Source organism: Paraburkholderia sp. BCC1886, from assembly GCF_900996245.1.
Lineage (GTDB): Bacteria > Pseudomonadota > Gammaproteobacteria > Burkholderiales > Burkholderiaceae > Paraburkholderia.
Genome location: NZ_CAAJGK010000096.1, coordinates 115,343 through 173,013 on the forward strand (window position 1 = coordinate 115,343; position 57,671 = coordinate 173,013).

The window sequence follows — 57,671 nt, forward strand, 5'->3', positions numbered from 1 at the left end:
GCCGAGGGCGCGAGACTGCTGAAGCAGGCAATCGGTCGCAAAGGCGTCCCGCTTCGCGCGGCCGGATATTCAGAGGCGCTGCCGGTCGACAACAAGTCACGGCTGCCGTTGCTGGAGGCGCACGATACGCCCGACGTGCCGATCTTCCTCGACGAGAGGGGAAAGTCGTCATTCGATGCGTTCCTCGCCGATGCCACGCATTTCGACAAGCTCGTCGCGCGCGGCATCGCCTCACGTCTGGCGCTGATGTTGAGTGGGCCGCCAGGCACCGGCAAAACCCTGCTTGCGGGTCATATCGCGGCGCAACTCGGTCGCAAGCTCTACGTGGTGCGCCTCGATTCCGTCATCTCTTCATTGCTCGGTGACACGGCAAAGAATATTCGGGGCATTTTCGATTTCGTTGCGGGGAAAAATGCGGTTCTGTTTCTCGACGAACTGGACGCGATTGCGAAAATGCGCGACGACCGCAACGAGTTGGGGGAATTGAAGCGCGTCGTCAATACCGTCATTCAGGGAATCGACTCGCTCGAAGCGGGCACCATCGTGATCGCCGCGACCAATCATGCCCAGATGCTCGACACGGCAATCTGGAGACGTTTCCCCTACAAGATCGAGTTCGGTGAGCCGGAGCGGGATCTGCGAGAGGCACTGTGGTTCCACTTTCTCGGCGGCAATCCCGCCGACGAGGTCGCGTCGCGTATGTTGGCCTTGTTATCGGCCGGGCTGAACGGCGCCGACATTCAGGAGCTGGCGCTGGCTGCACGACGCTCGGCGGCGCACCATGACGCGAGCGTCGACATGGGAAGTCTTGCTTGTACCCTGATGCGCCGTTATGAAGGGAAAAATGCCGCCCCGGATGCATACGTCGCCGACAAGCGGCATCTGGTCGAAACACTGGTGCACCGGCATGGCGTCTCCCAAGCCGAGGTAGCAAGGTTTCTGGGCGTGTCCCGGCAAGCCATCTCGCCTTATCTGAAGCACGCAGAAGATGGCCACTGATTCGCGTCCCGTTCTCAACCCCGTTCTCACGTTAAAGGCCGATCCGCGCCCGCGCTCGGTGATAGGTGGCGGCCTGAACGACTCGCATATCCGCCATGAACGCCTCGCGCATCAACGCGAGCGGCTAGCAGGTCAACTGCGCGATATCGCTAACGGCAGCTATACGTTGAATGCCGGATTGCTACTGATCGTCGTCGACATGTTCGAGGACTCTCTGGCAACCACTTATACGCCATCCGTTATTTTCAATGACAGGCATGGTTCGCAGTTGATCGCGCCGGTTCCAAACGGGTATCTCGTGCAAATCCGGCAGGATGCATGTGACGACCTTGCTGCATATATCGAATCGTCGACTCGTGCCGAAGCGCGGGCGATCATTTCGAGAATTGCCGGACTGCAGACGATGTTCACATCGCCTCTTGCAGGAGGGCAGGACTTCGACGCGCTGTGGAACGCCGCCATGGTGCGCGGCAATAATGGACGCGTCTTTACGGCATGGCTGGCTCCGTTCTTCGATGGAGCGGCACGCACCAGCGTGACGGCGGCCGTCAACGCAATGCATGCGGACGGCCGCATCCATTCGCTGCCCAACCTCATCGCGATTACGCGAGAGCCCGGGTCCGATACGGATCAATTACAGGTTCAGCAGGGAGCGACTTCGTCGAGCGTCGCGCGCGGAACGCGTGCTTACCGGCAAGTCCCGTTTACGCAGATCGAATTCGTCGTCGATAACGTCGGGGTTTTGCGCGAACTCGTAGCCGCGGGCGCAGTATTCCGCATCGATCCAGTCCGGCCGGTCAAGGCTGCAGTGGTGCCGCGTGCGCCCGATCCAGATCGGCCCATACCGGACGAGCAATGGCAACCGATCGTCGGAGTCGTCGACGGCGGACTGTTCGCTCAGAGTTACGAAGCTATGGTTGCATGGCGCGCGCCGTCGCTGGTGTCCGACGTCGCCGCCAATCGCAAGCATGGCAATCAGATCACATCGCTCGTCGTGCAGGGAAGCGCCTGGAATCCTCACCTGTCGATCCCGGACCTCGTTTGCCGGGTCGGCGTCGCACAGTCCATCGCCCGCGAAGACAGTGCAGGCGCCACGTCCGTGGAACTGGAGACTTACTTACGCTCGGTCATTGGACGTCACTGCGGCGATACGAAAGTCTGGAACATGTCGTTCAGCGAGCCAGTCGACGGTCATCGCCCTTTGTTCATGAGCCGGCTCGGACATCAACTCAATAAAATTGCCCGTACGTTCGGCGTGTTGCCCGTGATCGCAATTGGCAATTGCTCTGCGGAGAATTCCGCAAGACTTTGTCCGCCGGCTGACTGCGAATCGGCATTGACCGTCGCTGGCCGACAGGCAGATGCGATTGGCGAGCCCGCAAACGCGTGCGAAATCAGCTTGCCCGGTCCGGGACCGGAGGGGCTATTCAAGCCAGAGGTGTCATGGTTCTCGTCGCTGCGAGGACTCGGTGGTGAACTACTCACGGGTTCGAGCTATGCCACGGCCATCACGTCGGCACTCGCGGCTCATACGTTCCACAATCTCAAAGCCCCTACGCCGGATTTGGTGCGCGCGCTGTTGATCAATGCAACCGAGCGCGAGGCCTTCGACAACAAACTCGGCTGGGGTACGCCGCACCAGAACCAGCGGCTTCCCTGGGTCTGCGCCGAGGGGAGCGTGACGTTGGCGTGGACTGCCAGTCTCGCAGCGGGTTTCTGGCACTACTGGGACGATATTCCGATTCCGCCGGAGTTCATTCACGACGGTAAATTGCGAGGCCGTGTCGCGTTGACGTCGATCCTGCACCCTCTGGTGTCGGAACTGGGCATGGCGAACTACTTCGCGACTCGCGTGCAAGTCGCCCTGCAATATTGGAAGCTCAATGGCCGGATAGGTAATCTGGCGGGCAGCATGCGTGAAGACCTGACAGCCGAGACAGAGGCGCGAGCTTCACTGGGAAAGTGGAACCCGGTCCGGCATCACGTGAAGAACATCGTGCGCGGGCGTGCATTCAGCGGAACCAGCTTGCGGGTAGGCGCAAGGATCTTTCCTCGCGATCTCTATCAGTTTGGCTACAAGCGCAACGAAGACGTGCCGCCGAGCGAGGTCGCGTTCGTCCTTAGGCTCGACGCACCGGCGGATTCGCCGCGTGGCGCGTCGATATACAACTCCGTCGTCGCACAGCTAGGTAATTACGTCGAGAGTGCCGTGAACGACGTCGACATTCACGTGGAGCAATAGCGCGTCGCGTACAGCGGGGTCATCGGGCGCCTGCAGACCGAGTCCCTCAATGCCCAACCAACCCCCGCTCCCCCTCGACCGCCTTCACCTCATCTGGCCGTGCCGCCTGCTTGATCAGCAACGCCACGCACGCGAGCACGCCCGCCACCGCCACCATCGCGAAGATGCCGGCGAACGTGAAATGCCGCCGCGTCAATTCCGCGACGAGAAACGACCCGGCGATCCCGCCAAAGCGCCCAATCCCCAGCATCCACGCGACCCCCGTGCCGCGTCCCGCCGTCGGATAGAACGCCGCAGCGAGCGCCGGCATCGACGATTGCGCGGTATTCATCAGCACGCCCGCGACGAACACGATGAACACCAGCGCGCCGACATTGCCCACGGCCTGCCCGATGAAATACACGCTCACGGCGGTCAGCGCATAACACGCGGCGATGATGCGGTTGGCGTTGAAGCGGTCCATCAGCATGCCGCACAGCACCGCGCCCACGCCGCCGAGCGGAAACAGCGCGGAAATGAGCGTGGCGCGCTGCGGCGTGAGGCCGGCGTCTTTCAGCAGGATCGGCATCCAGTTGATCGACGCATAGAAAATCACGAGGCCCATGAAGTAGGCCAGCCACAACATGACCGAGCCGATCACATAAGAGCGCGACAACACGACGCCCAGGCCCTTGCCGCCAGTGGCCGGGGCGCTTTCCGTCATGACGAAAGAACCGGCGGCCGAAGCATCGGCGGAAATGCGCAATAGCGCGCTGCGAATCCGCTCGACCGGCTTGCGCGTGGCCACCATGTAGCGCACCGATTCCGGCATTGTCAGCAGCAACGCGATCAGCAACAGAAGCGGGGCGACGCCGCCGAGCACGAGCACGCTGCGCCAGCCGAAGTGCGGAATCATCCACGCGGCGAGGAAACCGCCGAACGCGGCGCCGAGCGGAAAGCCGCAGAACATCAGGTTGATGACGGTCGCGCGACGGCGGTCCGGACAGTATTCGCCCATCATGGTGACCGCGTTCGGCATCGCCGCGCCGAGACCGACGCCGGTGACGAAGCGCAGCGCGGTGAGTTCTTCGATGCTGCTGGAGAAAGCCGAACCGAGACAGGCCACGCCGAACAGCAGCACGGAGCCGAGCAGCAGCGAACGCCGTCCGAGCCGGTCGGACAGCGGGCCCGACACGAGTGCGCCGAACGCGAGGCCGAACAGCGCGGCGCTCAACACCGGCGCGAGCGCGGGCTTCGCAATGCCCCATTCGTTGATGAGCGACGGCGCAATGAAGCCGATCGCCGCGGTATCGAAACCGTCCAGCAGGACGATGACGAAACACATGAAAAAGATCAGCCATTGAAACGGCGAGAAGGGATGCTCGTTGATGAACGTTTGTACGTTCACCGCAGCGCTGCGGTTCATGGTGTGTCTCCTGACGGCAAGGCTCGTTGTTTTTATCGGACCGGTCTGAAGACCGGTGTGCCACGATTCTATAGTCGAAGCGGGCCGCCGTCAGCCGCTATTGCGCCGCATTCAGCTTGCGCCACAGCGTGGTTTTGCTGATCCCGAGCGCCTCGCAGACCGCGTCGCGGTCGCCGCCATGCGCGGCGAGGGCGGCGCGGATTTCATCCGCCTCGCCGTGGCGGCTCCTCTGACGCAACGTCAACGCGGCTTTGTCTTTCTTCGCGCGTCCGGCATGCTCGACTATTTCCGGCGCGACGATGCGCAACATGTCGCGCGACAACGCGGGCCCGGCTGCGGCGTCGCCCGGCAAACCGATCGCGTCGGGCAGGTCCGCGAGTTCCACCGCGATCCGTTCGATCACGTTCTGCAACTCCCTCACGTTGCCGGGCCACGCGTAACGTTTCAACGGCTCGTCGAGTTCACGCAGAATCCGCCGCGCGGCTTCCGCATCCGGCACCTGCGCGGCCAGGCGCGGTTCGCGTGTGGCCGCCTGCAACAGCAACTCGGCTGCCAGCGGCAGCAGGTCGCTCGAACGCTCGCGCAGCGGCGGCAGCGCGATGCTCAGAATATTCAGCCGATAGTAGAGGTCGGCGCGAAAACGCCCGGCCTCGATGCCCTCGGTCAGCGCGCGATGCGTGGCCGCGACCACGCGAATATCGACCCGCGTCGGCTCCGTCGAGCCGAGCCGGACCACTTCGCGCTCCTGCAGTACGCGCAGCAAACGGCTCTGCAAGGACAAAGGCATTTCGCCTATTTCATCGAGAAACAGCGTGCCGCGATGCGCGACTTCGATCAGTCCCGCCTTGCCGCCTTTGCGCGCGCCGGTGAACGCGCCTTCCTCGTAGCCGAACAGTTCGCTTTCCAGCAACGCTTCTGGAAACGCGCCGCAGTTGATCGCGACGAACGCGAAGTCGCGCCGCGCGCTCAACTGATGCATGCTCTGCGCGACCATTTCCTTGCCGGTGCCGCTTTCGCCGAGCACCAGCACGGTGGCGTCCGAGCGCGCATAACGCTGTACCAGCATGCGCACCCGTTCGATCGCAGCGGACGCGCCGACGATGTCGGCGAGCCGGTAACGCGCGGTGAACTGCTGCACGCGTTGTCGCGAACGCAGCGTGCGGTCGAGCCGTTCGACCGCACGCGACTCCTGGAACGTGAGCACGGTGCCCGCCGCAGCGCCGCCATCGGCGAGCGGCCCGCGATGCACGACGTAGCTCGCGCCGCGTACGGTGCACAGGCTGTCGCCGTCGGAGTCGGGCAGGCTGCCGGCGAGATCGGGCGCGAGCTCGAGCAGCCCGCGTCCTACCGCCTGCGCGGCGTCGATGCCGAGTACGCCGGCAAGGCGCTGATTCATCACTTCGACACGGCCGCGTGCGTCGAGCGCGACCACACCGTCACGCAGATGCTGCAGCAGGTTGTCGAGCCGCTGCCGGCGCAGCGTTTCGCTGCGGGTCGCCTGCGCGACTTCGAGCGCGGTTTCGAAGGCGGCGCGCACGGAGGCGCGCGAGTACAGAAACACCGCGCCCATGCCGGCGTTCGCGGCGAGATCGGTGACGAGGCCGGGGCCGGCGACGACGTCGATGCCGCGATCGCTCAGATCGAGCACCACGCTCTCGGCGTCCTGAGCCGACTGGTACGACGCGAAGGTCACGTCGAGCCCATAAGCGGCGATGAACCGGCGCACTTCGTCGGGCGTGTCGCCATGCGTGACGAGCGCGACGCGCTCGCCGTCCCGGCGCGCACGCGCGAGCGCATGCATGACGTCGTAACCGGTCGGGTTGATCCGTACGACCGGCACGGCGGCGCGGGTCTTCAGATACGCACCGTTCGAGCCGCCGGCGATCACGACGTCCGGACGGCCGGCGCCTGCGACGTCGAGTTCGTGCACGGCGTCTTCGAAACCGTGCGAGACGATGCGCAGGTCCGCACGGTCCACATACTCGCCGGCGATATCGAAAAACAGATCGCGCAAGCGGCTGATACTCAGCGCCCAGATACGCGGGCGATGGCCGGGTTCGATCAGCGGTGGGCTCATGGGCGGCTCGCGGACGCGGAAAAGCCGCTATTATGCGCTGAACCATTTCCTATCTGAAATGAGTCTTTCATTTCTGAAATGAAAGTGCGCTTGCACCTGCAAGCAGTCTTGCGTTAAATCAGGGACTTAGATTTCACTGCCGCGCCTGGCCCAATCTTTGCAAATCAGGGCTCGGTTAAAAAACACCCCCATGCATCTGGAGACGAGTCATGAGCGAAGCCGACAACAGCACGCCGAACGCAGGCGCATTCAAACCGAAAAAATCCGTCGCGCTGTCCGGCGTGACCGCCGGTAACACGGCGCTGTGCACGGTCGGCAAGACCGGCAACGATTTGCACTATCGCGGCTACGACATTCTCGACATTGCCGGCGCGTGCGAATTCGAAGAAATCGCGTATCTGCTGGTTCACGAGAAGCTGCCCACCCAGGCCGAACTCACGGCCTACAAGAAGAAGCTCAAAGGTCTGCGCGGACTGCCCGCCAACGTCAAGGCCGCACTCGAATGGATTCCCGCCGCCGCCCATCCGATGGACGTGATGCGTACCGGCGTGTCCGTGCTCGGCACGGTGCTGCCCGAAAAAGACGATCACAACCTGCCGGGCGCGCGCGAAATCGCCGACAAGCTGATGGCGTCGCTCGGTTCGATGCTGCTGTACTGGTATCACTACTCGCATAACGGCAAGCGCATCGAAGTGGAAACCGACGACGATTCGATTGGCGGCCATTTCCTGCATCTGCTGCACGGCGTGGAGCCGTCGAAGTCGTGGGTCGATGCGATGCACGTGTCGCTGAACCTGTACGCCGAACACGAGTTCAACGCGTCGACCTTTACGGGCCGCGTGATCGCCGGGACGGGATCGGACATCTATTCGGCAATCACCGGAGCGATCGGTGCGCTGCGCGGTCCCAAGCATGGGGGCGCCAACGAAGTCGCGTTCGACATCCAGTCGCGCTATCAGAACGCGGATCAGGCCGAAGCGGACATTCGCCAACGCGTGGAGAACAAGGAAGTGGTGATCGGTTTCGGCCACCCGGTGTACACGATTTCGGACCCGCGCAACAAGGTCATCAAGGACATCGCGAAGAAGCTCTCGAAGGAAGCGGGCGATACGAAGCTGTTCAGCATCGCCGAGCGGCTGGAGTCGGTCATGTGGGAAGCGAAGAAGATGTTCCCGAATCTGGACTGGTTCAGCGCGGTGTCGTATCACATGATGGGCGTGCCGACGGCAATGTTCACGCCGCTCTTCGTGATTGCCCGCACGGCAGGATGGAGCGCGCACATCATCGAGCAGCGCATCGACAACAAGATCATCCGTCCGAGCGCGAACTACACGGGGCCGGACAACCAGAAGTACGTGCCGATCGGCAAGCGCCAGTAAAACGAACCTAAGCGCGACCGCGGCACGCCCGCGGTCGCCGCGCCCAGCCTGTCACGTCCCCCACCTTATCGAAGCCGGTCCCCAAGCCATGAACACTGCATTCCGCAAACGCCTTCCCGGCACCCAGCTGGATTACTTCGACACGCGCGAAGCGGTCGAAGCGATCCAGCCCGGCGCTTACGACAAGCTGCCGTACACCTCGCGCGTGCTCGCCGAAAATCTCGTGCGGCGCTGCGATCCGGCGACGCTCACCGCATCGCTTTCGCAGATCATCGAACGCAAGCGCGAGCTGGACTTCCCGTGGTTTCCGGCGCGCGTGGTGTGTCATGACATTCTTGGTCAAACCGCACTGGTCGATCTCGCGGGTCTGCGCGACGCGATCGCCGCGCAAGGCGGCGACCCGGCCAAGGTGAACCCGGTGGTGCCCACGCAACTGGTGGTGGACCATTCGCTGGCCGTCGAGTGCGGCGGTTTCGACCCGGACGCATTCGACAAGAACCGCGCGATCGAAGATCGTCGCAACGAAGACCGTTTCGACTTCATCAACTGGACCAAGCGCGCATTCAAGAACGTCGACGTGATTCCGCCGGGCAACGGCATCCTGCATCAGATCAATCTCGAACGCATGAGCCCGGTCGTGCAGGTGAAAGACGGCGTGGCGTTTCCCGACACGCTGGTCGGCACCGACTCGCATACGCCGATGGTGGATGCGCTCGGCGTGATTGCGATCGGCGTGGGCGGGCTGGAAGCGGAAAGCGTGATGCTAGGCCGCGCATCGTATATGCGGCTGCCGGATATCGTCGGCGTGGAGCTGACGGGCAAGCCGGGCGAGGGCATTACCGCGACCGACGTCGTGCTGTCGCTGACCGAGTTCCTGCGCAAAGAGAAAGTCGTGGGCGCGTATCTGGAGTTCTACGGTCCGGGCACCTCGCGTCTGACGCTCGGCGACCGCGCAACCATCGCCAACATGGCGCCCGAATTCGGCGCGACCGCCGCGATGTTCTCTATCGACGAGCAGACTATCAAATACCTCAAGCTCACGGGTCGCGACGACGAACTCGTGAAGCTCGTCGAGACGTATGCGAAAGCGACCGGCCTGTGGTCCGCGTCGCTCGAGCACGCCGAGTACGAACGCGTGCTGACGTTCGATCTGTCGAGCGTCGTGCGCACGCTGGCGGGTCCGTCCAATCCGCATCGCCGTTTGCCGGTGTCGGAACTGGCGGCGCGCGGCATCAGCGGCAAGGTGGAGAACGAGCCGGGTTTGATGCCGGACGGCGCGGTCATCATCGCGGCCATTACGAGCTGTACGAACACCAACAATCCGCGCAACATGATTGCCGCCGGCCTGCTGGCGCGTAACGCGAATCGTCGCGGACTCACGCGCAAACCGTGGGCGAAGACTTCGCTCGCGCCAGGCTCGAAGGCGGTCACGCTGTATCTGGAAGAAGCCGGCCTGTTGCCGGAACTGGAGCAACTGGGCTTCGGCGTGGTCGCGTATGCGTGTACGTCGTGCAACGGCATGTCGGGCGCACTGGACCCGGTCATCCAGAAAGAAATCGTCGAGCGCGATCTGTATGCGACGGCCGTGCTGTCCGGCAACCGCAATTTCGACGGGCGCATTCACCCGTACGCGAAGCAGGCGTTTCTGGCGTCGCCGCCGCTGGTGGTGGCGTATGCGATTGCCGGCACGATCCGCTTCGACATCGAGAAGGACGTGCTGGGTATCGACGCCGACGGTCACGCCGTCACGCTGAAAGACATCTGGCCGACCGACGAGGAAATCGACGCGATCGTCGAATCGAGCGTGAAGCCGGAGCAGTTCCGCAAGGTCTACGAGCCGATGTTCGCGGTGTCCGTGGATACCGGCGCACCCGCGAGCCCGCTGTACGACTGGCGGCCGATGAGCACATATATCCGCCGCCCGCCCTATTGGGAAGGCGCGCTCGCCGGTGAACGCACGCTCGCGGGTATGCGTGCGCTGGCCGTGCTCGGCGACAACATCACGACCGACCATCTGTCGCCGTCCAACGCGATTCTGCTGGACAGCGCATCGGGCGAATACCTCGCAAAAATGGGCCTGCCGGAAGAGGATTTCAATTCCTACGCGACCCATCGCGGCGATCACCTCACGGCCCAGCGCGCGACCTTCGCGAACCCGACGCTGAAGAACGAGATGGTGCTCGAAGACGGCAAGGTGAAGGCGGGGTCGCTGGCCCGTATCGAACCCGAGGGCAAGGTCACGCGCATGTGGGAGGCAATCGAAACCTACATGGCGCGCAAGCAGCCGCTGATCGTGATCGCGGGCGCGGATTACGGCCAGGGCTCGTCGCGCGACTGGGCGGCCAAAGGCGTGCGGCTGGCCGGCGCGGAAGCGATCGTCGCCGAAGGTTTCGAGCGGATTCACCGCACGAATCTGGTCGGCATGGGCGTGTTGCCGCTGGAGTTCAAACCGGGCGTGAACCGGCTGACGCTCGGCATCGACGGTAGCGAAACCTTCGACGTGATCGGCGAGCGCAAGCCGCGCACGGACCTCACGCTGGTAATTCATCGCAAGAACGGCGAGCGCGTGGACGTGCCAGTGACCTGCCGTCTCGACACCGCCGAAGAACTGTCGATTTACGAAGCCGGCGGCGTATTGCAGCGCTTCGCGCAGGATTTTCTGGAGTCGACCCAGGCGGCCGCCTGAGTTCCTACGGCAATTCAGGTCTTCACGCTATTTCACCAGGACACGTCATCATGGCTCACCTTCCTCAAATCAAGATCCCGGCCACCTACATGCGCGGCGGCACCAGCAAAGGCGTGTTCTTTCGCCTGCAGGATTTGCCCGAGGCTGCGCAGGTGCCGGGCGCGGCGCGCGATGCCTTGCTGATGCGCGTGATCGGCAGCCCGGACCCGTACGGCAAGCAGATCGACGGCATGGGCGCGGCGACGTCGAGCACCAGCAAGACGGTCATCATTTCGAAGAGCAGCAAGCCGGACCACGACGTCGACTATCTGTTCGGACAGGTCGCCATCGACAAGGCCTTCGTCGACTGGAGCGGCAACTGCGGCAATCTCTCGGCGGCGGTCGGGCCGTTCGCGATCAGCGCGGGTCTGGTCGATCCCAGCCGCGTGCCGCAGAACGGTATCGCGGTGGTGCGCATCTGGCAGGCGAATATCGGCAAGACGATCATCGGCCATGTGCCGATGACCGACGGCGCGGTGCAGGAAACCGGCGACTTCGAACTGGACGGCGTGACCTTCCCCGCCGCCGAAGTGCAACTCGAGTTCATGAACCCCGCCGCCGATGAAGAAGGCGCGGGCGGCGCGATGTTCCCCACCGGCAATCTGGTGGACGACCTGGAAGTGCCGGGCGTGGGCACGCTCAAGGCGACCATGATCAACGCCGGCATTCCGACGATCTTCGTGGATGCGGAAGCGATCGGCTACAAGGGCACCGAGTTGCAGGACGCCATCAATAGCGACGAAAAAGCGCTCGCGAAGTTCGAGACGATTCGCGCTCACGGCGCGTTGCGCATGGGCCTCATCCAGCATCTCGACGAAATCGCCACGCGCCAGCACACGCCGAAGGTGGCGTTCGTCGCGAAGCCGGCCGACTATGTCGCGTCGAGCGGCAAAGAGGTCGGCCAGGGCGACGTCGATCTGCTGGTGCGCGCGATGTCGATGGGCAAGCTGCATCACGCGATGATGGGCACGGCGGCCGTGGCTATCGGCACGGCGGCGGCCATTTCCGGCACGCTGGTGAATCTGGCGGCCGGGGGCGGCGCACGCGAAGCGGTGCGTTTCGGGCATCCGTCCGGCACGTTGCGGGTCGGCGCCGAAGCGCGCGAGGAGGGCAGCGAGTGGGTCGTCACCAAGGCGATCATGAGCCGCAGCGCGCGCGTGTTGATGGAGGGCTGGGTGCGCGTGCCGCAAGCGTGAAGCGCGGTCTCCGCGCAGGCTCACTGCTAGAATGACGGCCCTTTAGTGAAGCTTTACGCGGAGACGCACATGTCCTGGTTCATCTACGAAGTCCCCGAATACAACGAAGACGGGGCACGCATCGAGCCGTTTACCGACCTGCGTAACCGCGTGCTGAAAGTCAGCGGCCAGGCGATGGTCGACGAACTGGACAGCGTGCGCGAGAACGCCACGAAAACCGCCGACGTGCCGGCGCATCCGCTACAAGGCGGCGACAATCCGCACGTCTTTCCGATTCCGTACGCAGACTCGATGATCCTGGTCGGATTCATTTTCGAACTGAAACGCGAGGGACGGCAACTGGTGGTCTCGCCGGTCGAGATGCCCTGGTTGAAAGAGGCTTAACGTTCGCAGGAGGGCACGCTTTGCACTAACCGCGGCCATGCTTCGAGCCAGCCGCGGGCGTGGCCGACACCGGCGATGCTGCGCGCCTGCGCGCAATGCCCGCCTTCGGCCGCGATGAAGCGTTGCGCAACATCCGGCGGCACGACGGTATCGTCGCCGCCGCTAAAATGAATCTGCGGGATGGCCGCGACGCGCGTCGCGACGTCGATAGCGTTATCCGATTCCGGCATCGCCGATACGCCGTGCAGGCGGTTCACGTATTCGTCGTCGAGATTGCCTGCCACCGTGCGCAGCGATGCAATGTCGCTGCGTTGCGCGGCCACCAGTACCGCCAACGCTGCACCTCCGGAATAACCCACCAGATTCATCTGTTGCCCCGGCACGCGCGCGGCGATCGAGTCGAGCGCCTGGTTCAGCGACTGCACCACCTCTGGCGCGAAACGTTTGCCGGTCCAGTAAGGCACGCCGCAGGACGGGTTCGATGCCGTCGCGGTGAACTGACACGGCCGCGCCAGATAGACCACATTCGGCCCGGGATCGAGAGCGGCCAGTTCCAAACCGGTCGCTGTGTGCGGCGTCGGATCGCGCGAAGGCTGGTAGCGCGAAATCCACGCGAGGCCGTCGCCTTCGATATAGACGGTGAGCGGTTGATCTGGTTTCGTGATGCGAGAGAAAGCGGTCAGCTTGAAGCGGTCGGTTGCAATCGCTTCACGCTGCATCGCCGCAGCTTTCGCCACCGCGTCGGCGTGCACGTTGGGATCGAATGCGGCGCAAGCCGTCAGACTTAGCCAGAGCGCACTGCCTAAGACCCATAACTTGCGCACGCTTGCGACCCGAGATCAGAACAACTGACGCAAGCGCACCGAGCCGGTCTGCGAAACGAAGTGCGAACCGGCCTGCACTTCATAGCGTGCGCTGAGGCTGAGATTGTTCGCACGCAGCAGGGTCACGCCGAGTTGCAGGTCCGCGAGATCGGACACCGGCGTCGCCCCCACCGTGGTGAACGCGGACGAGCCGGTCGGATCGGCGGCATAGCTTGCGCCGGTGGTCGCACGCGAGTGATCGTACTCATGCGTCCACTGCACCTGCACGAACGGAATCAGATCGCCGTAACGGCTGGTGAAACCTTTCTCCAGTTTCACGCCTGCGTTGCTGCGCACCGAGGTCGTGTGCGATCCATCCACCGCCAGCGCGGCGCCGTTGCCGCCGTTCTCGGTGTACGAGCCTTGATGCAGATAGCTGTACGCGAGACTCGCGAGCGGCGTGACCGTCAGACCGCCGAGCGCGAGCGGATAACCGAATTCGGCACTCGCCACGTATTGCTGACCGTTGAACTGAGCGTTCGCGTCGCCGGCAAAGCCCGTGAAATTCACCTCACGGGTCGTGTCGTAGCGTTGCAGCACGGCGCCCGCCGCGAGGTTCACGTACCACGGTTGGCCCGTATAGCTCGCGTAGCCGATCAGGCCGTAGCCGTTCACGCGCGTCGTGTCGCCCGCGCTGTTGTCGGTGTTGTTCACCGCCGTATTGGTGTAGCTGAATACGCCGCCCGCGCGCCAGTTGTCGCTCACCGCACGATCCACGCCGACCAGCAGGCCGGCATAGTTCGCGCTGTAACCGTCCACGCCGTCGACGGCGCCCTGACCCGCGTGACCGCCGAATGCCTGGCCCCAGACACCATTGGCCGGCGCCGCTTCGCCGGTGGCGATGCCGCTGCCTGCGTTGTTGCCTACGCCGCTGCCTGCGCCGTTGCCTACGCCGTCGGCTTGCGCGAGTCGCAGGCTGTCGGCGTGCGCGGACACCACACCGATCGTCGCCAGCGTCGACGCACTGGCCGCACGGCTGATCGAAGCCTGATTCGCCGGCCCGAGTTGCGCGCCCGCGCGCGTCGCGGCCGAACTCGAACCGAGGCTGAGCGCCGCCGCCGCATCGTACAGATTCAGCAGCGCCGGGCTGATGCCCGCATATTTCGCGAGACCGGCGAGCGACGCGTTGGCGTTCGGCGTGCTGGCCAGCGAACTGGCCGGCTGCCCGGCGAGACTCACGACCAGATCGCTGCGCCCATCGTTCGTGACACTCGTACCGAACAGCAGGCCGCTGTAGTCCTGCGCGGAATAGTCGAGCGTGCTGGCGTTGTAGTTGGTGCCGCTGGCCGATGCATCGACCACCACAAAGCGCTGGCCCGGCGCGAACGCATAGCTGCCGGTCTTGACCAGCGACACCGAAGAACCCGCTGCCAATGTCGCGCTGCCGCCCACCACGAGACGGCCGTAGCCGCTATCGCTGCTCGTGCTGCCCGTCGCCACCGCGCCGTTGCCGACGCCGATGCTGAGGCTCGCGTCGGCGCTCTGCGTGTAGTTGCCGGTGACGCTCAGCGTGCCGCCGCCGCTGGCGGGTCGCACCACGCCGTTGTTGACCACGCTGCCGTCGACCGTGCCGTAGCCCGCGAGCGTCGCGCCCGCCGCCACCTGCACGTCGCTCGCAAGCGAAGCCGACGAACCGGCGCTGCTGCCCACCTGCAGCGTGCCGGCGCTCACGGTCGTCGCGCCGGTGTAGGTGTTCGCGCCGTTCAGCACGAGCGTGCCGGTGCCGGTCTTGTCGATACCGAAGCTGCCGCCTGTCTCGCCGATCACGCCGCTTTGCGTCGCCGTATTCGCGCCGTCCACATCGAGCGTCGTGTTGCTGCCGAGTTTCACCGCATTGGCAATGTCGATTCCGTCGAGATAGGTGACAGTCGCGTTGGTCGTGTCGAGCGCGCCGGTGCCGATCGCGCTGCTGTTGCCGAGCACGAGATTGCCGTCCGTGAGCGTGGTCACGCCCGTGTACGTGTTCGCGCCATACAGCGTGACCGTCCCCGCGCCGATCGCGACGCTCGCGAAGTTCGAGATGGTGTCGCCATACGTGAAGCTGTTGCCCGCGCCCGGGATGATGGTGAGCGCGCTGGTGCCCGTGCCGCCCGACATGCTGCCGTTGATTCTGGCCGTGCCGCCGAGGATCTGCAGGCTGCTGTTGCCGCTGCCGAGATCGACCGCCTTGCCGCTGCTGTCGGCCGTAATGGTGCCGTAGTCGATCACGGTACTGTTCTGCGCGCCGGTGTTAATCGCCGCGGCCGTCGTGCCGCCGCCTTCTATCACGCCGCCCGCGAGGTTGGTGATGGTCAGCGTATAGGCCGTGGCCGCGCCGGTCACCGCGATGCCGGAGTCGCTATCGCCCTTGATGAGCCCGCTGTTGAATACCGTCGTATTGCCGTAGATGCCCTGCACCGGAATCGCGTCGCCGGTGGTCGGATCCTTGTCGAGACCGGCGAGCGTGATGCCGCGGCCGACGCCGGTATTCACCGTGCCGTCGGCATTGGTCGCGGAATTGATGCCTTCGATGGTGCCCGAGTTGACGATGCTGCCGCCGCCTACCGTCACGCCTTCGCTGGTGTCGTCGTACGCATGCAGCGACTTGATCGTGCCGGTATTGGTGAGATTGACGAGACCGTCCACGTCCACGCCGTCGCCGTCGGCGGTCACGCCGTTGCCGGTGATCGTGCCGTTGTTGACGATGGTCACGACTTCCTTGCCGTTGAAGCCGTCGATATTGATGCCCGAGCCGTTGTCGCCCTGAATCGTGCCGCCCAGATTGTTCGTGACGCTCAGCGTGAAAGCGCCGTCGGTGGTCACGTCGGTGTTGCCGCCCGTGATACCGTGCCGCGCGCCTTCGATCAGACCGGTACCCGCGCTCGTCGCCGTACCGGTCGTCGCGTTGACGATCGTCACGCCGCTGTTGGTCTGCAGGTCGATGCCGTCGCTCGAATCGGTGCTGCCGGGGTTGTTGGTCGAGCGGATCGTGCCGTCGTTATAGACGTAGCCGTTGACGCCCGGCCGCACCGCATCGGCCTCGTTGGCCTGAATCAGGCCGGTCGAAAAGTTGTACAGCACGTTGCTGCCGGTGGTGATCGCGTTGAAGTCGATCGCCTGTGAGCCACCGGCCGATGCGTTGAGCGACGTCAGCGTGCCGTAGTTGTAGAACGTGACGTTGCTATTCGCCTCGTTCATCTGGATCACGTCGGCGTCCGCGGTCTGGATAGTCGCGCCCGCGTTGTTCGTCACCGTGACGGTGAGGCCGCCGGTATTGTCGCGAATTGCGCGGCCGGTGCCGGTCTGCGTGATCGTGCCGCTGTTCGTGATGGTCGAATTGCCCGTCAACGTAATCGCCACCGTGCTGCCCGATACCGCCAGCGTGCCGCCGGCGTCGACCGTGCCCGTCGTGCCGCCCGTGCCCAGCGATTGCGCCGTGGTGCTGGTGCTGCCCGCGGACACCTCGAACGACGCGTTGGTGGGCGTCGACTTCGCCCAGACATGGCCTTGCTCGATGGCGGACAGTGCGCCGAGCACGGCAAGGATGATCTGTTTCTTTTGCATGGATGGTCCGAACGCGTGGTTGAATCTTTTATTTCACGCTTGCAAGCGCGCGACGATGCGGACCAATGACGGGCGCATCAAATGGGCGAGGATTCTGGCGCGTGTCGATGACATGACCGTGACAGCCCCGTGAGGATCGACGCGGGTCGCGGCCTTCCTCTCGCGCGTCGTGCGATTACATTTGTTTGACGTGGCGGCTTGCTTTGAATCAGCCTGTCATCACGCCGACAACTCCCCGTAACTTGTGCGAATCGGCCTCCTGTTACGTTTTAAAATTTCGTAACGATGCGCGATCGAGCGAAAGTTTTCGCGGCCTTTCGCGTAATTCAAAGCGCCAAAGCGTGACCTACACTGCGTGCCTGGTTTCACTCAGGAAGGCTCTATGGCACCGCGACCACCGCTGTCGATCGATTCCATTCGTGGTTTCGAATTAACGGGCGACGGCCAGTACTTGATGCTGAATACCAATCAGCCGTCCAGCATTGCGCTGCACTGCTCCGTCATGCAGGAACTGCTGGCGGCGCTGGCTAATGCGATCGGCGTATCGCAGCGTATTCGCAGCAAGAAGAAGAGCGTGAAGTTCGCGATGCCATGCGAAGCATGGGAAGTGGGCGGCGAGCGCAGCGCGTCGACCCATCTGATCCTCACCTTTCGCGTGCCCGGCGGCGCGGAACTGTCGTTCCGCGTGCCGCGCACCCAGGCGGTCCACCTGACCGAGGTGCTCGCGCTCGCGAGCGGCGCTGCCGTGGTCGGCGATCTTTCCGACGTGACGATGCAATAGCACGATGCGGTAACCACTCACGTCTCACTTATCCGCGCGTCGGGAATCAGGATGACAGGTGCATCCCGATGGCGATCTGCACGTCGTAACTTCATCATTTGGCTTGCCTGCATGACCGTTCAAACAACCTCCGCACGCTGTAGCAGGGTGATGGCCCTCGCCGGCTTTCTGGTGTCCGCCGTGTCCGCTCACGCGAGCGAACCCGTCGTGGTCCGCGATATCAAACTCGAAGGGCTGCAGCGCATCGAACCCGGCACGGTGTTCGCGTATCTGCCCATCAAGGTCGGCGACACGCTGACCGACGACAAGGCCTCCGACGCGATTCGCGCGCTGTACGCCACCGGTTTTTTCAACGACGTGAAGATTGCCGCCGACGGCAACGTGCTGATCGTTCAGTTGCAGGAACGCGCAGCCATCGGCACGATCGATTTCTCCGGCATTCACGAATTCGACAAGGACAACCTGACGAAGGCGCTGAATTCGGTTGGGCTCTCGCAAGGCCACAACTACGACAAGGCGCTGGTCGACAAGGCCGAGCAGGAACTGAAACGCCAGTATCTGACGCGCGGTTATTACGCGGCGGAGGTGACCACTACCATCACGCCGATCGACCGCAACCGGGTCGCCATCCTGTTTGCGGTGGCCGAAGGGCCGAGCGCAAAAATCCGCCAGGTCAATTTCATCGGCAATCATGCAGCGAGCGAAAGCACGCTGCACGACGAGATGGAAATGTCCACGCCGAACTGGTTCTCCTGGTACACGAAGAACGATCTGTATTCGAAGGACAAGCTCACGGGCGATCTCGAACACGTGCGTTCGTATTATCTGAACCGCGGCTATCTCGAGTTCAATATCGAGTCGACCCAGGTGTCGCTGTCGCCGGATCGCAAGGACATGTATCTCACCATCGTGTTGCACGAAGGCGAGCCTTATACGATTTCGGGCATCAAGCTGGCGGGTAATCTGCTCGACCGCCAGGCGGAACTCGAAAAAATCATCCACATCAAGCCGGGCGAACGCTTCTCGGCCGACAAGCTGCAGGCCACCACCAAGGCGCTGGTCGACAAGCTCGGCGAATACGGTTATGCGTTCGCGACCGTCAACGCGCAGCCGCAGATCGACCAGCAACACCATACGGTCGACCTGACCTTGCAGGTCGACCCTAGCCGCCGGGTGTACGTGCGGCGCGTGAATATCGAGGGCAATACGCGCACGCGCGACGAAGTCGTGCGGCGCGAGATGCGCCAGATGGAAAGCTCGTGGTTCGATTCGAACCGGCTCGCGCTGTCGAAGGACCGGGTCAATCGTCTGGGCTATTTCACCGACGTGGACGTCAGCACCGTACCGGTCGAGGGCACGCCCGACCAGGTCGATATCGACGTGAAGGTGACGGAAAAGCCGACCGGCTCGATTTCGCTGGGGCTCGGTTACGGCTCGGGCGAAGGGCCGATTATCTCTGCGGGCGTGTCGCAGGACAACGTGTTCGGCTCCGGCACGAGTCTGTCGGTGAACGTGAACACCGCGACCACGTACCGAACGTTGACGGTCACGCAGGTGGACCCGTACTTCACCGTGGACGGCATCAAGCGGATTACCGACGTGTATTACCGCACGACCGAGCCGCTGTATTACTCGACCGATTCGAGCTTCCGCATTATTACGGCGGGCGCGGACCTGAAATTCGGCGTGCCGTTTTCCGAGTCCGACATGGTGTACTTCGGTCTCGGCTTCGAACAGAACCGGCTCGAAATCGACGCGAACACCCCGCAGTCCTACAAGGACTACGTGACGGATTTCGGGCGCGTGTCGAACAACGTGCCGCTGACCATGGGCTGGTCGCGTGACAATCGCGACAGCGCGCTGGTGCCGAGCCGCGGTTATTACACGCAGGCGAATGCCGAATACGGCTCGCCGCTCGGCGATACGCCGTATTACAAGGCCGATTTACAGGCGCAATACTATTATTCGTTCGCCCGCGGTTTCGTGCTGGGGCTGAACTTCCAGGGCGGTTACGGTAACGGTCTGGACGGCAAGCCTTATCCGATCTTCAAGAACTACTTTGCCGGCGGCATCGGCTCGGTGCGCGGCTATGAACCCAGCTCGCTCGGGCCACGCGACGCCACCACCAACGACCCGGTCGGCGGCTCGCGGATGGTGGTCGGCAATATCGAGTTGACGGTGCCGCTGCCGGGCTCGGGCTACGACCGGACGCTGCGCGTCTTCACGTTCTTCGACGGCGGCAACGTGTGGGGCGCGGAGGGCAACAGCACCGGCGCGAACGGTCTGCGCTACGGTTACGGCGTCGGCCTCGCGTGGATCTCGCCGATCGGGCCGCTCAAGCTGAGCTTCGGTCTGCCGGTCGTCAAACATGCGGGCGATCAGTACCAGAAGTTCCAGTTTCAGATCGGCACGTCGTTCTGATTGCGTTTGCTTCGCGGCGCCTGGCGGCCCCTGTATCATGGCGGCCTGGCGCTCCGGGGCAACGAGCCTGCGCGGGCGCCGCATGCAACCATCGCATGCATCCATTCACGCAGACTCAGAGGAAGCCCGCCATGACGGCCGCCACGCAATTCGATCAGGTATCCATTCTCAAACGCGCCAACGTCTACTTCGACGGCAAGTGTGTGTCGCATACGGTGCTGTTCGCCGACGACACGCGCAAGACGCTCGGCGTGATCCTGCCGGGCGCACTCAACTTCGGCACCGACGCGCCGGAACTGATGGAAGTGCAGGCCGGCCAATGCCGTATCCGTCTGGAAGGCAGCGACGAGTGGAAGACCTACGGCGCGGGCGAATCGTTCTCGGTGCCGGGCAAAAGCCGTTTCGACATCGACGTGGTCGAGACGCTCGATTACATCTGCAGTTATCTGTAATAGCCCGACGGGCGACGCTGGATTTCGCAGTCGTCGCCCCGGGCGCACCCCATGCTGGTCTCCCATTTCTCACTCGACGATGCGATGCGCTCCCGCTCGGTGAGCGAGATCGTGCTGTCGGCCGACCTCGATGTACCGATGCCGCCGCCGCGTTTGCTGGCCGACTGGACGCGCGAGATTGCATCCAATATGAGCCTGGAACCCGGCGACGTCGAAGTGCTGCCGCTGCCGCGCGCGCGGGCTCGCTGGCCGGACTATTCGCGCTGCGTGCAGGCCGTCTCCGACTGGACTGCCGCGCTGGGATTGCCGGGGCTGCTCGCGCAAAGCGACGTCGCGCTGATGGTGTGCCGCGGCGCACGCTATCACCACGACGGCGAGCAATATGGCGGCGCGGCCTTCTGCAATCTGTTCCTGAGCGAGGACAAAGGACTGGACGTGCACTTCGCGTTGGCGAACCGGCGCATGGCATTGAAACGCGGCACGGCGATGATCTTCGATACGTGCCAGCCGCATGCCGTCATTCGCCGCGAGGCCGAGGGTTTCGATGCGGCCGGTTTTCCGCCGGACCACGACCTCGTGCAGATATTCCTGACGTGGGAGTTGTCGCTAGAAGATGCGCGGCTGGTGCGGGCTTTGCAACTGGACTTCGATGTCGCCGATACGCAGACAGTAGAACAGGAGCAGGTCAGATTGAATGGCAGGCCGGTGACCGTGTGCCCAGGCTCTGGCCGCTGGATAGAAGCTACCGCGTAAGCGCTGTCTGCGCGGCGCGCGACGAACTCGAAGCCGCCGGTGAAAACTCCATTCCCCCTTCGGCCTCGCTCCAGCGCACGACCCATTCGGGCAGCGCCGGCGACGCTTCGGTGCTGCCCGACATCTGCATCAATTCCGAGGTGGCCACCAGACCGCCGCTGCGTTTGAGAAAACGCGCCCGCACAACGGCCAGCGCCACCTGCACGCCGGCGCGCACGAAGCCCTGCTCGATGAACACATGCTTTTCGTCCCAACCGATCACGCGCGTATGCACGTCGTAACGGTCGTTGAGTTCGAGCGAGCGATGAAAGCGGATGGTTTCGAGCGTGACGACGGGATACCAGCCGCGCGTTTTCAGTTGTTTCCACAGCCCGCTGCGCATCATCAGATCGATACGCGCGAGATCGAGGATCGTGAAATAGCGGCCGTTATTCATGTGGAACAGCAGGTCGAGGTCGTTGACCCAGACCCGGAACGGCGTGACGCAATTGTCGAGAATCTCCAGCCGGCTACGGCGGCGGCTGGAGACAAGCAGAAGCATTAAACGTAGCAGTAGATTCATGCGAATACCCGTTGATCGCGAATGCGCCGCTCGTGACGGCGCAAACGCGTATGGTAGTCGCACAGATATCGGCCGGGACCGGCCCGCGGCTTAAATCTATAGAGCGTGCCCTCCATGACTTTCCGCGCCCGGTATGTCCCGGCTTTGCGCTAGAACAGTTTGGCCAGCGCCGGCACGCTCAGCACGGCCACGTAATAGCCCATGAACTGCACGCCCGTATTGAACGCAAAGAGCCGCGACAGCAAGCCGCCGAACAGGCCCACGGTGAGAATGACGGCGAGCCCGAGCAACTGTCCCTCCCACACGCTGATCACGACGATAAGCCCCGCGAAGGTCGCGATGATCGCCTCGTGACTCAAACGCCGCGCGACGAACGAAGCCGCCTTGTGCGCGTAGTTCATCGCGAGCGGATAGGCAATCAGCGCAGCGAGCAGCACCGACAGCAGCCCGAAGCCGAGAAACTCCCAGCTCGTCATCAACGTGTGCAGGTTATTGATGTGTCCGGTGGCGGCGTCGACGGAAAAGCGCGGCGGCGCATTGAAGAGCGGCGCGGCCGGGCCGGCGGCCACCGGGCTCAAGGGCAGGCCGAACGCGATCAACGGAATCAGCGCCTCGGCGATATAGGTGGCTTCGGTCACGCCGTTGCGCGCGGCGATGACCGTCGTCAAACGCTGGTACGCGTGCTTCACGCGCGTGCCGACGATCTCGCCCATCACCACGGTCATCGCGACCGGGCTGAACACGAAGGTGGCGCTGGACACGGCGGCGGTGCCGATGGTCCACGCGGCTTGCCGGCGGTCGAGCACACGGAAGGGGTTCGGGAAGTAACCGGTCCAGCCCTTCACGTCGGGCGCGAGAGAAAACGTCGACACGGTGTCCCGGCGCATGCGCCGCCGTTCGACGGGCGACAGGATCGAGAACAGATCGGCGATCAGCGGGCCGATGGCGATGCCCAGAAAATAGCTGACGCTCAGTTTCACACCGTATTTGCCGGTCAATGCCTGCAGGCCGACGATCAACAGCACGAACGGAATCAGCAGCAGCACCGAGGCCCAGCGCCCCGCCGAAAAATACGCAATGCCGATGGCGGCGGCGAGAAACACCCACGGCGCGGCCTTCGAAATCGCCGAACCGAACGGCGCCAGCAGCACGGCGAACAACACCGCCAGCGGCAATGCGACGAAGGCCGCGACGATCGCGCCCGAGGTCATCTTGCGCAGCGCGATATGCGGCACGCCGAGTGCGCGCAGCATCGTGGCCTGCTGGAGCAGCGGCGCAGCCATCGTATCGCCGGGAATGCCGAGTAGCGCGGTCGGAATCGAATGGGTCATGTGCTTGGCGACCGCGCCCGACATGAAGAACGTGAACACGCCGGCGGGCGGCACGCCGAGCAGCGCGACCAGCAGCGTCAGCGGCGCGATGGTGGTGGTCTCGTCGGTGCCGGAGATCAGGCCAATGCCCGCAAAAACGACGGCACCGATCAGCCCCATCGCAAGCGCCACGAGAATCTGGTGAACGAGTGGGCTCATCGGCGTGCTCCGTTCGAAACGGGGTGAACGGTGGCCGCGCTATCGTTCTGCGCATCGGAAGTCAGCGACGCGGCGCGCGTCGCTTCGTAGGAAGCGAACAGGTCGAGCAGACCGAGTTCCTCCATTTCCGCGCGCGCGGCCGGCGACAGATCGTCCGGCGAGCCGAGGCCGCCGGATTCCGTCGCAAGCTGGTCGAGCACGCGCAGGCGCTCGGTTTCGTCGGTGGCGTGTTCGACGACCGTGCGTTTGGGTTTGAACAGGACCGCGCACAGCGCGCCTGCGATCAGACAGCCCGCGAGTCCAACCAGCATCGCGTATGCGCGCGCGATGGCAGGGTCGGCCACCACCGCCGACAACACGCGTTCGCCCGCAAAAAAGGCACCGGTACTGATACCGATGCCGAGTACGACCGACCACGCGAGATGGCCGAGTTCGACCGTGTCGCCCCAGACTTCCGCGTAGCGATGCGACGCGAGTTCGGCGCCGGCCGCGGGTCTCGATCCGCCGATGCCGACGGCTGCGGAATGACCGCGATACTGTTCCATGCTGTCTCCTCCGGATGCCGGAGTTGTTTTAACAGGCGTGCCTCGAAGGCACGGTTTCAGGCCGCGGCCAGGCGCGCAGCACGTGCGATGCGCGCCTGCAACGCGCGCGCCACACGCGAGGACGTGTCCCGTTGCAGAGCCGCCGAGATAAAGCTGCCCGCCTCGGCGAGCGCCGGCAAATCGATACCGGTCTCGATACCGAGTTCGTCGCAGAGATACACGATGTCCTCGGTCGCCACGTTGCCGGTCGCACCGGGCGAGTAAGGACAGCCGCCAATGCCCGAGACCGAACTGTCGAAGATCGCCATACCCGATTGCAAGGCCGCGTAGACGTTTGCCGCTGCCATGCCCCACGTATCGTGGAAATGGCCGGCGAGCGCGGTCAACGGCACCTCGTTTGCACAGGCTTCGATCATCCGGCGAGTTTTCAATGGCGTGCCGGTGCCGATCGTATCGCCGAGGCTGATTTCGTAGCAACCCAGCTGGTGAAGGCGCGCGGTCACGGCCGCGACCTGGGCTGGATCGATCTCGCCTTCGAACGGACAGCCGAGCACGCACGAGACATAACCTCGCACGCGTACGCCGGCCGCGAGCGCTTTCTCGACGACCGGGACGAAGCGCTCGATGCTCTCGGCAATCGAACAGTTGATGTTCTTCTGCGAAAAGCTCTCCGACGCCGCGGCGAACACCGCGACTTCGTCGCAGCGCGCAGCGAGCGCGGCGTCGAGGCCTTTGAGGTTCGGTACCAGCGCGGAGAAAACCACGCCGTCGCGCCGCTCGATACCGGCGAGCACCTGCGCGCCGTCTGCCATCTGCGGGACCCATTTCGGCGAGACGAACGAGGCCGCCTCGATCCACGTGATGCCCGCGTCCATGAGCCGGCGAATCAGCTCGACCTTGATGGCGGTCGGCACGAAGGCGGCTTCGTTCTGCAGGCCGTCGCGCGGGCCGACTTCGACCAGCTTGACCCGCGCGGGAAGCCCCGGACCAGGTTGCGAAAGCATGCCGGTATCAGGCATCGCGCGGACCCGCTAGCAGGGCGATGGCCAGATCGGTCCGCACGTCTTTCGCGGCGACCATCTTCTTCACGACCCAGTCGATGTCGCTGCCCTTCGCGCCCGCCGACATCGCGATGTTGCGGGCATGCAGCGCCATGTGACCGCGCTGGATGCCTTCGGTCGCGAGCGCTCGCAATGCGCCCATGTTCTGCGCGAGACCCACGGCCACTGCGATTTCGCCGAGTTCCTGCGCCGACTTCACGTCCATGATTTTCAGCGCGAGCCGCGCGAGCGGATGGGTTTTGGTGGCGCCGCCGACCAGACCGACCGGCATCGGCATTTCGATCGTGCCGACCAGGTCGCCGTTGGTCGCCTTCTCCCACGTCGTGAGCGACGTGTAGCGGCCGCCGCGGCTCGCATACGCGTGCGCGCCCGCTTCGACGGCGCGCCAGTCGTTGCCCGTCGCGACGATCACCGGGTCGATGCCGTTCATGATCCCTTTGTTATGCGTGGCCGCGCGATACGGATCGACCGCCGCGAACAGATACGCGTCGATCACACCGTCGATCACTTCTTCGCCGGAATACTCCCTGGTCGCGAGCGTCTCGGCCGAATAGCGGACTTGTGCGCGCGCCAGCCGCAGGTCGGCGAGATTCGAAAGAATCCGCAGACGCACCTTGCCGCCCGTGATTTCCTCGATACGCCCGGCAACCGACTCCGCCATCGTATTGACGGTGTTGGCGCCCATCGCGTCGCGCACGTCGACGATCAGGTGAGCGACCACCATCGCGCCGCGCGGCGTATCCGGAAAAACATGCACCTCGACGTCCTGGCAGCCGCCGCCGAGACCGATCAGCACCTTGTCGCGGCTATTCGCGAGTTCGATCAACTCGTCGCGATGTTTGAGAATCGACAGGCGCGCGCCGTACGGATCGGTGACGCCGAGAATCTGCACCTGCGCGCGCATCAGCGGGCCGGTGCTCGAGGTGCGGAAACCGCCGGCGGTGCGCGACAGCTTCGCCATGAACGACGCCGCCGCGACGATCGACGGTTCTTCGACCGCCATCGGCACGATCACGTCCTTCCCGTTGATCTGGAAGTAACCCGCCACCGCCATCGGCAACTCGAACGTGCCGATCACGTTTTCGATCATGCCGTCTGCAATCTCGAGCGGCAGAGCGCCGGGTTTGGCGAGCTGCGCGTGTTCCGCGTCGTCCAGACCGACGGCTTGGCTGAGGAAGTCCAGACGCGCGGCCGGTGACAGTGCGCGGAAATTAGGAAGTGCCGAATCTTTGCTCATTGAAATCGTCCTTGATGTTGCCGGTGTGGCGAACGCTCCATGCCGTAACGGTGGCGTGCGGCGCTCTGTGAATGGACGAATGATAGGGATGGTGTACCCTATTAAAAGGCACAGTTAAGCGCGACAGACAGCTAACTGTACCCATAACAGTGGCGCTATTTTGCGGAGCAACAATCATGAACCGGCGTGGAAAGACTTCCCTGTCTGACTCGATGGCGGACAATCTCGCCAGACAGATCGAAGAAGGCCTGTTACCGGCGGGCAGCAAACTGCCTTCTATTAGGGAATATGCTGAGGCGTCCGGCTGCTCGAAAAACACCGTGATCAGTGCGTTCGACATCCTCACTGCGAATGGATTGATCGAGCCGAGACGCGGCTCGGGGTTTTTCGTGTCGCGTCAGGTGAAGGCGAGCGGTGAAGAAGAAGAGAGCTCGACGCTCAACCGCGCGATGGACATTGTCTGGCTGATGCGCGAACAGCTTCAGGTGAAACCCGACGTGCTGAATCTCGGCGAGGGGTTTCCGCCGGTCGAGTGGCTCGAAGAGACGCGGCTCGATCAGTACCATCAACGGGTGGTGCGCACGGGGGTCGCGTCGCTGTTCCGCTATGGAAGCCGTTATGGCTATCTGCCGTTGCGCCAGTCGTTGCAGCAGAAGCTGGCCGGCTACGAGATCGACGCGAATCCCTCGCAGATCGTGCTGACGCACGGCGCCAACCAGGCGATGGACATCGTGCTGCGGTATTTCGTCAAGCCGGGCGACACCGTGCTGGTCGACGACCCCGGCTACTACCTGCTGTTCGGCAAGCTGAAACTGAGCGGCGCGAATATCGTCGGTGTGCCGCGCGACGTGGACGGACCCAATATCCGCAAACTCGAAGAACTGCTGGGCACGCATCGGCCCAAGCTCTTCTTTACGCAATCGGTCGGACAGAATCCGACCGCGAGCGACACCAGCGCGGCCAAGGCACACCGTATCCTGCAGCTTGCCGAACTGCACGATCTGATCGTCGTCGAAGACGATGCGCTGGCCGATTTGCGGCCACGCTCGTTGACGCGCATTGCGACGCTCGACCAGTTGCGCCGCACGATCTATATCGGCAGCTTCGCGAAGTCGGTGTCGGCGGCGCTGCGGGTCGGTTTTCTGGCCTGCAACGCGGCGCTCGCCAGCGACCTCGCCGACGTGAAGATGCTCACGCACGTGAGCAGTTCCGAGTACTGCGAGCGCACGCTCGATGCCATCGTCAGCGACGGGCATTTTTTGCGGCACACCAATCATCTGCAGGAAAAGCTGCGGCGCGCAACCGATGCCGCCGTCAATGCGCTCACCCGGCTCGGTGCGGATATCTTCAAGGTCAGTGACCAAAGCCTGTATTTGTGGGCGTCCTTGCCCGGTTGGCCCAATTCCATGAAGCTCGCCGAGGCGCTCATCCAGCACGGCGTGATTCTCGCGCCGGGGGCGGTGTTCTCGCCGAAGAGCGATCAGGTTTCGGCTTACTGCCGGTTCAATGTCGCGTATCTGGAAGACAGGCGCTTCGTTAGCGCGTTGAATGCGGTGTCACCGAAATAGTAAGTTAACTTCACAGTTGAACTTCCTACATGCTAGAGTGCGCCCATGAAGAAATCAGCCGTGTCCACCGAACCCGATTTTGCCGACGTGCTGGCGGCCGAGACTCGTTCCGTTATTTCGAAGCTCAAGCGTAATCTGCGGGCGCAGTCGAACGTGGGGGACCTGAGCGCCACGCAAATCGCCGTGATTTTGCGGCTCGAACGCGACGGGCCCGCGACGGCGTCGGACCTCGCGCGGGCCGAGGGCATCCGCGCGCAATCGATGGGCACCGCCATCGCGCCGCTCGAAGCAGCGGGCGCCATTGCCGGCGCGCCCGACCCGCAAGACGGCCGCCGCACCATCCTCTCGCTCACACGAACGGGCCGCGCGCGTCTGAAGCAAGTGCGCGACGCACGTCAGGACTGGATGTCGCGGACCATCCGCGCGCGCCTGTCGGAAGACGAACAACGGCAAGTCGCCGCGGCACTGGCACTGCTCGAACGGCTGGTCGACGATTGACGCTTTTCGCTCGACGAGCGGAAGCGGCCCCGGTTCACACAGGAGGAAACGAGCATGGCAGGGTCTTACGTGGCGTGGTTTTTCGGTGGTGTATTTCTCGCGAACGCAGTGCCGCATTTCGTGAGCGGCGTGCGCGGCGAGCCGTTTCAAAGTCCGTTCGCCAAGCCTCGCGGCGTGGGGCTTTCATCGTCGACCGTGAACGTGGTGTGGGGCTTTTTCAACCTCGTCGTCGGTTATGCGCTGCTGTGCCATGTCGGCGACTTCGATCTGCGCAATACGGTCGATGCAGTCGCACCCGGTCTCGGCATTCTGGCGATCGGGTTGTTCGGTGCGAGGCACTTCGGCCGCTTTCACGGTGGCCGGCTCACGGACTAAGCGAGCAGGAGTGCTCGCGCATTAAGCGCTTTTAGTTCGCCGCGCATTTTCAGGTACCGGCTGTGGGCCGCCGGGGCGCTGGTGTCGATCTAATCGGCGAAACGCGCCTGGTCGAGGTCGGAAATCAACCCCGGTCCCACCGGATGCCAGTTCAGACGCGCCTGGGTCAGTGCGCTGGAGGCGGGCATATCCATCCCGACGAACATTGCCATCCAGCCGAAATGCGCGGGCGCTTCGTCCGGTGCGATCGACACGACCGGAAGTCCGAGCGCCCGACCGAGCGCCTCGGCAATGTCCCGGCTGGCGACGCCTTCTTCGCCCACTGCGTGATAACGGGCGCCGGCTTTGCCGGCTTCTACCGCGAGCCGGTAGAGGCGCGCGACGTCGGACACGTGTCCGGCAGGCCAGCGATTACGGCCTTCGCCGACATAACCGACAACACCCTTTTCGCGCGCGATACCGACGAGCGGCGAAATGAGGCCTTGTTTATAGGGGTTGTGAACCTGCGGCAGCCGCAACACGGACAGATTGATGCCCGATTCGAGCAGGGCATTCCCCGTGATTTCCGACACGATGCGCGGATTGCCGTGACTGGCGTCGAAGTTGTCTTCGCTGGCCGGCTCGCCGGGTTTGCCGCCACCCATGCCCGTGCCCGATGTGATGACGAGCGGCCGGTCCGATCCGGCTAGCGCGGCGCCGAGTGCATTGATCGCGCGCTTGTCTTTTTCGCAGTTCTCGACGAAGCGGGTGAAGTCGTGATCGAACGCGGTGTGAATGACGGCATCGGCCTGCTCCGCGCCACGCTGCAGACTGGCGGGATCTTCGAGCGTGCCGCGATGAACCTCGGCGCCCGCCTTCTCGAGCGCTTGCGCGCCCGCGTCCGAGCGCGTCATGCCCAACACCTGATGACCCGCGGCGATGAGTTCGGGAACGAGCGTCGAGCCGATAAAGCCCGTGGCGCCAGTCAGAAAGATACGCATGATGAAACCTCCTTGTTCGTCAGGCGTTCACTATCGCGGGAGTGGGCAGGCCGGTAAAGTGGGGACGTCTTCATACGAGGATGACTAACAGGATGAGAGGCGGCGCCCCGGCGATGACATCGCATGTAATTGGCGCGCCGCGGCGGTGGCTCTACTCTGGGGTGGTCGCGCTCACCCGCCCGGTGGCGCTCAACCTCAAGGAGGCAACATGTCCCGCTTTCCTGTTCATACGATCGACTCGGCGCCCGCGGCTTCGAAGCCCGCGCTCGAACAACTGCAAAAGACATTCGGCATGATTCCGAACATCGCCGGCACAATGGCAAACTCGCCCGTGCTGCTCAACGGCTTCATCGGCCTGTTCGAACGCGTGCATGCGAGCAGTCTCACCGAACCGCAGATTCAGACCTTACTGTTGACCAATGCCGTGACCAATGCCAGCGAATGGGCAGTCGCGTTTCACAGCGGGCTCGCATTGCAACTGGGCGTGCGTCGTGCCGATGTCGATGCCATTCGCGATCGACGTCTGCCGGAAGACGGCGGGCTCGCCGCGCTGTCGCAACTCGCACGTACGCTGATCGAGCAGCGCGGCAGGCTCGCGCAAGCAGATCAGACGCGTTTCCTCGACGCGGGATTCGAAGCGGCGCAGATACTCGAAGTGATTGCGGTGGTGGCCGCTTCGACGATCACCAACTACACCGGCAGCACGACGCAACCGGAACTCGAAGTTCCGTTCGCGGAGTTTGCGTGGCACGCGCCGGCACGGTGAGCCTTTTTTATTCACACGCTTCGAAGGGGGTAATCCGATGAGTTTCAACCGTGCCGATCCTCTCGTCTCCGCGAGCGTGCCGCCGACCGGTCCCGGCGATCTGCTGCGTTACTGGCGCGACGTGCGAGGCGTGAGTCAGCTCGACCTGTCGCTGGAAGCCGGTGTGTCGCAACGGCAGATCAGCTTTATCGAAAGCGGGCGCAGCGTTCCGGGCCGCCAGACGCTGCTGATACTCGCGCAAACGCTCGACGTGCCGCTGCGCGAGCGCAATGCGCTGCTGCTCGCGGCGGGTTACGCGCCCGTGTATGCCGACGCGCCGTGGAACGCGCAGGAAATGCACGGCGTCGTGCGCGCCCTGGAGCGGGTGATCCGCCAGCACGAGCCGTTTCCTGCAATCGTCATGGACCGCTACTGGAACGTGTTGATGAGCAACGACGCGGCGCCGCGCTTTTTCAACTGCTTCATGGACATGGCGGCGCGCAAAGGTCCGCGAAACATGCTGCATCTGATCTTCGATCCACAAGGGATGCGGCCGTTCGTCGACGACTGGCCGAACGTGTCGCGCAGTCTGTTGCAGCGGGTCTACCGTGAATCGGTCGGCCGCGTGATCGACGGCGGCACGCGGCATCTGCTGGACGAGTTGCTCGCCTATCCTGACGTGCCCGCCGACTGGAAGGAGCCGGCCGTCCCGGCGGCCACGCCGACGATGCCGGTCATTCCGATCGGCTTCATTCACGAGGGCGTGGTGCTGCGCTACTTTTCGATGGTGACGAGCGTCGGGGCACCGCAAACCGTCGCTGCGCAGGAACTGCGCATGGAGTGCATGTTCCCCGCCGACGAGGCGACCGAGGCACATCATCTGAATCTGCTTGCCGGTTGAAGCAGGGCGTTTTCGGAAAACCGCGATAACGGGTTATCGCTTCCTGCTCACAACGGGATTTTGGCCCGGCACACGGTCAGCACCTGGTGCCGAAGCCAGCGATGCACCGCGTCGGCTTCCAGACGTGGATGCCACATCTGCGACACCGTGATCTTGCCGGTTGCCACCGGTAGTTCGAATGCAAACGTGGAGCGCGGGGTCGCCGTTTCGCGGTACTCCGGCTGGTTGTGCAGGAACGAGGCGGGCACCAGCGCGATCAGGTCCGACGCGCGCGCCACGGTCAGCGCGGCCGGGAAACTCGGTACCATCGCGACGATCGTTCTCTCCAGGCCTAGCGCGGCCAATGCTTCGTCGACGGGTCCCGTCGCGCGCTCGTGACGCGACGCCACCACGTGACCGAAGGACACATAACGTTTCGCCGTGACCTTGCGCACCGATTCGAGCGGATGTCCCTTTCGGACCACACCCAGAAAACGATCGCGGAATAGCGCCTGAATCCGCACTTCCGGTCCCATTTCACCGAGCACGCCGATCTCCAGATCGGCCGAACCCTTACGCAGGTAAGCGTCAGTCTTTTCGATCTTCGCTGCGAAGCGCAGGCACACGTGCGGCGCGACGGCGGTCACGGCGGCGATGAGCGGTGCGCCGAACGCTTCCACGAAACCGTCGTTGGCGCGGATCGTGAACGTGCGCTGCAGCGTGGGGAAATCCGGCTCGGCGGTCGATGGCGCGAGCAGGTCGCGAGCCTCGTGAACCGCGTGATGAGCGCGCTCGCGCAATGCTTCGGCATGCGGCGTCAATACCATGCCCCGGCCTGCGCGAACCAGCAGAGGGTCGCCCGTGGCATCGCGCAGGCGGGTCAGCGTGCGGCTCATTGCCGACGCACTGAGTCCGAGTCGACGCGCGGCGCCGGCCACGCTGCCGTCGGCGAGCAGAACGTCGAGTGCAATCAGCAGATTGAGGTCGGGAGCGGGCATGCCGGATCGTAGCATGGCCGTTCGTGACATGGCGTCTGGTGCAGGTTATCAGTGCATTCGTTGCGTCTTCCGCCTCATCCCGCACATCGATAAAGTAGTCGGCGTGATTCAATAAACAGGAGTTGGCCATGCAGAAAACAGTGTTGCTGATTGGCGCGAGCCGTGGTCTCGGCTTCGCGATGGTCGAGGAGTATCTCAAACGCGGCTGGCGCGTGATTGCTACGGGACGTAACGGATCGACGGAAAAACTGGACCGGCTCGCCAGCACGTCGAACGGTGCGCTCGAAGTCGAGAACGTCGATATCACGTCGCCGCAGCAAGTGGCCGCATTACACGACCGTCTCGCGGCGCGCTCGCTCGACGTGCTGTTCGTGAATGCCGGTGTCAAGAACGACGACGGCGAAACCATCGCGGATGTCTCGACCGAAGAATTCGTGCGCGTGATGGTGACCAATTCGTTGAGCCCGATGCGCGTCGTCGAAGCGTTTCAGGACCTGGTGCGGACCGCCGGCACGATCGGCGTGATGTCGTCGGGGCAGGGCAGCGTGGCGAACAACGTCAACGGTCACTACGAGGTGTATCGCGGCAGCAAGGCGGCGCTCAACATGTTCATGCGCAGTTTCGCCGCGCGCCATCGCGACGATTCGAGAACCCTGTTGTTGATGGCGCCGGGTTGGGTTCGCACGGACATGGGCGGTCCCGGTGCGCGTCTGAGTATCGAGGAGAGCATTCCGAATCTGCTGAACACGATGGAAGCGCATGCAGGGCAGTCGGGCTTGCACTACCTGGATTATCTCGGACGGGTCGTTCCCTGGTGAAGATGCGGAGAGCTTGAATAACGACAGCGCATTCAAAACTCCCAATAAGGCGGCGTGCCGATTCGCTCGATCAGAAAGTCGGACAACATTTTGACTTTGCGTGAGCGCAGCCGGCTCTCAGGAAATACGAGGTGTATTTCGGAAGGCTCAGGTTCCACCGAGGCCAGCCAGTCGGGCAGCAAACGCACGAGCTTTTTCGTCCTGAAGGCTTGCGCGTCGTACAGCCAACTGGGAAACAGCACGACGCCCTGACCTTCCAGCGCGGCGGCCACCAGTACCTCGGCATTGTTGCTGCGGAGGTCGCCGCTAATTTCGAACGGGCGATAGTGCGGGTCGCCCGGACGGCAGAAATACCAGCGCTGTACGCCGAGATGTCCTTTGTAGATGAGGCAATTGTGCGCGGCCAGATCGTCCGGCCCGGATGGCGTGCCTGCCTGTTTCAGATAGCCCGGACTGGCGCATACCAGATACCGCTGCGGTCCCAGCGTTCGTGCCACGAGGCTCGAATCGGCCAGCTTGCCGATCCGCACGGTGACATCCGCACCTTCCTGGATGGGGTCCACGAAAGCGTCGGTCAACATGAGCTCGATCGAGAGTTCGCGGTGTTCGCGCTGGAACGCTGCGATCAACGGCGCAATGTGCCGCCGTCCGAGCGCGACGGGCGCATTGACGCGCAGTAATCCGCGCGGCGCCGCATCTTTATCCGCGGCCATTTCGGTGGCTGCGTCCAGCAGTTCCAGCGCCTCTCTCACCTGCACGTAATAGCGCTCGCCGGCCTCGGTGAGCCTCACTGCTCGCGTATGCCGGAACAGCAGTCGCTGCCCGATGTCCTCTTCGAGCGACGCGATATATCGCGACACCGACGAGCCCGGCACACCGAAGTGCCGCGCCGTGTCGATGAAGCTTCCTGTTGCCGCGACGTGCACGAACAGCCGCAATGCCTTGATCTGCATGGAGTTGTCGAAAAAGCATTAGTGATTTCGCATTCTGCATGATTGTCCCGATAAATGCATCGACATACTATGCGTGCTTTCTCGGGAGCAGGCAATGAACGTGTTGTTGTTACCGCTGGTCGTTCTGGCCGGCATGGGCTTGTCGGTGGAGGCGGGTCTGCTCGGGCCGCTTGGGCAGGAAGTCGGTCATGGCTGGGCCACGCTCGGCATCTTCGCCATGGGATCGCTGTTGCTGAGCTTCGGGCTCGTGTTCAACCGCGCAAAGCTGGGCGCGCTGTTTTCGCAGCCTCGCTGGATGCTGACCGGCGGCGTGCTGGGACCCGTCTACGTTCTCGCGCTGACGCTGGCCACACCGCACATCGGGGTCGGTATGACGATGGTCGGCATTCTGTTCGGACAGGTGGCGGCGAGTCTCGTCATCGATCATCAGGGTTGGCTCGGCAGTGCCCGCCGGGCAGTCGACCGTTACCGCGTCGGCGCGCTGGCCGCGATTCTCGCCGCGCTCTGGCTGATTCATTGAAGGAGCAGAACCATGTTCATTGCAATGCTGATTCTGGTGGTCGCGAGCGGCGCCGTGCTGTGCGCGCAATCGGCGATCAACGGCCGGCTTGGAAGTACAGTTGGCGTGCTCGAAAGTGCGTGGCTGACGTTCACGCTAGGCGCGCTGATTACCTTCGTGATCGCGTTCTTTACGGAAGGGCCGCACGCGCTGACGGTGTTCAGCGTTCCGCGCTGGCAGATGACGGGCGCGTTCTTCGGCGTGATCTATATGCTGGTGATTGTGTTTGCGATGCCGCGAGTGGGCACGGCGGCGGCGACGGTTGCGGTCATTAGCGGACAGCTATTGATGAGCTTGCTGATTGACAATTTCGGTTGGCTCGGTAATACGGTGATCGAACTCGGCACACGACGTTATGTGGCAATCGCGTTGCTCGGCGTGGCGCTGGCGCTTATCTACCGGAGCAATGTGGCGAGCGAACGGAATGCCGGGCGGAGGCGGAGCGCTGCATCGCGGGAGTTGTCTGCGATCGAGTAGGGATCGGCTAGTAGAGGGGGATTGGTTTATCCACGACTATCCCACCTCGACGCGATTTCTCCCCGACTTCTTCGCCCTATAAAGCGCGCGGTCCGCGCGGGTCATCAGGTCGTCGACGTTCCGCTCGCCGGCCTCGCGCGTCACCACGCCGATGCTCACGGTAAACGGAATGGGTTTGAGCCGCCAGGTATGCTCGAAGTCCTGCTTTTCGATGCGTTCGCGCAGCGCCTGCGAAATCGTGTACGCAAGCGCGGCATCGGCGCCGGGCAACGCCGCGACGAATTCCTCGCCGCCCCAGCGAGCGAACAGATTGGATTCGCTCGTCATCGACAACGCGACTTTTGCGAGTACTCGTAGAACTTCATCGCCAATGTCGTGGCCATAACTGTCGTTGATCTTCTTGAAGAAGTCGATGTCGAGAATGAAGACGGACAGCACCTGCCCGGTGTCGAGTACTCTCTCGACGAAATCCAGAAATTCGCGGCGATTCGGCAAGCCGGTCAATGTATCGGTCACGGCCTGTTTTTTCAGCAGTTCCATGTGCCGGGCACGGTCGGTGATATCGCGCACGACCGCCGTAAATTCAGTCTCGCCCTCGACGTCGATTTTGGAAATGGCGATTTCGACGGGAATGACGGAACCGTCCCGATGCTGCCCGTACACGCTATTGCTTTCGTCCATGCGTGGCGGGGTGGTTTGCCGCAAGGTCGTCAACGACGAGTCCGCAAACTTCTGCACGTTACGCGGATGATTGGCGCGAAACCTTTCCGGTAGCAGCGTGACGATAGGCTGCCCGATTATCTCGGCCGACGTGTAGCCGAACAGGTTCTCTGCCGCACGATTGAACAGCGTGATGTTGTGGTGCTGATCGATAGTGACGATCGCGTCGTAAGCCGAGTTCACCACCGCGCTATAGCGTGAGGCGCTGACTTCACGCTCGCGTGTCGAGGTTAGGGCCTGCGCCATTGGAAGGCCGGTCAGGACAACCTCATACGCGCGCCCGTCGCCATTCTCATGGGGACTCGGTTCGAAGGAAAGCCGCCATCGTTGCATACCTGCATGACTATCGAAAGCCAGTTCGACTCTTTGCGTCACGCCAGACTTCAGGCATGCCGCGAGATTCTCGTGAAGTACAGTGTGTCGGTCGGCCGGAACCAGCGTGTCGAGTGCAATGGGAAAACCCGTGGTGTCCGCGTGCACCGCGCCCGTCATGCGGAAAAAGGACGCATTGCAACTGCGAACGGCAAATTCGCTGCGCTCATCGCGCACGACGACGGCAACACTGATCACTACGTCTTCTGCGAACTCGTGCGGGTTGCTGGGCGAATCTGACATTGTCTTACCTTACGAAATCATTAGCTGGTTCGATCGCATATAACTCTGGGGTAATTGTTGCATAACCGGTCTTTCCGGAACGCTCTAACTCATTGCAATTAGCAATTAGCAATGTTCACGCGGAGCCTTTAGCGGCAAACGCTTCCCGAGCGGACTCCACTTTCTCCCGGTTATCTGCGGCCCATTTGAGAATGGCACGCAAGTGGGGTTCCAGGGAGCGTCCTAGCGGCGAGATTTCGTAGAGCACCGCCAGGGGCGCAGTGCTCACGACCGAACGCGTAATAAAGCCGTTGGCTTCGAGCCGACGCAGGCATTGAGTCAACGCTTTCTGGGTGACACCTTCATTGGCTCGACGCAGTGCATTGAATCGCATCGGCCCATTACACAGGTAACCGAGAACCAGAAGAGACCATTTACTCGTAATCTCTTCCAATACCAGACGATTCAATTCGAGGTCTTCAGGAGAGGGTTCTGACATTGACTGGGATACTCCATGCTACCAGGTAGCATTCAGGTGCGTAATTGTGCTCAGGTATCAAATGTATACCATGGTCGCTCCCAGGAACACGGAGAGCAAAAATGTCGTTGAACAATCAGGAAGCCGGGCAACGCGCAGCGTCCCGCAAAACCGTACTCGTCTTTGGCGCGACGGGTCAGCAGGGCGGTGCAGTCGCTCACTCGCTCCTGGCAAAAGGGTGGGCAGTTCGGGCGCTCGTCCGCGATCCGGCTAGCGGGAAAGCGAAGGCGCTTGCGGCAGAAGGCGTGGCGTTATTGCAAGGCGACTTCTCGGACAGCGCGTCGATCCGCAAGGCCATGACAGGTGCTCACGGTGTATTCAGCGTGCAGCCGAGTTCGGGACAGGGGGCTTTGTACGGCATCTCCGACGAGCAGGAGATTCGTTATGGCAAGACCATTGCGGACCTGGCGGTCGAGACCGGCGTCCAGCATCTCGTCTACTCGTCGGTCAATGCTGCCGGTCCCGAGAAGACGGGCATGGGCCATTTCGACAGCAAGGCGGAAATCGAAGCGTATATCCGCAGTCTCGACATTCCCAGTACGATCATTCGTCCGTCGGGCTTCATGGAGCTTCTGATGCTGCCCGGCATGGGACTCGACAAGAACATTTACACGTCGTTTTTGCGGCCCGAGCAGACGGGGCAAGTCATCGCGGTTCAGGATATTGGAAAGATCGTTGCGACGATCTTGTCCGCGCCTGAGCGTTTCGTCGGCCGGACCATTGAAATTGCGGGCGACGAACTGACGGGCCTGCGCCTGCAGGACAGCCTGAGTCGCGCGGCAGGAAAGCCGATTGCGTATTACCGTTTCCCCGATAGCCTGCTCGAAGAGAACGCGTTTCTCGGCCGCCTTGCGGCTCTATTCGACGACGGTCGGCTCGCGGGGCATGCGGACCTGCCGGCTCTGAGAGCCGAATTCGGTCCGCTGCTGAGCTTCGACGAATGGCTGGCGGGTCCGGGCAAAGCGCTTTTCGAAGCCGCCCTTCGGGCAGACGACGCGCCAATCGCTTTGCGTTGACCGCTTATTGCAACTGCGTGTAGAAACCCGCTTATCGCAGCCCGCGCACCGCCTCGAACACCCGCCCGAAGAACCCGTCCGCATGATCCGGATTGAGCCAACGCACGATAACGGCAAGACGCACCGACGGTTCGATCCACATGAACGAGCTGCCCGCGCCGACGCCGAAATAGCTCGTTGCCGGCACGCTCGGGAACATCTTCTGCGCGGTGTTCAACCACACCAGCAAACCATAGAACGGCGCGATCGCACACGGCGTGCGCATGCGGGCGATCCACGCCTGCGAGAGCACGCGTCGTCCGTTTGCGACGCCGTCGTCGAGCAGCATCTGCGCGATCTTCAACTGATCGTTCGCGCCGATCGACATGCCGCCGCCCCAATGCGTGCCGCCCGGTACCGACTGCACGCGCTGGCCGCCGATTTCGACCCATGCGTTGTCGTAACCGACCCAGCGCCAGTCGTCGCTCGCGCCGCAAGGTCGCGCGATGGTGTCGCGGAACACGTCGGGTAGCGGGCGGCCGAACAGATGCAGCAACGCGAGCGACAACTGGTTGATTCGCACGTCGTTGTATTCCCAGAACGTGCCGGCTTTTTGCAGCGGTCTTAGATCGCCCTTGTTGCCCGCCGGCGGTTCGCCGAACGTGACTGCGCGATAGTGGTCGGCCTGGTCCGAGAGGCCGAAGCAGCTGCCTTGCCATTCGCTCGTCTGTTGCAGCAACTGCGTCCAGGTAATGGCGGCGTTGTGCTCGTCGTCGAAGCCGATGCCGGGCACGCGAACGCGAACCGCTTCGTCGGGATCGGGTAACAGACCCTGATCGTGCGCAACACCCGCGAGCAATGCGAGATAAGTCTTGGCGATGCTGAACGTCAGGTCCGCGCGATCCGGCTCGCCCCACGTGGTCAGCACGCGCCCATCGAGCGCGATCGCACCGGACACCGGACCGCGGTCGTGCACGGGACCGAGCAGTGTGTTCCAGGGCGCGGGGTCTTTGACATGGACGCCCCAGTTGCCGGTGACTTCGCGGTCCCAAGTCGATTCGTGATCGATGGAAAACCGGATTGCCTGCTGCAATGCTTCATTCATGGTCGAACACCTGATTGGTTTTTCAGAACTCGCTGACGTTCAGCGTACGGCAAGGCGACGGCGCGCCCACACCAGCGTGAACAGACTGATGACGGCGGCGAACATGAGATACAGGCCGGGCGCGAGGTTGTTGTGCGTGGCGGCGATCAGCGCGGCCACGGCAACCGGCGTGAAACCGCCGAAAATCGTCGTGCCGATGTTATACGCGAAGGCCATGCCGGTGGTGCGCGTCTCGACCGGGAACAGATCGGCCATCAGCGCAGGAATCGGCGCGAAGTAAGTGGCTTTGAGCAGCGCGACCCAGATCACGACGATCAGCAGCATCGGCAGCGACGGATGCGCGTTCACCAGCATGAAGGCCGGATACACCGTGAGAAGAAACAGCACGCCCACCGGCAACATGATGCGCAACCGCCCGACCTTGTCCGACCAATGGCCCACGAGCGGCACCAGCGCCATCATGATGAACCCGGCCACCAGCGTCGCGATGAAGCCCGACGACGGAGACAGTCCGAGTTGACGCGTCGCATACGTCGGCATGTACAGCAGCATGTAATTGGCGGTCGTGGTCAGCACCAGCGAACCGATCGACACGAGCACGCGTTCCTTCTGCGTGGCGAGCAGCACACGGACCGGCGATTCGAGTTTTTGCGCATGCTCGAATTCAGGCGTCTCGTCCATGCGACGACGAATGTACAGACCGATCGGGCCGATCAGCATGCCGAACAGAAACGGAATACGCCAGCCCCAGCCTTCGAGTTGCGCCGGTGTCAGCATGCCGGTCAGCACCGCGCCGAACAGCGAAGCGAGCAGCGTGCTCGCGCCCTGGCTCGAGAACTGCCAGCTCGACATGAAGCCGCTGCGTTCCGGCGCATGTTCGACGAGGAAAGCCGTCGAACTGCCGAACTCGCCGCCCGCGGAAAATCCCTGCAGAAGCCGCGACAGGAACACCAGAATGGGAGCTGCGAGGCCGATGGTCGCATACGACGGAATCACCGCGACCAGCCCCGTGCCGATGGTCATCATCGTCAGGGACAGCGTGAGGGCCGCCTTGCGTCCGTGGCGGTCGCCATACGAGCCGAGCACGAGCGCGCCGACGGGTCGGGCCAGATACGAGAGCGCGAACGTGCCGAGCGTGAGCAGCAACGAAACGGTGTGGTCCTGCGTCGGAAAGAAGAGCCGTGAGAGCGTCGACGCGAAATAGCCGTAGACCACCAGATCGTAGAACTCCAGCGCATTGCCGATCGACGTCGCCGCGATGAGCCGGCCGATATGGCGCGGCTGTGCCGTGTCGTGCGATGTGTCGATAGCGGAGGTATCAGTGCTCATGACGGCGGGCTCCAGTGAGTTGACGGGGCAGGCTTGCCGCAGGGTTGTGATCCGACGCGTCGCTTTCGCGCGAGCCCAGGTCCCAGTACAGGCCGGCCATGATGCGCAAACCTTCGCGAACCACCGGCGCGAGCAGATGCTCGTTCGGCGCGTGCTGCGAGCAGCCGGGATACGAATGCGGCACCCACAGCGTGGGCATGCCGAGCACATCGGCGAAGACGTCGTTGGGCAGCGTGCCGCCCAGGTTGGGCAGCAGCACCGGCGCCGCCCCGGTGGTCTGCGTGAGCGAGCGCAACGCCCACTGCACCCAGGCGTTCTCCGGATCGACGCGCGTGGCGGGCATGCCGCGCTCCACTTCGACGTCCACCATCGTGAAACCGTGTGCGTCCAGATGACGGCGCACGATACCCGCGAGATCGAGCCAGTCGGTGCCGACCACGAAGCGCAGTTGCATGTGCGCGAAGGCGGCCGGCGGAATCGCGTTGACCGGTTTTTCCGGATTGCCCGTGCTGAACGCGAGCACTTCGAGATTGTTCCAGCCGAACACCCGCTCGGCCGGTGTCAGGCCCGGCTCGCCGTAATCGGCGTCGACGTCCGGTTCGCCCGGATTGCCGCCGACGGTGATGTCGGTCAGCGCGCGCCGCACGGACTCCGGCACGGGCGGCGGACGCAGTCCGTCGATGGTGATCTTGCCGTGTTCGTCGACCATCGACGCAATCGCGTTCGCGAGCACGATGCCCGGATTGCGCAGCAGGCCGCCCCAATTGCCCGAATGATGCGCACCGTCGCGCAGTTTCACATCGAGCCGGAAGTTGATCACGCCGCGCGAACCGAGGAACAGCGTCGGCCGCGATGCGGCGAGTCGCGGGCCGTCGGACGCGATCAGCACGTCGGCGGCAAGCTCGTCGCGCAACTGTTCGCACAGTGTGCGTAGGCCGGGTGAGCCGACTTCCTCGCCGGTCTCGAATAGCAGCTTGAGGTTGAAACCGAAACGCCCGCCGCGTGCTTCGCGTGCGGCAGCGAGTGCCGCGAGATTGATGCTGTGCTGACCTTTGTTGTCGGCGGTGCCGCGGCCGTACCAGCGCTCGCCGTCGACAATGACCTGCCAGGGCGAGCGGCCCTGCGCCCATTGCGCGTCGTAGCCGCGTACCACGTCGCCGTGACCATAGCCGAGCGCGGTCGGCAGATCGTCGCCTTCGTGCAGATGCGCAATCAGGAACGGGCCGGCGCCGGCATGCGGGTTGTCGACGATGCGGCAGGCGAAGCCCCATGCCTCCAGCAGAGGTGCAAGTTCTTCGTCGAGATAGGCGCGCAATTGCGCGTGACTGCCAGGCTCCTGGCTTTCCGTGCGCAACGCGACGCGGCGGCGCAGGTCTTCGAGAAACGCGCCGGAATCGTAATGCTGCTCGGCAAGTTGAATAGCGGTGTCGCGCGTCACTGTGGTCTCCGTCGGAAGCTTGAGGGGCGGTCGACGGGCATCGGGAGCGCGCGTTCGGCCGTCGTGGAAGACCCATGCTGGGGTGGCCGATATTTCTGAACAATTACAATATTTCTCAGTAAGCTTTGCCAAAACGGCAAAGCTCGGCCGTCCTGTTTTTTATCGACGCCAGACGTCTTAGGGTTTTCATGGATCAGACAGCGCTGCGTTATTTTCTCGAAGTCGCTCGCAACGGATCGCTCAGCAAGGCGTCGGAGCGGCTCTTCGTGGCGGTCTCGGCACTCAGCCGGCAGATCGGCAAGCTCGAAGACCAGATGGGCACGCCGCTTTTCGAGCGGCGTCCGCGCGGCATGGTGCTGACCGACGCCGGCCGGCTGCTCGCGAATCACGCGCGGCGCAGCGCGCTCGAAGACGAACGGATTACCGGCGAGATTCGCGGCCTGAGCGCAACCGGTCGCGTGACGCTGCGGATCGCCAGTTCGGAAGGCATCGCACCGGATTTTCTGCCGCAGGTGTTTGCATATTTCCTCAAGTCGTATCCGGGCGCGCATTTTCAGCTCGACGTGTCGGCACCATCCGTGGCGACGCAACGCGTGCGCGAAGGGACTCACGACGTTGCCGCGTGTTTCAGCATGGCGCCGGAAAAGGACGTGCAGGTTCATTACGCGCAGCGCGCGCCGGTGTATGCGTTGATGCGGCAGAGTCATCCGCTGGCCTCGCGCGACAGCGTCTCGCTGGCCGATCTGATGTCCTGGCCGTTGGCGCTGCCTAACCAGGGTGTGACGTTGCGTCAGTTATTCGACATTGCCTGCAGTCTGGAAGAGGTGATCGTCGAGCCGGTTTTCACGAGCAACTATCACGTCGCGTTGCAGAATTTCGTGCGCCATACGAATGCGATTTCGCTGACTGGTTATCTGACGGTGAGGGGACGGCTGGAGTCGGAGGGACTGGCCGTGGTGCCGGTGTCGAATGCCGAGTTGCATCAACGGACGCTGCAGGTGCAGACGATGGCGGGGCGAACGCTGCCGCAGGCGCTTGGCGCGTTTATCGACCTGTTGACGCGGGCGATCGAGAGGCCGGAGTTGCTGGATGGGGTTTGAGTGGAGGCAGGCCAGAATTCGCCATTGATTCGCCATAATTAAAAAAAATCTATAAAATTCAACAAACAACTCGCTTTGATATTCGCCACATGCATGCCAGCAACATGATCGAGCCGGCCTTCCCCAACGACGTGGAACTGATCCCGCTGCTCGAAAAAGTCACGGATCTATCCACGGGGTGCGCCAGGCTCTCCACCAGCATTGGCCAGCCTTCGAGAAATGCGCTCGAGCCACTATTGCGGGCGATGAATTCGTACTACACCAACAAGATCGAAGGGCAGCAGACGTATCCAGCCGATCTGGAGGCGGCGATCCAGAAACGGTTTTCGCCCCAGCACGACATTCATCGACGCCAGCAACTGGCCATCGCACACATGGAACTCGAAACGAAGTTCGAGCCCATCGCAGTGAACTCCCCGTGGGCCGTCCAGTTCGATGAAGCCTGGCTTTGCAGGCTCCATGGGGACCTGTACGAAAGCTTGCCCGAAACATCCCGCGTGATTCTGGATGCCAGCGGCCAAAGTCGAGGCGTGCTTCAGGCGGGGGCGCTTCGAACGATCGATGTGACGGTCGGCACGCATCTCGCCCCGTCGCCCGAAATGCTGTCCGACCTGTTGCGGCATTTTGCATTTCGCTACGGTGTCGAAAACTACTCGATAAGCAGGAAAATCATCGCGGCCGGCGCGGCGTTGCACCGGCTTTCGTGGATCCATCCCTTCCCCGACGGCAATGGCAGAATCAGCCGGCTGCAGAATCATCTGCTTCTCTCGCACCTTCGATTGACGAACGGACTCTGGTCGCCGATGCGAGGCCTCGCACGCCGTCAGGACGACTATTACGCGGCGCTCGCCGCGGCGGACAGTCCGCGCAGAAACGATCTCGATGGACGTGGCAATCTCAGTTCGAGTGGCCTCGCCAGATTTGTCGATTTCTGGCTGGATGTCTGCATCGATCAGGTGTCGTTCATGACGGCGCAACTCGATTTCGGCACGCTGGAACATCGTTACAGCAGCTTTGCGCTGCAGATCGTGCATGACTTCGGACGCGTCATGTCGTCCGCGCGCGGTGCGATTCAGGCGGAACCGCTGGGACGGGCGCTGTATCGCCTGTTTCAACTCGGGCGACTCGAACGCGGTGAGTTTAAAGCGATGCTCGGCGCGTCGGACAGAACGGCATCGCGAATGGTGGCCCAACTCATCGACTGGCAATTGCTGAAGAGTCAAAGTCGAACCGGGGCGCTCGAACCGGGACTGCCGTTTTTCAGTTTGCGCTTCCTGTTTCCTGGCCTGTGGCCCGAGGCCGAGGGCGTGCCGGTCCCGGTACCCGTATCGAGTGGCAAATCGCGCGACTAATCCCCACCCCCATTCAGCACGATCGCAAACCTCGCCTCCTCACCGACCCGTTCCACCTCCAGCGTGCCGCCCAGGCCGCTGGTAATCGCGTTGGCGATATAAAGCCCTAACCCGAGCCCGGCCTTATTACGCAGATTCCTCGCCGACGCGGCGTTCAACGGCAACGTCATCGCCCCCGGTTGAAACATCGAGTCGGGCAGCAGCCGGTTCGTGATTTCGATGCGCCGGCTATTGCCGCTACGCCGCGCGCTCACGTGAATTGGAAAGCGCAGGTCGCCGTGATGCCGCGCGTTGCTCAGCAGATTCGACATGGCCTGCATCAGACGGTCTGCATCGGTGGGCCAGTCGCCGAGGTCGTCGATGGTCACGCTCATCTGCACGCCGGGATACGACTCGCGCTCGTGTTCGAGTGCGGCTTCGAGCAGCGGCGTGAGCGCGTTCTGGCGAATGTCCATGGTCAGGCCGATGCCCGTGCGCAAACGGCTCACATCGAGGATGTACGAGATCAGCGACTGCATGCGCCGCGACGAGTATTCGATCCGCTTCGCGCCGACATCGCTCGAAATGAGACCGCGTCCGAGCAGCGTCACGACCATGTTGATAGCCTGCAGCGGATCGCGCAGGTCGTGTCCCATGATGGCCAGCAGCGTGGCGCGTTCCTGTTCGGCCGCGCGAATGTGGGCGAAGGCGACCGTCTGCAGGATCGCGCGCAATTCGCGCGCGGCAAAGCGGTCGGTCGCGGCCCATGCCCGGCTGCTGCCGCGCACCGTTTCGCGCCATACCTCGAACGATTTGCGCGGCCGCAGATGGCCGCCATTGCCCGCAGCGTCGTCGGGTCGATCCGGTTGTCCGGCCCACTCGACGGTTTCGACCAGTTCCGCGCGCCACCAGACGATGGTGATGGGCAACGTGTTATCCAGTTGCAACGCGAGAATGCCGGGCATGTCGCCGATCCCGGTGCGAAGGCCCGCGAGTTCGGGCGCGTCGCGCGAAACGGAATCCGTTGCAAACACATCGAGTTTGCGGACGGTCAGATAGTCGGCCACCTTCAGCGCGGCCGCCCGGTCGAACTCGGCCGGAAACGAGCCGACGCGCTGGCCTACCAGTACCGACAACGCATCGGCTTCCACCAGTTCGCTGATCTCGCGATGGGCGGCCAGCAGTCCCGCGGTCGGGTCTTGCGCGGATGACAGCGCGCTCGCCACCTGGCCGCGCAGCGTTTCGATACGGCGCTCGGCGTGTGCGCGCTGCGACAGCTCGTTGCGTTCCACGGCGAGCGATAAGACCTGCGCGAGCACGACGCAGGACACGCGCACCGCGTGCGGCACCGACAACACGCGAGTGTGATGACACGCAATGAGTCCCCACAGCTTGCCGTCGACCACGAGCGAGACGCTCATCGACGCCGCCACGCCCATGTTCTGCAGATACTCGATGTGGATTGGCGAGACGCTGCGCAAAATCGAATTGCTCAGGTCCAGCGGCGTGTCCTGCCTCGTTTCGGCCATCTCGATCGCGACGGGCGGCGCCGCGACATCGGCGATATGGCGGATCGGATTGAGCACGTACAGTTGCCGGGCCTGAGCCGGGATATCGCCGGCGGGATAGCGCAGGTTCAGATACGGCGTGAGATGCGCCGAGCGGGTCTCGGCGCTCACCGTGCCGCTGCCGTCGGGCAGAAACCGGTAAGCCATCACGCGGTCGAAGCCGGTGAGGATCTGTATCGCGTCGGTCGCGACGGCCAGCAATTGCTCGAGCGAGGCCGACGCGCCGCGGTGCAACTGCGCGATGCTCCGTTCCACCAGCTTGGCGTAGTGGGTCGTGGACGGCGCATCGGGCGGTTTGGCTTCCCATTCCGCGAGCAGCGTCGCGTTCGACCAGTGCAACGTGAGTTCGAACAGTTGGCCTTTGCCGCCGGTACAGGCCAAGGCATCCAGCTTCAGATCGGAATCGTTCAGTGCCCGGGCGATGGCGTCGCGTGCAACCGGGTCGAAGTGCCTGCCTGTTACCGCCGTGCCCAACGCGGGGACGCGGCCTAACTGTGCGGCGGCGTTGGCCGAACGCGCCACTACGCGGCCGTCGCGATCGAACGCGACCAGCGCGCCATGCTCCTGAATCAGGCCGAGCGCATGGATCGGTTCGCTATCGCAGTTTTCAATGGATGATGCCATGGGCCGGCTGGGTGGCCTCGGGGTTGACTGTCTCAGGTTGGGACCGCGAAGCACACGCCGGGTCGCAGGCAGTGTGAAGGTGGGTTCATGGCCGGGGCAAGGTGGCCGGGTTCGAACCCGGTCGGAACCCGGCGGTGAAGACGCGTCTCGGGATAGGACGGCCTCCTGACTATCTGTGAACGGAAACGCTCACAGAGTCTCCCATCATCGCCACCACATAGCAACCTCTCATATAGCGCGCCGGCCGTGCGGTTTACCGGGCCGGGTGCTTGGCCTGCCAGCCCTTCAGGAACGCGACTTCATCACGCTGCGCCTTGATGATGTTGCGGGCGAGTCGCTTGAGGTCCGGATCCTTGCCGTATTTCAACTCCACTTCCGCCATATCGATCGCGCCCTCGTGATGCGGAATCATATGCGCGACGAAGTCCTGGTCCGCGTTGCCGGTGTAGGCGGGGGCGCTCATGCCGTGCATCATTTTTTCGTCGGCGGTTTTGAATGCGGGAGTGGATTCGCCGCCCGCTGCTGCGGAGTCGGAGCCGGAGTCAGAGTCGGCCGGATGGGACATGTCCATGCCGGGCATCGACGCATGTTGCTGCGCGTAAAGCGGTGCGCACGCCAATGCCAGGGCAGCGACGCTGAAGAGACCGAGAGCGCGAAGGTTTTTCATAGTGAATGTCCATGGTGGGAAACGATCCGGTTGACCGGGGCCGAGCGAGACTATGTCGCGTGAGCCCGCCGGGCGCAACAGGCAGAACGTAAGCTTGAAGCTTCCCACGGCGGGAAGGTCAAGCTTTTCGGCTCGAACTTGGGACAAGTCCTAGAGACGCACGCCTGGCGCGAATCGATAATCGACGCCCGTCACCGGCCGCCCAAAGCGCCGCCTCAATGCCACCTTTCCCCCCGACTATGCCGACCGACCCGACTGCGCTTTCCGATACGCTCGCCCGCTGGTACGACGAGGCCGAACAGGCCCGCCTCGAAGGCCTGGCCGACGCGGCACGCTCGGGACTCGAGCGGATTCTGGCCCACGATCCGCGTCATCCGGGCGCGTTGTTCTCCTGCGGCCTGCTGGCCTTCGACGCGAAGCAGTTCGACGGCGCGTACGAGTGGGTGTCGCGCGCCATCGAGGTCGCGCCACAGGCCGCGTTCTACGACGCGCTGTGTGTCGTCCAGATCAAGCGGCGCGCATTCCCGAGCGCCGTGGAGGCGGCCCGCGAAGGCCTCGCGCTCGATCCCACGTCGCGCAATCTGCACTATTGCCTCGGGGTGGCGTTGCAGGTGTCGGGACACCCCGAAGAAGCCGCGCTCGCCTATCGCCGGCTGCTCGAACTCCAGCCGGACGATGCGCAGACCCGTGCGCAGACCCGTGCGCAGGCGCATGCGAATCTGGCCGTCGTCATCAAAGATCTCGGTTTTCTGGATGACGCCGAGCGGCATCTGAAACAGGCCCTCGCGCTCGCGCCGGCGAATCTCGGCGCGCGCGCGAGCCTCGCTACCGTGCTGCTGGCTGCCGGTCGCTACGAAGAGGCGTGGCCGCTTTTCGAAGACCGCTGGGCGAATTTCGTCGGCGAGGATGGGAGCCCTGTCGATGCGCGCGTGACACTGCCGATGCCGCAATGGCGCGGCGAACCGGTGCAGGCGGCGGGAGCGCGTCTGCTGGTGTTGCCGGAGCAGGGTCACGGCGACAGTCTGCAGTTCGTCCGCTACCTGCCGCTGGCGCTCGAACGGTTCGAGCGCGTCGGGTATATCTGTCCGCCGTCGTTGCGACGTCTCTACGAAGAGTCGTTATGCGCGCGCTGGCCCGGCCTCGTGATGCTCGACGACACGTGGCCCGAGGCCGCCGACTGGGACTGGCATTGCCCGCTGATGTCGCTGCCGCTGGCGTTCGGCACGCGGCTCGACAGCGTTCCCCATGACGTTTATCTGAATGCCGAACCCCATCGCGTGGCCGTTTGGGGCGAGCGGCTGGCATCGGCCTGGAGTCCGCCATTGCCGCGTGTGGGCATAGTCTGGGCCGGCGGCCATTCCGGCCTGACGGAGGACCGCGCGCGTAGCCTGAGCCCACGGCAGCTGGCGCCGTTGCTGGCGCTCCCCTTCGTGAACTGGATCAGCCTGCAGAAAACCGACGATCCCGCCAAGCGCGCCGACCCGTCGGTACAGGCCCGTCTGATCGATTGCATGGACGCCGTAACGGATTTCGCCGACACCGCCGCGCTCATCGCGAACCTGGATCTGGTAATCGCCGTGGATACCTCGGTCGCCCATCTGGCCGCGGCGATGGGCAAGTCGGTGTGGCTGCTCAATCGCTTCGCCGGTTGCTGGCGCTGGTTGCGCGATCGGGACGACAGCCCGTGGTATCCGGGCGTGCGCATCTTTACGCAGACCCGGCGCGGCAACTGGGACGAAGTGCTGGAACGGGTTTCCGAGGCGTTGCTGCAGAGGTTCGGACGAAGCGCCGAACGAATGGAACGTGCACCGGCTTCGCCATCCCCGTGATATCGCCCGCTCAATCCCGCTTGCCGAGATCGGCGAAACGGATGCAGCGAGCCTCGCAGGCCTCGGCGAACGCGGTGTCGTAGGTCGAGAAAAACACGGTGCCGGTTCGGCCCAGCAGCTTGAAAAGATCGACCAGCGCGGTCCGCGCCGGCGCATCTAGCCCTCCAACCGGTTCGTCGGCGATCAGAACCCGGTTAACGCCCACCGACGCGCCTGTCAGAAACACCTTCTTGCGGGTGCCGAACGACATCTGCTCGAAGCGTTTCTCCAGATGCGGCGTCAGGCCGAAGCGCCCGGCGAGCGCCAGCGTCGTGTCGTCGAGCGTGGTTCCCCGCGCCGCCGCGACTTCCTCGAGATAAGCGCGGCCGGTCTGTTCCGGCTGTGTCATGCAATCTTCGGGCACGTAGGTCAGCACCCGGCTCGCGTCGGCCGACGCCGCGGCCAGCGAGTGGCCGCCGATCCATACCTCGCCGGCATCGGGCGCGAGCGTGCCGGCGAGAATGCCGAGCAGGGTCGACTTGCCGCTGCCGGATTCGTCGTCGAGCGCCACGCATCCCGTGGCCTGCTCGTAGTGCAATCCCTGGAAAATAACGCGCTCGTCGTAGCGCTTGCTGAGGTTGTCGAATCGGAGCATGGATCTGGAGCGAAAGTCGTTGAGGGCGTGCGCCCGGAGTGTAGCAGTGCGCTTGCGAAGCGCATCCGCCGGTCGATTCGGCAATTTTTGCTTTTAGATCCCCCGCATGCGGTATTTTTTCGATGCAATCGTCTCAAAATGAGACGGATGGTAAAGCGTAAGCAAAAAGCTGCGCTAATTTAGCGCCTCGGCGATCCGGCATCAGAAGCTGGACGTCGGAACCATGAGCGGGTACGCCACGCGCCGGGGAAGCGCTAGCGGTAGCCCAACGCTCGCTCAGGGTAACGGCCGAGCAATGCGTGAGTTGAAAAACAGAACGTCAGAAGCGAGGTTAGTCGAGAGAGATCAGATCGATGCGGCACAGCATCGACATCAGATGCCGAGGACCTGAGAGAAATAGTGGCGATGATGCGAACGAGCCCGCAGAGGCTCGTCGCACTTCTCCCATCTGCACCACCTTCCCGATGCAACCCCAACTCAAAACGCCATCTGTCCCTTCCGGCAAAGCGTTGTCCGCTGGCCGCGAGCGCGGTTTCAGTCATTTTGACCGGTTTAATTAGGGCGCGGTTAAAAGTAGATGCGCGCCGTACGCGGCATTTTTAACGCTGATAAACTGTGCCGCGGAGTGCCCGTGCGACCGTGTTCACCGGCGCCTGCTCTCCATGATCCGACCTCGTGAAGGGGCGGATAGACGGTAGAAATGGGCTTTGTCCGTGATTTGCAAGGCGCGCCAGCGCTTCATACTGCACGGTAATGCGAGCTGCTCCAGGGACTCATGGTTGGGCGTCCCACTATCTTGATGAGCCCGCACGGCGTCGCTTCGAACGATTCCTCCCGCCAACCTCTGCCAGCTGACTCAAAACGTACCGGGACCGCGCCTGCGGTCCGCTTTTGGAAGTGACTCATGAAGCCGGGAAAGAACTCGCTTAGGAAAAAACGCGTACGCCAGATCGCGTGCGCCATCGGTGCGGTGCTCGTTGCCACCGTACTTGCATTCAACTTGCCCGGCCAGCGCCCGAAGTCGGACGGCGCCGCGCTCACGGGTCTCGCGAGCCAGATGCGGCACGATCCCACCGCCTGGACGCATGACGAAAAAGACGCTTCACAAATGCTGCGCGATATTCGCGACGCCGACGTCGCCGCGATCGGCGTCAGTCCCAGCGCGATTCTGGTGTCGCGCCGCGATGGTTCGAAATACTTCGTCACCGACCACAACGCGACGTTCTCGCATGCGCTGCTGCTCGGCGAACCCAAGGCCGACCAGGCCGCGGCGCCGTATCAACTGGTCTGGCTGCCCGACGCGGACATTCGCAGCGGCGGCGCGCGCTGGATCGAGGTGTTCGATCAGGTGCGCGATGCCATCAGCGTGTTGCTGCCGCTGTTGCTGATCGGCGGAATGGTGTGGTTCATGCGGCGCGAAATGCGCGGCGGCGCGAGTCTCCTGAGCCGTGCGCCCACACTGCGTTTCGACGACGTGATCGGCGCCGGCGAAGCCAAAGCGGCACTCGCCGATATTCGCGGTTATTTGTCCGACCCGAAGCAGTTCACGGCGATGGGCGTGCGCGCACCGTGCGGCATTCTGATGGTAGGCGGCCCGGGCGTCGGCAAGACGCGGCTCGCGCAGGCGCTGGCCGGCGAATGCGGCGCGAGTTTCATTTCGATCACCGGCAGTTATTTCAGCGCGAAGTACTACGGCGTCGGGATCCAGAAGGTCAAGCATCTGTTCGAGCTGGCGCGCAAGAATGCGCCGACGGTGATTTTCATCGACGAAGCCGACGGACTTGCCAAGCGCACCGATACCGGCGGCGGCCCGGTGGAAGCGGAAAGCAACCGCATCATCAACCAGCTGCTCGCCGAGATGGACGGTTTCGCGTCGAACGAAGGCGTGATCATCGTCGCGGCGACCAACCATCCGGACAATCTGGACGAAGCGTTGCGCCGGCCCGGCCGCTTTGATCGCACGGTGCAGGTGCGTCTGCCGGATCGCGAAGACCGCGCGCGCATTTTCCGTTTTTACGCGGAGAAATTGAAATCCAGGGCTGCGGATATCGACTACGATCAGCTGGCGCGTCTGACTACCGGTCTGTCGCCGGCCACGGTCGCGATGGTCGTGAATCAGGCGGGACTCGTCGCGCGCAAGGCCGGCGATACGCAAATCGCCGCGAAGCATTTCATGGAAGCGATCAAGATTGCCCGTATCGGTGACGTGAGCGGCGCCGAGCGCGCGCTGAGCGAAGACGAGCGCAACCGGATCGCGGTGCACGAAGCGGGGCATGGTCTGGTTGCCGCGCTGCTCGGCACCGGCACGCTGGAAGAAGTGACTATCCTGCCGCGTGGCGGCGCTTTGGGTGTCGCGCTCATCACGAAGCAGCAGGACAAGCATCTGTATCGCGAAACCGAAATTCGCAACGAGATTCAGGTGCTGCTCGGCGGGCGCAACGCGGAGATTCTGTCGTTCGCGGAAGCGTCGAGCGGTGCGGCGTCCGATTTGCAGGAAGCGTCGCGTATCAGCCTCGATATGGTGTCGAAGTTCGGTTTCAATAGCGACGGCGATCTGTTCAGCCTCGCGGCTTTGCCGTCGCAGTACGCGGGTTTGCAGATGAAGGGCGCCATCGAGCAGGCCAACGTGCTGCTCAAGGAACTGAACGAGCTGTGCTACGGCTTGCTGCATGCTTACGAGCCTGTGCTGCGCGCCATCGCCGACGAGTTGCTCGAACAGGAAACCGTGCCGGGCGAGACGGTTTACCGACTGATTCGCGAGCACAAAAGCACCCTCAAGATCGTCCACGAGCCCGCTGCGGCTTGATCCGGACCGAGCGGGGCGGCGCACGCCTCGCTCGCTTCTCACGTTTGCACTTCACTAAGGTTTGCTGGGCTCCGCTTCGCCTTTGGGCGGCAAGGGCTGATCCAGGCCTGGCTCGACGGGTGTGGGAATCGCGTCCCCGATCGGCTTGGAAATCTCGGTGGGCGGGCTGCCCGGGTCTTCTTCGGCGCGGCGCTCGGGTTCGTGCGAGGAATTCTGCGGATGAGTCACGAAGCGTCTCCGGTGGGTGAAGGTGACTCACTTCGAAGCAAGCGGTGTTCCTCGAACACACACAGGTTGCCGTCAGGCGCCGTGCCCGCCCGCCAGAACGCCGGATTTCAAGATCATCTGTGCGGCCGCCGCCACCACGAACACCAGCACCACCACGCGGAACGCGGCGGGCGGCAAGCGGTCCCGCAGCGGCCGCACCAGCAGCATGCCGGCAATGACCGGGATGCTCGCGCACGCCGAGATCACGAGGTCGCTCCAGCTGGCATGCGCGCCGCCGCTGAAGGTGGCGACCAGCGTCACGATCGACACCACCAGAATGATCGCGATGCGTTTGGTGAACGCTTTGCCGGTGGCGCCCGTGGCGATCAGGTACATGGCCAGCAACGGTCCCGGCACCGACGCGATACTTTCCATCAAGGCCGCGCCGAACCCCAGCACCAGACCGGCGGGTCCGGCCCAGCGAGGTGTCAGCGTGAGGCGCGGGGCGGCCAGCAGCAGCAAGGCCGCGAGCATCAGAAAAGCACCGGCGGCGGCCTGCGCGCGATGCGGCACAAGGGCGATCAGCACGCTCACGCCGACGATATTGCCCACCACCGTGCCGATCAGCGGCAGGGCGATGCGGCGCACGGTCGGCAGCAACTCGCCACCTTCCAGCGCCTGCGGAATATTGCCGAGAATGATCGGCATCGACAGCAGCAGCACGGCGTCCTTGATCGGCAGGAAGTGACTCAGGATCGGCATTGCGACGAGCGGCACGCCGATGCTGACGACGCCTTTGACCATGCCGCCGACCAGCAGCGCGACGACGATGCCGACGAGCGCCACGGTGTCGAGCGCCTGCAGATCCGCGCCGAGCGCGCCGTTGGCGAAAGTGAAGTGAAGCATGGGCGAAAGTCCGCGCGGCTAGGTTTGTTTTTAGTTGTCTGGCCGACCGGTGGCCGCCTGAGTGAGGCCGAATGATACCGCGCCGGAAAGACACGTCGTGGGCAACGGCCGGGCGGGTTTCCGCGGAATCAGGCGCTGTCCGAAGCGGTGCTTTCGTCGTTGAGACCGCGCGCCTGGCGGGCGGCGAACGTAGCGGGTGCGGTGGGTGCAGCGTGCGAAGACGCGGCAGGGGCTGCTCCAGCAGACTCCCCGCGCGTTTTCAGCCGCAGGATCGGCGCTTCGATCAACCGCCAGGACAGCAGCGCCAGCGCCAGCGAAATCCCGAACGAAGCCACGATACCGACCGCGTGCGCCCAGACTGGAACCGTGCCGCCGAACCAGGCCTGCGCATGCCGGTTGCGCGTCAGATCGGGAATCAGGTTGTGATACAGATAAAACCCGTAGCTGATACGCCCGAGTCCCGCGAGCCAGCGGGTCTCGAGCACGCCAATGACCACGGCATTGCGGCAGCAGGCGATCGACCCCACCAGCGCCGCGATACACGCGCCATACGCGGCGTTCACGACGGTATACGCGAACGGGTTAGCGAGTTCGCTCCAGTCCGGCTCCGTCATGCAGAACGCGACCAGACACACGCACAACGCGAACAACGTCGCGCCGCTGCCGAGCGCGGCGCGTAGACGGCTGGCGGGTTGCGCGATCAGCAATCCGCAGAGACCGCCTGACCCGAGCAGCCAGAAATTGGTCAACGAATGCGTGTAGACGGTGATGTCCTGCCAATGCGCCGCGCGCATCGCCAGCAGCGCAGCGAGCCCGACGGCCACGATCGCCACACACACCGCGCGATGCCGCGTCGTTGCGAGCAGCAGCAGGAGCGGCGCGAACACCAGATAAAACTGCTCTTCGATCGCGAGACTCCACAAATGCGAGTACCGCCCGGGCCAGAAATGGATGACCGAGCCGATCCAGATATTCGACAGATACGCGAAGTGATACGGCATGCCGCCGGCTAGTTCCGGACTGCCGATGCCGAACGCCATCAGTCCCGCCATCACGATCAGCATCAGGTAATAGATCGGGAATATGCGCAGCGTCCGGCGCCACAGGAAGCGCTTCAACCCGGCGCCGAAACGACTCTTGCCGGCCTCGATACGCGCGCGTTGCGCCGACAGAATGCCGATGATCAGAAAGCCGCTCAGCGCGAAAAAAATCCATACGCCCAGATGGCCGATTTCTCCGACGTCGCCGAACAGGCGATGCTGAAGAAACACCATCAGGACCGCAATCGCGCGCAAGCCGTCGAAGCCTGCGATTCGTGGAGAGGCTGCTTGTGAAGCGGCCATCCTTGGGTGGGTCGAGTGCATGCAAATCATCGTACGATGAAAAAAAGCGAAAAAAATCGTCCTGCGCAGGATGTGAATTTTTTCCGTGATCATTACCGATCGGCTCGGACGAAGGAGCGCGCGAAGCTGCAAAACTTGCCGCAGATTTGCGCTGTTCCATCGACTCGACGTGCAAGCCCTCGCCGCTATCCGCCACCCGATTACCACTGGCCGACAGTCTCTTTTCAGATCGCCGCTGCTCTCGATGTAATTAGAGGCGGCCTGTCAGCGCAATCGATGCGCACGCAACGAGAGGGCGGGAACGATTTATTCTCGTGAGGCTCCTACGAGGTTCCTACGATGGCCCGACGATGGCCGGGCCGCCTCTCTTCGTGCGTCGGAAAACGCGCCCTCCCAGCGAGAATCTGAATGGAAACACGCCGCGGACGTTCGATTGAAGTGGATTTTTTTCGCGGTGTCGTGCTGATCGTCATCGTGCTGGATCACATCCCGGGCAGCACGCTGTCCCATCTGATGCTGCATGCTTACGCGATGTGCGACTCGGCGGAAGTGTTCGTGTTTCTCGGCGGCTATGCATCGGCGGCCGCGTACACCGCGGTGCTGGCGGGCCGCGGAGAGAACGCCGCGAAAATGCGTTTTTTCAAACGATGCTGGGAGATTTACCGCGCTTACCTGCTGACCGCCGTGCTGACGCTGGTATCCGGCGCGATCCTCGCGGTCCTGCATCTGAACCGGCCGATGGTCGAGTTGACCGGCTGGACGCCGTTCGCGCTGCAGCCGCTGCGCTCGGCGCTGAATATCGCGGTGCTGCGCCAGCAACCGTATCTGTCGAGCGTGTTGCCCATGTACGTGATCTTCGCGTTGAGCGTTCCGTTCATCGTGCCGCTCGCGCGTCGTTCGTCGCTGCTCGCGCTCGGGTTGAGCGTGCTGATGTGGGCATTGTCCCGCCCGCTCGCCACGCTATTCAGTATTGACGATATGTCCGACTGGGCTTTTAATCCGTTTGCCTGGCAATTAATGTTCGTCTTTGGCATTCTCTGCCGGGTGCAGCCTGTCAGCGAACGCTTTCACACGACCCGCACCGCGCGCTGGCTCACGCGCGTGGCGGTGGTCGCGGTGCTCGCCTTCGCTATCGTTAAACTTTTCGTGCTGACCCAACCGTTGCCTGGCGTCCTCAAACAGAACCTGTCTCTCGACCGCGTGATCAACTTCATCGTCATCGCCTGGGTGGCCGCGCAATTCGTGCGCATGGGCAGTATCGCGTGGCTCGCGCAACGGCTGCCGGCCGTCGTGACCGTGGGCCGCACGGGGCTGGTGTGCTTCGTTGCCGGCACGCTCGTGTCGCTGGTGGTCGATACGGCCACGCCGCATATGTTCAACGGTTTTCGCGGCCTGCTGGTCGGACTGGGTGGCGACCTCGTCGCCATCGGCGCACTGTTGATGATCGCGCGCGGCTGGAACCTGTGGAAAGAGCAGCAGGCGCGTGCCGCCGCGAATAGCGCGGAGTGTGGATGACGGCGCTCAAGCGGTCACATGCGCGGTCACAAGCGCGGTCACAAGCGCGGTCACATCAGCGGGCAGATGAGCGTTCACTACGATCGACGCGTTCGTTTCTCGAAGCGCATGCGGCCCGCTGGCTGATCGCGGCAACGATAGGCGCCGGCGGCGCGCTAGCCGCTCTGTGCGCGCCGCCCGCATTCGCCGCGCACGGCAGCAATGCGAAGCCGGATGCGAGAGCCGACGCGAAACCCGAAGTCAAACCCATGGCCAGACCGGAAGCGCATCTCGCGATGCGCTGCGCCGAATTCGCCGGCGCCGTGTTACCGCCCGAGTTGATCGCGCTACCCACGGCGGGCGTGTTGATCGAAAGCGCGGCGATGATCGGCGCGACCGCGCCCGGTAATCAGCAGGGCGGCGAATATTGCCGCATCACCGGCCGCATCAAGGCGCTCAAGGCGAGCACGCCCGACATCCGCTTCGACCTGAATCTGCCGCGCCGCTGGAACGGCCGCGCGCTGCAGATAGGCGGTGGCGGCTATAACGGGTCGGTCGTGAGCGGCACCGGCGTGATGCCGTTCTCGCCGGACCGCGCGCCGCTCGCGCAAGGCTATGCGACCTTCGGCGACGACTCCGGTCACGTCGGCGATTCGTCGCTCGCGGTGTTCGGTCTGCTCGACGAGGCGGTGACCAACTTCGGCTTCGCCCATCTGAAGAAAACTCACGACACCGCCCTGGCGCTGATTGCCCGCGCGTATGGCCGGCCGCCGCAGCGCATGTATTTCGCCGGCGGCTCGACCGGCGGCCGCGAAGGCTACACGGTCATGCAGCGCTATCCCGACGACTACGACGGCGTGATCGCCAACTCGCCGGCGCTGAATTTTTCCGGCGTGCGTCTGCTCGGCGTCAAGCTCGGCCAGGCCGAGTATGCGACGCCCGGCGGCTATATTCCGCCGTTGCTGCTCGACCACGTGTACCGGCGCACGCTATCCGAATGCGATGGACTCGACGGCGCGGTCGACGGCATTGTCAGCGACGTCGCCGCGTGCCGTACGCATGAAGCGGACATCGTCGAATCGTTGCGTTGCACGGGGCACGAATCGCAGCACGCGGACTGTCTGACCGACACGCAACTCGCGACGCTGATGCTGCTGCGCAACGGCCTGTCCTTGCCGTATCGCCTCGCGTGGGGTGTGAGCGGCTATAGCGGCTACAACATCTTTCAGGGCACGCAGATGACCGGCATGCTCGGGCTCGCGCATCAAGCCGGGCGTTTGCCGGTGCCCACCTTCTTTGCCAACGGTTACCTGTTTGCGCAAGGCGACGGCTACATCCGTTACTTCGTCGAGCGCGACGCCGGCTATGACTCGATGAAGTTCGACGTCGAGCATCCGGGCGCCTATCGCCCGCAACTGGTCGCGCTGTCGCAGACCAT

47 protein-coding genes and 1 pseudogene (2 of these 48 running past the window's edge) are annotated in these 57,671 nt (G+C 63.4%); 25 read left to right on the forward strand and 23 right to left on the reverse strand.

The window, feature by feature from the left end:
• Both FQ746_RS29045 and FQ746_RS29050 read left to right on the forward strand, forming a co-directional pair.
• On the forward strand, positions 1-999 hold the 3' portion of the coding sequence (locus tag FQ746_RS29045; RefSeq protein ID WP_144113237.1) for an AAA family ATPase. Its footprint begins 69 nt before the window's first position; only the last 999 of its 1,068 coding nucleotides appear in the window; its start codon lies off the left edge, out of view; the stop codon is at positions 997-999.
• Entirely contained in the window at positions 989-3,241 is a 2,253-nt protein-coding gene (locus FQ746_RS29050) for a S8 family peptidase (protein ID WP_144113238.1), read from the forward strand. The genes FQ746_RS29045 and FQ746_RS29050 overlap by 11 nt, the downstream gene beginning before the upstream one ends.
• Before the next feature lie 46 nt (positions 3,242-3,287).
• Here FQ746_RS29050 and FQ746_RS29055 read toward each other — a convergent pair whose 3' ends face one another.
• Complete coding sequence (locus FQ746_RS29055; protein WP_144113239.1) at positions 3,288-4,646, reverse strand: MFS transporter; 1,359 nt, start codon at positions 4,644-4,646, stop codon at positions 3,288-3,290.
• Positions 4,647-4,743: 97 nt separating this feature from the next.
• Complete coding sequence (prpR, locus tag FQ746_RS29060) at positions 4,744-6,723, reverse strand: propionate catabolism operon regulatory protein PrpR (protein WP_144113240.1); 1,980 nt, start codon at positions 6,721-6,723, stop codon at positions 4,744-4,746.
• Between the two features lie 209 nt (positions 6,724-6,932).
• Here prpR and prpC point away from each other — a divergent pair, with 209 nt between their 5' ends.
• The 4 genes from prpC (at position 6,933) to FQ746_RS29080 (ending at position 12,407) form a co-directional block, all read left to right on the forward strand.
• Positions 6,933-8,102, forward strand: coding sequence for a 2-methylcitrate synthase (gene prpC / locus FQ746_RS29065; protein ID WP_144113241.1), 1,170 nt, complete (start codon positions 6,933-6,935; stop codon positions 8,100-8,102).
• Between the two features lie 88 nt (positions 8,103-8,190).
• Positions 8,191-10,788, forward strand: a complete 2,598-nt coding sequence (acnD, locus tag FQ746_RS29070; RefSeq protein ID WP_144113242.1) for a Fe/S-dependent 2-methylisocitrate dehydratase AcnD — start codon at positions 8,191-8,193, stop codon at positions 10,786-10,788.
• Positions 10,789-10,838: 50 nt separating this feature from the next.
• A complete protein-coding gene (gene prpF / locus FQ746_RS29075; RefSeq protein WP_144113243.1) occupies positions 10,839-12,023 on the forward strand; it encodes a 2-methylaconitate cis-trans isomerase PrpF in 1,185 nt (394 codons plus the stop codon).
• A gap of 69 nt (positions 12,024-12,092) precedes the next feature.
• Entirely contained in the window at positions 12,093-12,407 is a 315-nt protein-coding gene (locus tag FQ746_RS29080) for a helicase (RefSeq protein WP_144113244.1), read from the forward strand.
• On the opposite strand, the gene FQ746_RS29085 is transcribed toward FQ746_RS29080, so the two are convergent.
• Complete coding sequence (locus FQ746_RS29085; RefSeq protein WP_313955585.1) at positions 12,404-13,159, reverse strand: alpha/beta hydrolase; 756 nt, start codon at positions 13,157-13,159, stop codon at positions 12,404-12,406. The two genes, FQ746_RS29080 and FQ746_RS29085, sit on opposite strands and share 4 nt — an antisense overlap.
• An 87-nt stretch (positions 13,160-13,246) precedes the next feature.
• The gene (locus FQ746_RS29090) at positions 13,247-16,813 is read right to left on the reverse strand and encodes an autotransporter domain-containing protein (RefSeq protein WP_144113246.1); all 3,567 of its coding nucleotides are present in this window, start codon (positions 16,811-16,813) and stop codon (positions 13,247-13,249) included.
• Between the two features lie 382 nt (positions 16,814-17,195).
• Between FQ746_RS29090 and FQ746_RS29095 the strand changes: the two genes are divergently transcribed.
• The 4 genes and pseudogenes from FQ746_RS29095 to FQ746_RS29110 all read left to right on the forward strand — a co-directional run bounded on the left by FQ746_RS29095 (position 17,196) and on the right by FQ746_RS29110 (position 21,220).
• The gene (locus FQ746_RS29095; RefSeq protein ID WP_144113247.1) at positions 17,196-17,594 is read left to right on the forward strand and encodes a hypothetical protein; all 399 of its coding nucleotides are present in this window, start codon (positions 17,196-17,198) and stop codon (positions 17,592-17,594) included.
• A 183-nt stretch (positions 17,595-17,777) separates the two neighbouring features.
• Positions 17,778-20,015, forward strand: a pseudogene (gene bamA, locus FQ746_RS29100) (outer membrane protein assembly factor BamA); the annotation flags it as partial.
• A 131-nt stretch (positions 20,016-20,146) separates the two neighbouring features.
• Entirely contained in the window at positions 20,147-20,467 is a 321-nt protein-coding gene (locus FQ746_RS29105; protein ID WP_144113248.1) for a pyrimidine/purine nucleoside phosphorylase, read from the forward strand.
• A 51-nt stretch (positions 20,468-20,518) separates the two neighbouring features.
• Positions 20,519-21,220 carry a hypothetical protein gene (locus FQ746_RS29110; protein ID WP_144113249.1) on the forward strand — a complete coding sequence of 234 codons (702 nt, stop codon included), beginning with the start codon at positions 20,519-20,521 and terminating at the stop codon, positions 21,218-21,220.
• Here FQ746_RS29110 and FQ746_RS29115 read toward each other — a convergent pair.
• The 5 genes from FQ746_RS29115 to FQ746_RS29135 form a co-directional block, all read right to left on the reverse strand.
• Entirely contained in the window at positions 21,210-21,782 is a 573-nt protein-coding gene (locus FQ746_RS29115) for a thioesterase family protein (protein ID WP_144113250.1), read from the reverse strand. The two genes, FQ746_RS29110 and FQ746_RS29115, sit on opposite strands and share 11 nt — an antisense overlap.
• Before the next feature lie 149 nt (positions 21,783-21,931).
• Positions 21,932-23,311: a tripartite tricarboxylate transporter permease gene (locus FQ746_RS29120; RefSeq protein ID WP_144113251.1), complete on the reverse strand. Its 1,380-nt coding sequence runs from the start codon at positions 23,309-23,311 to the stop codon at positions 21,932-21,934.
• Positions 23,308-23,856 (reverse strand): hypothetical protein, encoded by a 549-nt coding sequence (locus tag FQ746_RS29125; protein WP_260854202.1) that lies wholly within the window; start codon positions 23,854-23,856, stop codon positions 23,308-23,310. Before FQ746_RS29125 ends, FQ746_RS29120 begins: the two co-directional genes overlap by 4 nt.
• 56 nt (positions 23,857-23,912) lie before the next feature.
• Complete coding sequence (locus tag FQ746_RS29130; protein WP_144113252.1) at positions 23,913-24,860, reverse strand: hydroxymethylglutaryl-CoA lyase; 948 nt, start codon at positions 24,858-24,860, stop codon at positions 23,913-23,915.
• A 7-nt stretch (positions 24,861-24,867) separates the two neighbouring features.
• A complete protein-coding gene (locus FQ746_RS29135; RefSeq protein WP_144113253.1) occupies positions 24,868-26,154 on the reverse strand; it encodes a hydroxymethylglutaryl-CoA reductase, degradative in 1,287 nt (428 codons plus the stop codon).
• Positions 26,155-26,330: 176 nt separating this feature from the next.
• Between FQ746_RS29135 and FQ746_RS29140 the strand changes: the two genes are divergently transcribed.
• Genes FQ746_RS29140 through FQ746_RS29150 form a run of 3 tightly spaced genes read left to right on the forward strand, consistent with a single transcriptional unit; the run spans position 26,331 to position 28,595 of the window.
• Complete coding sequence (locus tag FQ746_RS29140) at positions 26,331-27,722, forward strand: PLP-dependent aminotransferase family protein (protein ID WP_144113254.1); 1,392 nt, start codon at positions 26,331-26,333, stop codon at positions 27,720-27,722.
• A 45-nt stretch (positions 27,723-27,767) separates the two neighbouring features.
• On the forward strand, positions 27,768-28,220 hold the full coding sequence (locus FQ746_RS29145) for a MarR family winged helix-turn-helix transcriptional regulator (RefSeq protein ID WP_144113255.1): 453 nt from the start codon (positions 27,768-27,770) through the stop codon (positions 28,218-28,220).
• Between the two features lie 54 nt (positions 28,221-28,274).
• Positions 28,275-28,595: a hypothetical protein gene (locus tag FQ746_RS29150; protein ID WP_144113256.1), complete on the forward strand. Its 321-nt coding sequence runs from the start codon at positions 28,275-28,277 to the stop codon at positions 28,593-28,595.
• A gap of 89 nt (positions 28,596-28,684) precedes the next feature.
• Here the strand turns inward: FQ746_RS29150 and FQ746_RS29155 are convergent, their stop codons facing one another.
• Positions 28,685-29,575: an SDR family oxidoreductase gene (locus tag FQ746_RS29155; protein WP_144113257.1), complete on the reverse strand. Its 891-nt coding sequence runs from the start codon at positions 29,573-29,575 to the stop codon at positions 28,685-28,687.
• 208 nt (positions 29,576-29,783) lie between these two features.
• On the opposite strand from FQ746_RS29155, the gene FQ746_RS29160 reads away from it, so the two are divergent.
• Together FQ746_RS29160 and FQ746_RS29165 are read left to right on the forward strand one after the other, a co-directional pair.
• Positions 29,784-30,341 (forward strand): carboxymuconolactone decarboxylase family protein, encoded by a 558-nt coding sequence (locus tag FQ746_RS29160; RefSeq protein WP_144113258.1) that lies wholly within the window; start codon positions 29,784-29,786, stop codon positions 30,339-30,341.
• Between the two features lie 37 nt (positions 30,342-30,378).
• Positions 30,379-31,221 carry a helix-turn-helix transcriptional regulator gene (locus tag FQ746_RS29165; RefSeq protein ID WP_144113259.1) on the forward strand — a complete coding sequence of 281 codons (843 nt, stop codon included), beginning with the start codon at positions 30,379-30,381 and terminating at the stop codon, positions 31,219-31,221.
• Positions 31,222-31,268: 47 nt separating this feature from the next.
• Here the strand turns inward: FQ746_RS29165 and FQ746_RS29170 are convergent, their stop codons facing one another.
• Positions 31,269-32,198, reverse strand: coding sequence for a LysR family transcriptional regulator (locus FQ746_RS29170; protein ID WP_144113260.1), 930 nt, complete (start codon positions 32,196-32,198; stop codon positions 31,269-31,271).
• Between the two features lie 128 nt (positions 32,199-32,326).
• Between FQ746_RS29170 and FQ746_RS29175 the strand changes: the two genes are divergently transcribed.
• Positions 32,327-33,016 (forward strand): SDR family NAD(P)-dependent oxidoreductase, encoded by a 690-nt coding sequence (locus tag FQ746_RS29175; RefSeq protein WP_144113261.1) that lies wholly within the window; start codon positions 32,327-32,329, stop codon positions 33,014-33,016.
• A 32-nt stretch (positions 33,017-33,048) separates the two neighbouring features.
• Here FQ746_RS29175 and FQ746_RS29180 read toward each other — a convergent pair whose 3' ends face one another.
• Positions 33,049-33,969, reverse strand: coding sequence for a LysR family transcriptional regulator (locus tag FQ746_RS29180; protein WP_144113262.1), 921 nt, complete (start codon positions 33,967-33,969; stop codon positions 33,049-33,051).
• Positions 33,970-34,063: 94 nt separating this feature from the next.
• Between FQ746_RS29180 and FQ746_RS29185 the strand changes: the two genes are divergently transcribed.
• Both FQ746_RS29185 and FQ746_RS29190 read left to right on the forward strand, forming a co-directional pair.
• Complete coding sequence (locus FQ746_RS29185) at positions 34,064-34,489, forward strand: DMT family transporter (RefSeq protein ID WP_144113263.1); 426 nt, start codon at positions 34,064-34,066, stop codon at positions 34,487-34,489.
• A gap of 12 nt (positions 34,490-34,501) precedes the next feature.
• Positions 34,502-35,005 (forward strand): DMT family transporter, encoded by a 504-nt coding sequence (locus FQ746_RS29190; protein ID WP_144113264.1) that lies wholly within the window; start codon positions 34,502-34,504, stop codon positions 35,003-35,005.
• 36 nt (positions 35,006-35,041) lie between these two features.
• Here FQ746_RS29190 and FQ746_RS29195 read toward each other — a convergent pair whose 3' ends face one another.
• Positions 35,042-36,340 (reverse strand): sensor domain-containing diguanylate cyclase, encoded by a 1,299-nt coding sequence (locus FQ746_RS29195; RefSeq protein WP_144113265.1) that lies wholly within the window; start codon positions 36,338-36,340, stop codon positions 35,042-35,044.
• Between the two features lie 115 nt (positions 36,341-36,455).
• Positions 36,456-36,818, reverse strand: coding sequence for a winged helix-turn-helix transcriptional regulator (locus tag FQ746_RS29200; RefSeq protein ID WP_144113266.1), 363 nt, complete (start codon positions 36,816-36,818; stop codon positions 36,456-36,458).
• A gap of 101 nt (positions 36,819-36,919) precedes the next feature.
• On the opposite strand from FQ746_RS29200, the gene FQ746_RS29205 reads away from it, so the two are divergent.
• Positions 36,920-37,873, forward strand: coding sequence for an NmrA/HSCARG family protein (locus FQ746_RS29205; RefSeq protein WP_144113267.1), 954 nt, complete (start codon positions 36,920-36,922; stop codon positions 37,871-37,873).
• Positions 37,874-37,904: 31 nt separating this feature from the next.
• Here the strand turns inward: FQ746_RS29205 and FQ746_RS29210 are convergent, their stop codons facing one another.
• The 3 genes from FQ746_RS29210 to FQ746_RS29220 are packed head-to-tail and all read right to left on the reverse strand — an operon-like array spanning position 37,905 to position 41,724.
• Complete coding sequence (locus FQ746_RS29210; protein WP_144113268.1) at positions 37,905-38,957, reverse strand: serine hydrolase domain-containing protein; 1,053 nt, start codon at positions 38,955-38,957, stop codon at positions 37,905-37,907.
• Between the two features lie 39 nt (positions 38,958-38,996).
• Positions 38,997-40,286: an MFS transporter gene (locus FQ746_RS29215; protein ID WP_144113269.1), complete on the reverse strand. Its 1,290-nt coding sequence runs from the start codon at positions 40,284-40,286 to the stop codon at positions 38,997-38,999.
• On the reverse strand, positions 40,276-41,724 hold the full coding sequence (locus FQ746_RS29220) for a M20 family metallopeptidase (protein ID WP_144113270.1): 1,449 nt from the start codon (positions 41,722-41,724) through the stop codon (positions 40,276-40,278). The genes FQ746_RS29215 and FQ746_RS29220 overlap by 11 nt, the downstream gene beginning before the upstream one ends.
• A 188-nt stretch (positions 41,725-41,912) precedes the next feature.
• On the opposite strand from FQ746_RS29220, the gene FQ746_RS29225 reads away from it, so the two are divergent.
• Together FQ746_RS29225 and FQ746_RS29230 are read left to right on the forward strand one after the other, a co-directional pair.
• Positions 41,913-42,824 (forward strand): LysR family transcriptional regulator, encoded by a 912-nt coding sequence (locus FQ746_RS29225; protein WP_144113271.1) that lies wholly within the window; start codon positions 41,913-41,915, stop codon positions 42,822-42,824.
• 89 nt (positions 42,825-42,913) lie between these two features.
• Complete coding sequence (locus FQ746_RS29230; protein WP_144113272.1) at positions 42,914-44,176, forward strand: Fic family protein; 1,263 nt, start codon at positions 42,914-42,916, stop codon at positions 44,174-44,176.
• Here the strand turns inward: FQ746_RS29230 and FQ746_RS29235 are convergent.
• On the reverse strand, positions 44,173-46,347 hold the full coding sequence (locus FQ746_RS29235; RefSeq protein ID WP_144113273.1) for a GAF domain-containing protein: 2,175 nt from the start codon (positions 46,345-46,347) through the stop codon (positions 44,173-44,175). The two genes, FQ746_RS29230 and FQ746_RS29235, sit on opposite strands and share 4 nt — an antisense overlap.
• A gap of 253 nt (positions 46,348-46,600) precedes the next feature.
• The gene (locus FQ746_RS29240) at positions 46,601-47,014 is read right to left on the reverse strand and encodes a DUF305 domain-containing protein (protein ID WP_144113488.1); all 414 of its coding nucleotides are present in this window, start codon (positions 47,012-47,014) and stop codon (positions 46,601-46,603) included.
• Positions 47,015-47,232: 218 nt separating this feature from the next.
• On the opposite strand from FQ746_RS29240, the gene FQ746_RS29245 reads away from it, so the two are divergent.
• Complete coding sequence (locus tag FQ746_RS29245) at positions 47,233-48,843, forward strand: tetratricopeptide repeat-containing glycosyltransferase family protein (RefSeq protein WP_260854203.1); 1,611 nt, start codon at positions 47,233-47,235, stop codon at positions 48,841-48,843.
• A 10-nt stretch (positions 48,844-48,853) separates the two neighbouring features.
• Here the strand turns inward: FQ746_RS29245 and FQ746_RS29250 are convergent, their stop codons facing one another.
• Complete coding sequence (locus FQ746_RS29250; RefSeq protein ID WP_144113274.1) at positions 48,854-49,477, reverse strand: ATP-binding cassette domain-containing protein; 624 nt, start codon at positions 49,475-49,477, stop codon at positions 48,854-48,856.
• 904 nt (positions 49,478-50,381) lie between these two features.
• Here FQ746_RS29250 and FQ746_RS29255 point away from each other — a divergent pair.
• A complete protein-coding gene (locus FQ746_RS29255; RefSeq protein ID WP_144113275.1) occupies positions 50,382-52,283 on the forward strand; it encodes an AAA family ATPase in 1,902 nt (633 codons plus the stop codon).
• Between the two features lie 54 nt (positions 52,284-52,337).
• On the opposite strand, the gene FQ746_RS34935 is transcribed toward FQ746_RS29255, so the two are convergent.
• The 3 genes from FQ746_RS34935 to FQ746_RS29265 all read right to left on the reverse strand — a co-directional run bounded on the left by FQ746_RS34935 (position 52,338) and on the right by FQ746_RS29265 (position 54,739).
• Entirely contained in the window at positions 52,338-52,511 is a 174-nt protein-coding gene (locus tag FQ746_RS34935; protein ID WP_186310869.1) for a hypothetical protein, read from the reverse strand.
• Positions 52,512-52,583: 72 nt separating this feature from the next.
• A complete protein-coding gene (locus tag FQ746_RS29260; RefSeq protein ID WP_144113276.1) occupies positions 52,584-53,396 on the reverse strand; it encodes a TSUP family transporter in 813 nt (270 codons plus the stop codon).
• A 128-nt stretch (positions 53,397-53,524) separates the two neighbouring features.
• A complete protein-coding gene (locus tag FQ746_RS29265) occupies positions 53,525-54,739 on the reverse strand; it encodes an acyltransferase family protein (RefSeq protein ID WP_144113277.1) in 1,215 nt (404 codons plus the stop codon).
• A 408-nt stretch (positions 54,740-55,147) separates the two neighbouring features.
• Here FQ746_RS29265 and FQ746_RS29270 point away from each other — a divergent pair, with 408 nt between their 5' ends.
• Together FQ746_RS29270 and FQ746_RS29275 are read left to right on the forward strand one after the other, a co-directional pair.
• Entirely contained in the window at positions 55,148-56,254 is a 1,107-nt protein-coding gene (locus FQ746_RS29270) for an OpgC domain-containing protein (RefSeq protein WP_144113278.1), read from the forward strand.
• 248 nt (positions 56,255-56,502) lie between these two features.
• Positions 56,503-57,671, forward strand: the 5' portion of a protein-coding gene (locus tag FQ746_RS29275) for a tannase/feruloyl esterase family alpha/beta hydrolase (protein WP_144113279.1). Its footprint extends 403 nt past the window's final position; only the first 1,169 of its 1,572 coding nucleotides appear in the window; the start codon lies at positions 56,503-56,505; its stop codon lies beyond the right edge, outside the window.

Excerpts from the sequence above, each read along its gene's own strand:
- FQ746_RS29255 (WP_144113275.1), top strand. The coding sequence starts at position 50,382 with ATGAAGCCGGGAAAGAACTCGCTTAGGAAAAAACGCGTACGCCAGATC.
- FQ746_RS29215 (WP_144113269.1), bottom strand. The coding sequence starts at position 40,286 with ATGAGCACTGATACCTCCGCTATCGACACATCGCACGACACGGCACAG.
- acnD (WP_144113242.1), top strand. The coding sequence starts at position 8,191 with ATGAACACTGCATTCCGCAAACGCCTTCCCGGCACCCAGCTGGATTAC.
- FQ746_RS29270 (WP_144113278.1), top strand. The coding sequence starts at position 55,148 with ATGGAAACACGCCGCGGACGTTCGATTGAAGTGGATTTTTTTCGCGGT.
- prpF (WP_144113243.1), top strand. The coding sequence starts at position 10,839 with ATGGCTCACCTTCCTCAAATCAAGATCCCGGCCACCTACATGCGCGGC.
- FQ746_RS29090 (WP_144113246.1), bottom strand. The coding sequence starts at position 16,813 with ATGCAAAAGAAACAGATCATCCTTGCCGTGCTCGGCGCACTGTCCGCC.
- FQ746_RS29105 (WP_144113248.1), top strand. The coding sequence starts at position 20,147 with ATGACGGCCGCCACGCAATTCGATCAGGTATCCATTCTCAAACGCGCC.
- FQ746_RS29170 (WP_144113260.1), bottom strand. The coding sequence starts at position 32,198 with ATGCCCGCTCCCGACCTCAATCTGCTGATTGCACTCGACGTTCTGCTC.
- FQ746_RS29120 (WP_144113251.1), bottom strand. The coding sequence starts at position 23,311 with ATGAGCCCACTCGTTCACCAGATTCTCGTGGCGCTTGCGATGGGGCTG.
- FQ746_RS29110 (WP_144113249.1), top strand. The coding sequence starts at position 20,519 with ATGCTGGTCTCCCATTTCTCACTCGACGATGCGATGCGCTCCCGCTCG.
- FQ746_RS29240 (WP_144113488.1), bottom strand. The coding sequence starts at position 47,014 with ATGAAAAACCTTCGCGCTCTCGGTCTCTTCAGCGTCGCTGCCCTGGCA.
- FQ746_RS29145 (WP_144113255.1), top strand. The coding sequence starts at position 27,768 with ATGAAGAAATCAGCCGTGTCCACCGAACCCGATTTTGCCGACGTGCTG.
- FQ746_RS29165 (WP_144113259.1), top strand. The coding sequence starts at position 30,379 with ATGAGTTTCAACCGTGCCGATCCTCTCGTCTCCGCGAGCGTGCCGCCG.
- FQ746_RS29155 (WP_144113257.1), bottom strand. The coding sequence starts at position 29,575 with ATGCGTATCTTTCTGACTGGCGCCACGGGCTTTATCGGCTCGACGCTC.
- FQ746_RS29140 (WP_144113254.1), top strand. The coding sequence starts at position 26,331 with ATGAACCGGCGTGGAAAGACTTCCCTGTCTGACTCGATGGCGGACAAT.
- FQ746_RS29235 (WP_144113273.1), bottom strand. The coding sequence starts at position 46,347 with ATGGCATCATCCATTGAAAACTGCGATAGCGAACCGATCCATGCGCTC.
- FQ746_RS29160 (WP_144113258.1), top strand. The coding sequence starts at position 29,784 with ATGTCCCGCTTTCCTGTTCATACGATCGACTCGGCGCCCGCGGCTTCG.
- FQ746_RS29200 (WP_144113266.1), bottom strand. The coding sequence starts at position 36,818 with ATGTCAGAACCCTCTCCTGAAGACCTCGAATTGAATCGTCTGGTATTG.
- FQ746_RS29205 (WP_144113267.1), top strand. The coding sequence starts at position 36,920 with ATGTCGTTGAACAATCAGGAAGCCGGGCAACGCGCAGCGTCCCGCAAA.
- FQ746_RS29080 (WP_144113244.1), top strand. The coding sequence starts at position 12,093 with ATGTCCTGGTTCATCTACGAAGTCCCCGAATACAACGAAGACGGGGCA.
- FQ746_RS29265 (WP_144113277.1), bottom strand. The coding sequence starts at position 54,739 with ATGGCCGCTTCACAAGCAGCCTCTCCACGAATCGCAGGCTTCGACGGC.
- FQ746_RS29150 (WP_144113256.1), top strand. The coding sequence starts at position 28,275 with ATGGCAGGGTCTTACGTGGCGTGGTTTTTCGGTGGTGTATTTCTCGCG.
- FQ746_RS29195 (WP_144113265.1), bottom strand. The coding sequence starts at position 36,340 with ATGTCAGATTCGCCCAGCAACCCGCACGAGTTCGCAGAAGACGTAGTG.
- prpC (WP_144113241.1), top strand. The coding sequence starts at position 6,933 with ATGAGCGAAGCCGACAACAGCACGCCGAACGCAGGCGCATTCAAACCG.
- FQ746_RS29055 (WP_144113239.1), bottom strand. The coding sequence starts at position 4,646 with ATGAACCGCAGCGCTGCGGTGAACGTACAAACGTTCATCAACGAGCAT.
- FQ746_RS29095 (WP_144113247.1), top strand. The coding sequence starts at position 17,196 with ATGGCACCGCGACCACCGCTGTCGATCGATTCCATTCGTGGTTTCGAA.
- FQ746_RS29050 (WP_144113238.1), top strand. The coding sequence starts at position 989 with ATGGCCACTGATTCGCGTCCCGTTCTCAACCCCGTTCTCACGTTAAAG.
- FQ746_RS29180 (WP_144113262.1), bottom strand. The coding sequence starts at position 33,969 with ATGCAGATCAAGGCATTGCGGCTGTTCGTGCACGTCGCGGCAACAGGA.
- prpR (WP_144113240.1), bottom strand. The coding sequence starts at position 6,723 with ATGAGCCCACCGCTGATCGAACCCGGCCATCGCCCGCGTATCTGGGCG.
- FQ746_RS29185 (WP_144113263.1), top strand. The coding sequence starts at position 34,064 with ATGAACGTGTTGTTGTTACCGCTGGTCGTTCTGGCCGGCATGGGCTTG.
- FQ746_RS29115 (WP_144113250.1), bottom strand. The coding sequence starts at position 21,782 with ATGAATCTACTGCTACGTTTAATGCTTCTGCTTGTCTCCAGCCGCCGC.
- FQ746_RS29130 (WP_144113252.1), bottom strand. The coding sequence starts at position 24,860 with ATGCTTTCGCAACCTGGTCCGGGGCTTCCCGCGCGGGTCAAGCTGGTC.
- FQ746_RS29175 (WP_144113261.1), top strand. The coding sequence starts at position 32,327 with ATGCAGAAAACAGTGTTGCTGATTGGCGCGAGCCGTGGTCTCGGCTTC.
- FQ746_RS29260 (WP_144113276.1), bottom strand. The coding sequence starts at position 53,396 with ATGCTTCACTTCACTTTCGCCAACGGCGCGCTCGGCGCGGATCTGCAG.
- FQ746_RS29190 (WP_144113264.1), top strand. The coding sequence starts at position 34,502 with ATGTTCATTGCAATGCTGATTCTGGTGGTCGCGAGCGGCGCCGTGCTG.
- FQ746_RS29135 (WP_144113253.1), bottom strand. The coding sequence starts at position 26,154 with ATGAGCAAAGATTCGGCACTTCCTAATTTCCGCGCACTGTCACCGGCC.
- FQ746_RS29125 (WP_260854202.1), bottom strand. The coding sequence starts at position 23,856 with ATGGAACAGTATCGCGGTCATTCCGCAGCCGTCGGCATCGGCGGATCG.
- FQ746_RS29230 (WP_144113272.1), top strand. The coding sequence starts at position 42,914 with ATGCATGCCAGCAACATGATCGAGCCGGCCTTCCCCAACGACGTGGAA.
- FQ746_RS29225 (WP_144113271.1), top strand. The coding sequence starts at position 41,913 with ATGGATCAGACAGCGCTGCGTTATTTTCTCGAAGTCGCTCGCAACGGA.
- FQ746_RS29245 (WP_260854203.1), top strand. The coding sequence starts at position 47,233 with ATGCCACCTTTCCCCCCGACTATGCCGACCGACCCGACTGCGCTTTCC.
- FQ746_RS29210 (WP_144113268.1), bottom strand. The coding sequence starts at position 38,957 with ATGAATGAAGCATTGCAGCAGGCAATCCGGTTTTCCATCGATCACGAA.
- FQ746_RS29250 (WP_144113274.1), bottom strand. The coding sequence starts at position 49,477 with ATGCTCCGATTCGACAACCTCAGCAAGCGCTACGACGAGCGCGTTATT.